Here is a 48,796-nt window from a genome sequence, read left to right on the forward strand (position 1 = left end):
CGAACCGTTCAGCGTCCACACCCGGTGGATCGAGACGGAGTTCACGAACGTCATCGAGCCCTTCACCGGCGGCGCGGGTACGGGGGCCGGAGCCGAGGGCGAGGAGGGCGTGCCGCGCGAGACCGTCGTGGTCGAGGTCGGCGGCAAGCGGGTCGAGGTCTCGCTGCCCGCCACGCTGGCGACGCCGCTGGCAGGCGCCGCCCCCGCGGGCGGCGGCGCACCCGCACGGCGCCGTCGCACCACCCGACGCGGCACGGCGGCCCCTCCGGGCGACACCCTGACCTCACCCATGCAGGGCACCGTCGTCAAGGTCGCCGTGAGCGAAGGCCACGAGGTCACGGAGGGCGAGCTGATCGTGGTCCTCGAAGCCATGAAGATGGAGCAGCCGATCCACGCCCACCGCACCGGTACGGTCGCCAACCTGAAGGCCGAAGCCGGCGGCTCCCTCGCTACCGGCGCCGTCATCTGCCAGATCAGGGACTGAGACCGCCCCCTGCCCCCGTCCCCTTCAGCCGCCCGGCGGCGGGGACGGGGCGGACGCCAACCGCCCCAGGAACGCGCGCATCTCCGCCACGAACGCCGGCTGATGCAGCGGCATGTGCCCGCCCGGGACGGTCGTCATGGTGAAGCCGGCGTTCGTCTCCCGGGCCCATGCGCGCAGCCCCGCCGGATCCGCGAGGGGGTCGTCGTCGCCCGCCGCCGCCCAGACGGGGCAGTCCAGCGGCCCCACCCCGGGCCGCTCGTAGTCCTCGGCGATCTTCAGATCCGCGCGGATCGCCGGCAGGAACAGGTCCGTGACCTCGGGCGTGCTGAGCAGCTCCCAGGGAACGCCGCCCAGCGTGTACAGGTGTCGCAGCAGCTCGTCGGCGGGGAGCCGGTGGACGGGAGCCACCGGGTGCGGCAGGGCCGGCCCGTTGCGGCCGGAGACCAGCAGCGCGCACGGCCCCGCCGGGCCGGCCAGCGCGTGGGCCGCCTCGAACGCGAGCAGGGCGCCGAGGCTGTGGCCGAACAGCGCGTAGTGGCCCGGCTGGTCTCCGCGCAGCTGATCCTCGCGTATCCGGTCGGCGATGTCCTTGACGAGGGTGTCCTTGTCGGCCGGCAGCGCCTCCGCCCTGCGTTCGCCGTGGCCGGGCAGCTCCAGCGCGCGGACCCGCGCCGTGCCGGACAGGTCGGGAAGCCACGGCCGGTACGCCGCGGCTCCGCCCCCCGCGTACGGCAGGCAGAACAGCGTCAAGCCGGACTGCGTCACGGGAAAACCCCCTCGGGTTTCGCGGCAGGGCCCATCCGCCCGGATCCTAAAGGCACGGCCCGCTCCGTGCACCGGCGGGCCCGGGGCACCGCGCCGATTTCCGCTCTGAGTACCGGTCGGTATGGGCCGCAGGTGCCAGGGTGGCAAAAAGGATGAGGCACAGTTCATCCATCGGACCGAAGACGGGTGTTGCGGGCCTGACTACTGTCAGGGGGGAACGCGGGCTCAACAACTTTTCTCCCCGGCCGCACGTCGCTCCAGGAGCGCCCATGGCAGACATGACAGATGGCGGGACGGTTTCCGCCGACGAGAAGCTGACGGAAGAGGCCGACACCCTCCTGGCGCAGCTACTGCTCAGTCCGGAGGGTCACAAGGACCCGTATCCGCTCTACGCGGAATTGCGGGAGAAGGCGCCCGTTTACAAGAGCCAGATGGGCTTTTGGATCGTCACCCCCTACGAGCTGGTGAACGAGGTGCTGCGGAACCAGAAGGTCGGCCGGGACGCGGAGCTGTTCATGGGCGGCCGGTTCGGGGGCGAGTGGAACGAGCACGCCTCGCTGCGCCGCATGGCCTCCGGCCTGCTCTGGTACAACCCCCCCGAGCACACCAGGCTGCGTCAGGCGGTCAACCACGCCTTCACGCCGCGCCGCGTGGAGGCCATGGACCAGACCATGCGGGACCTGGTCGACGAGTACCTGGATCCGCTGGCCGCCGCCGGCGGCGGCGACCTCCTCAACGAGTTCGCCTTTCCCCTGCCGCTGGCGACCGTCACCACCCTGCTCGGCGTGCCCCGCGACGAGGCACCGGCGCTGCGCGAGCCCATGCAGGCGTTCCAGAGGACGTTCGAGATCGGCCTGACGGCCGACGAACTCCTCGACGCCGACGAGGGCATGGAGTTCACGCAGAAGTACTTCGCCGAACTGATCGCCAGGAAGCGGGCCGAGCCGCAGGACGACCTGATCTCCGCACTCATCGAGCTGGAAGAGGCCGGCCAGCTGAGCGCCGACGAGCTGATGACCTTCTGCAACATGCTCGTCTCCGCGGGCTTCGAGACCTCGACCAACACCATCACCGGCATGGTGCTCCAGCTGACCCGCCACCCGGAACAGCTGGAACTGGTGCGGGAGAACCGTGACCTGGTCCACAACACCGTGGAAGAGGTGCTCCGCTACGACCCTCCGATCCAGATCAACGCCCGCATGACGTTCGAACCGCTGGAGCTGGGCGGCGCCGTGATCCCGCCGCAGGAGACGATCATCGCGATCCTGGGCAGCGCCAACCGCGACCCGGAGCAGTTCCCCGACCCGGACCGCTTCGACATCACGCGGCCGAACATCTCCCACCTCTCCTTCGGCGCCGGAATCCATCACTGCGTGGGATGGGCCATGGCTCACAAGCAGATCGGCATCGCGCTCAACGCCATGCTCGACCGCTTCTCCTCGATCGAGGTCGTCGAGGAGCCCGTCCACCAGCCGCGCGTGACGATGCGGGGTTTCGAGTCGCTCAAGGTCGCCCTGACCAGCAGGTGACCCCACCGCCGGAAAGCCACAGAAGAGGAGCACTTTCTTGTCCAAGGTACAGTTCCTGACCCCGGAGTTCTTCACGGAGGTGGAGAAGCGGGGACAGCTGCTTCCGGAACGCGAGAAAATCAACATCACGGTGCAGTACGTCATCCGTGACACCCCCGTGGGCGACGAGGTTCGGTATTACTTCCGCATCGTGCGCGGGCGCATCGAGGAGGCCCGGCTGGGAGACGCCGACACCCCCACCTTCACGATTTCCGCCGCCTACAAGAACAGCGTCCGCGTGCAGCAGGGAAAACTGCACCCGTCCGCCGGTTTCATGACGGGCAGGCTGCGGGCCAGCGGGAACATCGGGAAGCTCATGTCGATGCTGCCGCTCATGCAGTCCGGTGAATTCCAGGGTCTGATGGCGGAGCTGCGGACCATCACCGAGTACTGAGAGGGCTTCATGACGTCATTGGTACCCACCGCCGGCGCCCCGGACTACCGCGAGGAGCTGGCCAAGGCCCTCGGCACCATCTCGGTGCTCCGGAACGCGCTGGAGGAACGGCAGCGGGCCGCCAGGGAACCGGTGGCGATCGTCGGTGCCGGATGCCGCTTCCCGGGGCGGGTGTCCGATCCGGAGAGCATGTGGCGCCTGCTGTCCGACGGCGTTGACGCCATCGGCCCCTTCCCCGCGGAGCGGGGGGACGCGGCGCCGTACTACGACCCCGACCCCGAGGCGCCCGCGAAGGCGTACGTGCTCGATGCCGGCTACCTGCCGGACGTCACCGGATTCGACGCCCAGCTGTTCGGCATCTCACCGCCCGAGGCGGCGGGCATGGATCCGCAGCAGCGACTCGCGCTGGAGGTCACCTGGGAGGCGCTGGAACGGGCGGGCATCCCCCCGGGCTCCCTCGGCGGCAGCCGCACCGGCGTCTACATGGGCGCGAGCACCAACGACTACGTGCGGCTGCGCCAGGAGTTCGGCACGCCCGAGTCCATCGACCCCTACCAGCTCCTGGGCGAGTCCAGCTTCATCGCGGGGCGCATCGCCCACACCTTCGACCTGCGCGGGCCGGTCCAGGTCATCGACACCGCCTGCTCCTCCTCGCTCGTCGCGGTCCACCAGGCGTCTTCGGCGCTGCGCTCCGGGGACGTCGACCTGGCCCTGGCCGGCGGCGTCAACGTCATCCTCTCCCCCTACGGCTTCGTCCTGGTGAGCAAGGCCAGGGCGGTGTCGCCGGACGGGCGCTGCAAGACCTTCGACGCCTCCGCCGACGGCTACGCCCGGGGCGAGGGCTGCGGCGTCGTGGTCCTCAAGAGGCTGTCGGACGCCGAGCGCGACGGCGACGACGTCCTGGCCGTCATCCGCGGCACCGCCGTCAACCACGACGGGCGCGCCAGCGGCATCTCCGTCCCCAGCGGCCCGGCCCAGCAGGACGTCATCCGCGACGCCCTGCGGGACGCCGGCGTCGCACCCGGCCGGATCGGGTACGTCGAGGCCCACGGCACCGGGACACCGCTCGGAGACCCCGTCGAACTCCGCGCCCTGGACACGGTTCTGGCGGACGGCGGCTCCCCCGCGGGGGCCGACCCCGTGTACGTCGGCTCGGTGAAGACGAACATCGGCCACCTGGAGGCCGCGGCGGGCGTCGCCGGCCTCATCAAGGTGCTGCTGGCCGTCCGGCACGGCCGCGTCCCGCCCAGCCTGCACTTCACCCGCCCCAACCCCAACGTCGACTGGCGCGCCATGCGGCTCAGGGTGGCCACCGAGCTGACCGACTGGCCGTCGCGCGAGGGGCCGCGCGTCGCCGGGCTCAGCTCCTTCGGCGCCAGCGGCACCAACGCCCACCTGGTGATCGAGCAGGCCCCGGCGCGAGAGAGCGGCGAGGGCCACGGGGTCCGCCAGGCCCACCGGGTCCACCGGGACGAGCCGGCCCGGGAGCCCGCCCCCGCGGACGTCCGCCCGGCCCATCTGCTCCCGCTGTCCGCCCACTCCGAGGCCGCCCTGCGCGACCTGGCCGACCGGTGGGCCGCCTACATCAAGGACCGGCCCGAGGTCCCGCCCGAGACGCTGACACGCGCCGCCGCCCTCCACCGCGACCACCACCGGGTGCGGACCGCCCTCGTCGCCGGCGACACCGCCGGGCTCGCCCGGGGGCTCGGAGAGCTGGCCCGGGGCACCGCGGGCAGGGCCCGCCGTGCCCTGCCCGGACACCGCGCCAAGGTGGCGTTCCTGTTCACGGGGCAGGGGGCCCAGTACGCCGGCATGGGCCTGGAACTCCACCGCGGCGAACCGGTCTTCCGCAGGGCGCTGGACAGCTGCGCCGAGCTGCTGGGCGCCCGTCCCGAGGAGCTGCTGTCCCCGCCGCACTCGGCCGAGGACACCGCCTGGGCGCAGCCCGCGCTCTTCGCCGTCGAGTACGCCCTCGCCGAGCTGTGGCTGTCCCGGGGCGTCAAACCGGCCGCTGTGATGGGCCACAGCGTCGGCGAGTACGTGGCGGCCTGCGTGTCCGGCGTGCTGTCGCTGGAGGACGCCGTCCGCCTGGTCGCGTTGCGCGGCAGGCTCATGGCGTCGGTGACCGCGCCGGGCGCGATGGTGGCCGTGCCGCTGGGCGAGGAGGCGGCCGCGCAGGCCATCCACGCCGTCGAGGGGCGGGCCGACCGCGTGTCGATCGCCGCGGTCAACGGCCCCGAGTCGACGGTGCTCTCGGGCGCGGCCGACGCCGTGGACGAACTGGTGGCGGAACTCACCGAGCGGGGCGTCGCCCCCAAGCGGCTGAAGGTCTCCCACGCCTTCCACTCGCCGCTGCTCGACGACGTGCTGGGCGAGCTGGACCAGGCGGCGGCCGCCACGCCGCACGCCGCGCCGGCCCTCCCGCTCGTGTCGAACCTCACCGGAGAACTCGCGACGCCCGAGACCCTGGCCGCACCCGGCTACTGGTCCCGCCACGCCCGGGAGGCCGTCCGCTTCGCCCCCGGCATGCGCGCCCTGTACGACAGCGGCGTCACCGCGTTCGTCGAGGCCGGCCCGGGCCGGACCCTGCTCGGCCTGGGCGCCAACGCGCTGGGTGACACCGATCTGGTGTGGGTGCCGTCGATCCGCGAGGGCCGCCCGGAGGCGGCCGCGATGCTGACGGGCCTGGGCCGCCTCTACGAGCACGGCGCCGCCGTGGACTGGTCCGCGCTCCACGGCACGGGCCCGGCCTCCTGCGCCGACCTGCCCACCTACCCGTTCCAGCACGAGGCGTACGACGTCGTCGCGGACCGGAGCGGCGGGCCCCGGCCGCGCCGGACCGCCGCCGCGGCCCGCGACTCCGTGCGCTTCGAGATCCGCTGGGAGGCGATCCGGTCGGCGACGGCACCGGCGCCGGGCGGCCCCGCTCCGGGCCGGACGCTGCTGCTGGCCGACGCGTCGGGGCTGGCGGGCCGGCTCGCCGAGCGGCTGACCAAGCTGGGCGGCGAGTGCCACCTCGCGGTGCCCGCCGACGGTCCGGACGCCGCCGGCGCCGCCGGGACCGTCCACCGTGTGCCGCCGGGCGACGGCAAAGCGCTGCGCGCGCTGCTGCGCTCGCTCGGCCCGCTGGACCGCGTCGTCCACCTCTGGGCGCTGGACGGGCCGCCCGCCGGCCAGGCGACCGCACGGGATCTGGAGAACGCCCAGCGCCTCGGCGCCGAGAGCGTGCTGCACCTCGTCCAGGAGCTGACCGACGGCTCCGCCGGAACGCCGCGGCTGTGGCTGGTCACCCGGGGAGCGCGCGGTACGGCCGCGGCCGACCGCCCCGAGGGACTGGCCGCCGCCCCGCTGGACGGCCTCGGCAAGGTCATCGCGCTGGAGCACAGCGAGCTGTGGGGCGGAGGCGTCGATCTCGACCCGGCCGGGGGCGACGCGGAGGGTGAGGCGGACCGCCTCACCGCCGAGATCCTCAGCCCCGACCACGACGACGCGGTGGCGCTCCGCGGCGGTGCCCGGCTGGTCCCGCGCCTCGTCCCGGCCGCGGCCTCGCCCGCGCCCGCCCCGCCGGCCGTCCGCGAGGACGCCGCCTACCTCGTCACGGGCGGCCTGGGCGGACTGGGGCTCACCCTCGCCGACTGGCTGGTCGGCCTCGGCGCCCGCCACCTCGTGCTGACCGGCCGCACCGCGCTGCCCGACCGCGCCACCTGGGAGGACCCCGGGCTGCCGACCGCGGTGCGCGACCGCGTCGAGCGCGTCCGCGCCCTGGAGCGGCGCGGCGTCACGGTGACCGCCGTCGCCGCCGACGTCTGCGACGCCGCCGCCATGGCCGGCGTCCTGCGGGGCGTCGAGGAGACCGGAAGGACACTGCGCGGCGTGATCCACGCCGCGGGCACGGCCGACGCCGCCCTGCTGCGGGACCTCACCCCCGCCGGGCTGCACGACGTGATGCGCTCCAAGGTCACCGGGGCCTGGACGCTGCACCGCCTTCTCGGCGACGCCCCCCTCGACTTCTTCGTCGGCATGTCGTCGATCGCCTCGGTGTGGGGCTCGGCGGACCTCGGCGCGTACGCCGCTGCCAACCAGTTCCTCGACGCCCTGGCCGCCTACCGCCGAAGCCGGGGACTGGCCGGCCTGAGCGTCAACTGGGGCCCGTGGCACGTCGCCAGCGGACTGGGCGGCGACGAACTGCTCCGGCGGCTGGAGGCGAACGGGCTGCGCACCCTGGCCCCCGACACGGCGCTGGAGCACCTGGCGGAACTGCTGGCGCAGGGCGCGACGCAGGCCGTGGTCTGCGACGCGGTGTGGCCGACGCTCAAACCCCTGCTGGAGTCCCGGCGGCCGCGTCCGCTGCTGGACAGGATCAGCGACGACCTCGCCGCCGCCGACGACGGCGGCCGGTTCCTGGCCGGGTTGCTGGCCGCCGGGCCGGACGAGCGCGAGCGGTCGCTGGGCCACTACCTCCGCGAACGGCTGGCCGAGCAGCTGGGCATACCGGCGGAGGAGTTCACGGAGGACGCCAGCCTCGTCGAGCTGGGCCTGGACTCGCTCGGCGTCGTACAGCTGCTGAACCGCTTCCGCGGCGATCTGGGGGTCCGCCTGGACGCCAGGGCCTTCTTCGAGGAGCCCGCGCCCCGGTGGCCACGCCTGCTGGCCACCGAGATCGCCCGGCAGCACGAGAGCGACACGGCCACCGACGCGCCAGGGGAGACTCGCCATGACGCCGCCTGACACACCCAACGCCAACGAAGCCCACGCCCACACCGACGCCGACGCCGGCGTCGACATCGCCGTCATCGGCACCAGCATCACCGCGGGCATGCTGGCCGCGGCCCTGGCACGGGGCGGCGCGAGCGTCCTGGTGCTCGGCCCGGACGGCCCCCTCCGCCCGCACTCGGGGGAGCTGAGCGTCCCCGGCACGTCCTTCTTCTACGAACTGATCGCCGAACGCTTCCAGGTTCCCGAGATCGGGGCCCTCGCCGTCGCCCAGCGGGTCCGCGAGGAGGTCTCCGCGGGCAGCGGCGCCCAGCGCACCTTCGGCTTCGCCCACCACACGGCCGACCAGCCGCACGTGCGGACGCACGCCCTGCAGTTCAACGTGCCGTCCGAGCACGGCGACAGCGTGTACTACCGGCCGGAGGTCGACGCCTGGATGCTGGCCGTCGCGGAGCGCTGCGGCGCGCGCGTCCACGGCTCGGACCGGGTGGCGAAGGTCGTCGACGAGGGCGACCGGGTCCGCCTGGTGCTGGCGTCGGGGGAGGAGCGCCGGGCCCGCTGCGTCGTCGCCACCGACGGGCCGGAACCCGCGGTGGTCGAGGCCCTGGGGGCCACCCGGGAGCCCGAGGGGCCGCCCACCCGGATCATCGGCGCGCATGCGCGCGACGTGCGGCCGTACGACGACGTCATCCGCCGTCTGGACCGTTCACGCCCCTGGTGCCAGGGCACCCTGCACCACCTCTTCGACGGGGGATGGCTGCGCGTCACGCCGCTGCGCAACCACGACGACCGGCCGGAGCCCGGAGCGTTGACCAGCGTGGAGCTGTGCCTCGACGCCCGGCGCCACCCGGCGGGCGACGGCGACTGGGCGGAGTTCATGGCGCACGTGGCGCGCTTTCCCTCCATAGCCGGCCAGTTCGAGTCGGCCTCGCCGGTGGACGAGTGGCAGGCGGAGAACGTCCCCTGGCAGGCGTCGGCCATGGCCGCGGACCGGATGCTCCTGCTGGACCGGGCCGCCGCGGACAGCGCACCGCTGCTGGGCCACGACCTGTACACCTCGGCGCAGGTCGTCTTCACGGCCGCGAACGACCTGCTGGAGATGGTGCGGGACGGGGACTTCATCGCCGCGCGGTACGCCTACCTCGAACGGCTCCAGCGGGGGATCGCCCGCCGGCAGAGCCGTCTGACCGCCATGGCCTACGCCGCCTCCGCGGACTTCATGCTGTGGAACGCCGTCTCCCGGGTCTGGCTCCTGGGCACGATGGTGGACGCGCTGACCCTCAAGCGGGGCACCAAGTACCTGCGTGCCGGGGACCGCCGGACCGCGGACGAGGACCTGCGCAGCCGGGCGCCCGAGGCCGGGCGGTCACACCAGCCCCTCGCGCTCTACGACGCGCTGCTGGACCGGACCGCCGCGGAGTGCGAGGCCGCCCGCGACGGCCGGCTGACACCGGCCACGGCCGCCGCCCGGATCTTCGAGCACATCCGCGCGGAGTCCTTCATCCCGCCGGTCTACGGCTTCGGGAACCCCTGGGACCGGGAGTACGCACTCAGGTTCCGCAACCGGCTGCGTACGCTGCGCTGGGTCAGGAAGGCCCCGCCGGAGGTCCGGCGCCTGGTGCTGTCGTACGGCGTCCGCGGCAAGGGGAAGCCCCGCGACTGAGCGGGGCCGGGCGGGTCCCGGGAGGCGGGCGGCGCAGTCCTGCCGCCCGCCGGCGCCGCGCCCCGCACCCCCCTGCGGCGTGATCGGCGAATCGCTGCCCCGCGCCGCCCCGCGTGGCAGTCTGATCCCATGCCAGCGCCCTCATTCCGCGTCGACTCCGAGGCCGGCCGCCTGCGCCGCGTGATACTGCACCGGCCGGACATGGAGCTGAAGCGGCTCACGCCCACCAACAAGGACGCCCTCCTCTTCGACGACGTGCTCTGGGTCCGCCGCGCCCGCGAGGAGCACGACGGCTTCGCCGACGTGCTGCGCGACCGCGGCGTGCAGGTGCACCTCTTCGGCGACCTCCTCGCCCAGAGCCTCGACATCCCCGAGGCGCGGGCGCTGGTCCTCGACCGGGTCTTCGACGAGAAGGAGTACGGCCCCCTCGCCACCGAGAAGCTCCGCTCCACCTTCGAGGCCCTGGACTCCGCCGCGCTCGTCGAGGCGCTGGTCGGCGGGATGACCAAGCGGGAGTACCTGGCCGGCTTCGCCGAGCCGGCGTCGGTGCGCTTCCACGTCATGGACCCGGACGACTTCCTCCTCGGCCCGCTGCCGAACCACCTGTTCACCCGCGACACCTCCTGCTGGGTCTACGACGGGGTGTCGATCAACGCGATGCGCTGGCCGGCCCGGCAGCGCGAGACGGTCCACTTCGAGGCGATCTACAAGCACCACCCGCTGTTCGCCGGCCCGCAGTCCGGCACCTTCCACGTCTGGTCCGGCGGCCAGGAGGACTACCCGTCCACCATCGAGGGCGGCGACGTGCTGGTCATCGGCAACGGCGCCGTCCTCATCGGGATGAGCGAGCGCACCACGCCGCAGGCCGTGGAGCTGCTGGCCCGCGGGCTGTTCGCGGCCGGCTCGGCGCGCACCATCGTCGCGCTGGACATGCCGAAGGCGCGGGCGTTCATGCACCTCGACACCGTGCTGACGATGATCGACGGCGACACGTTCACGCAGTACGCGGGCCTGGGCATGCTGCGCTCGTACACGATCGAGCCCGGCTCCGGCAGCGACGAGCTGAAGGTCACCGACCACCCGCCGGAGCACATGCACAACGCCATCGCCGCCGCCCTGGGCCTGGACCGCATCCGGGTGCTGACGGCCACGCAGGACGTGCACTCCGCGGAGCGCGAGCAGTGGGACGACGGCTGCAACGTGCTGGCGGTGGAGCCGGGCGTGGTGGTGGCGTACGAGCGGAACTCGACGACCAACACCTTCCTGCGCAAACAAGGCATCGAGGTCATCGAGATCCGCGGCAGCGAGCTGGGCCGCGGCCGGGGCGGGCCGCGGTGCATGAGCTGCCCCGTCGATCGCGGCCCCGCCTAGCGGATCTGTATAGTAATGCGTTCATCCGCATAGAATTCGGGAGCGCAGGACCATGGCGACAGACCTCACCGGCCGCACCTTCGTCAAGGAACTGGACCACACCGCCGAGGAGCTGCGTCACCTCCTCGCGCTGGCCGCCGAGCTGAAGGCGGCGAAGCGGTCCGGCACCGAGCGGCGCCGGCTGACCGGGAAGAACGTCGCGCTCGTCTTCGAGAAGACCTCCACCCGCACCCGCGCCGCGTTCGAGGTCGCGGCGGCCGACCAGGGGGCGTCGACCACGTACCTCGACCCGTCCGGCTCGCAGCTCGGGCACAAGGAGTCGGTGAAGGACACCGCGCGCGTGCTGGGGCGGATGTACGACGCCGTCCAGTACCGCGGCGCCGCCCAGGCGGCCGTCGAGGAGCTGGCCGCGTACGCGGGCGTGCCCGTCTACAACGGCCTCACCGACGACTGGCACCCCACCCAGATGCTCGCCGACGTGCTCACGATGACCGAGCACAGCCGCGGGCCGGCCGAGGAGATCGCGTACGCCTACCTCGGCGACGCCCGCTTCAACATGGGCAACTCCTACCTCGTCACCGCCGCCATCCTCGGCATGGACGTGCGCATCGTGGCGCCCGAGGCGTACTGGCCCGACGCGGCCGTCGTCGCCGAGGCCCGCCGGCTGGCCGCCGCCAGCGGCGCGCGGATCACGCTCACCGCGGACGTCGCCGAGGGGGTGGCCGGCGCCGATTTCGTCGCCACCGACGTGTGGGTCTCGATGGGGGAGCCGAAGGAGGTGTGGGACGAGCGGATCGCGGCGCTGCGCCCGTACGCCGTGACCACGGACGTGCTGCGCGCCACCGGCAACCCGGACGTGAAGTTCCTGCACTGCCTGCCCGCCTTCCACGACCTCGGCACGGCCGTGGGCCGGGAGATCCACGAGCGGCACGGGCTGACGTCGCTGGAGGTCACCGACGAGGTCTTCGAGTCGGCGCACTCCGTCGTCTTCGACGAGGCGGAGAACCGGATGCACACCATCAAGGCGCTTCTGGTCGCCACCCTGGGCTGAGCCCCCGCGCGGTCCTCGCGTATCGCGTGGTCGTGACGACAGTCACGTACGGGTGATAACTTCGGCTCACCGTCACCGCCCGCCACCGTCTGCAGACAGGGGCCGCGCACGATGAGCCCGTTCACCGGATCCGCCGGCAGCACCGAGCAGTGGGAGCACCTCCGGGTCGCCGCCGACGACGGCGTCGTCACCGTCACCCTCGACCGCCCCGACAAGCTCAACGCGCTGACCTTCGAGGCGTACGCCGACCTCCGCGACCTCGTCGCCGAGCTGGCCCGCACCGGCGGCACCCGCGCGCTGGTGCTCGCCGGCGCGGGCCGGGGCTTCTGCTCCGGCGGCGACGTCGACGAGATCATCGGCGCCACCCTGGCGATGGACACCGGCCGGCTGCTGGACTTCAACCGCATGACCGGCCAGGTCGTCCGGGCCCTGCGCGAGGCCCCGTTCCCGGTCGTGGCCGCCGTCCACGGGGTCGCCGCCGGTGCTGGCGCGGTCCTCGCACTCGCCGCCGACTTCCGCGTCGCCGACCACTCCGCGCGCTTCGCCTTCCTCTTCACCCGTGTCGGCCTCTCCGGCGGCGACATGGGCGCCGCCTACCTGCTGCCCCGCGTCGTCGGCCTCGGCCACGCCACCCGGCTGCTCATGCTCGGCGACCCCGTGCGCGCCGCCGAGGCCGAACGCATCGGCCTTATCAGCGAGCTGGCCGACGAGGGCCGCGCCGACGAGGCCGCCCAGGCGCTCGCCCGGCGGCTCGCCACCGGGCCCGCGCTCGCGTACGCGCAGACCAAGGCGCTGCTCACCGCCGAGCTGGACATGCCGCTGGCCGCCGCCGTCGAGATGGACGCCGCCACGCAGGCGCTGCTGATGAACAGCTCCGACTACGCCGAGTTCCACGCCGCGTTCACCGCCAAGCGGCCCCCGGCGTGGCAGGGGCGCTGAGCGCCGTGCGGGTCGCGGTCATCGGCGGCGGGCCGGGCGGGCTGTACGCCGCCGCGCTCCTCAAGCGGCTCGACCCCGCCCGCGAGGTCACCGTCTACGAGCGCAACGCCCCGGAGGCCACGTACGGCTTCGGCGTCGTGCTCTCCGACGAGACCCTCGGCGGCATCGAGCACGCCGACCCCGTCGTGTACGCGGCGCTGCGGCGGGAGTTCGTGCGCTGGGACGACATCGACATCGTCCACCGCGGCAGCGTGCAGCGCTCCGGCGGCCACGGCTTCGCCGCCCTCGGCCGCCGGCGGCTCCTCGCGGTGCTGCAGCAGCGCTGCCGCGACCTCGGCGTGGACCTCCGCTTCCATACCGAGGGGCCGCCCGCCGCCGCACTCGCCCGCACCCACGACCTCGTCGTCGGCGCCGACGGCGTGCACAGCGCCACCCGCGAGGCCCACGCCGACGTCTTCCGCCCGCGGATCGCCGAGCACCGCTGCCGGTACGTGTGGCTGTCCGCACCGTTCGCGTTCGACGCGTTCCGCTTCGAGATCGTGGAGACCGAGGCGGGCGTCATGCAGTTGCACGGCTACCCGTACGCCGCCGACTCCTCGACCGTCATCGTCGAGATGCGCGAGGAGGTCTGGCGGCGCGCCGGGTTCGACGGCTGCGACGAGGAGGAGTCGGCCCAGCGGTGCGCCAAGTACTTCGCCGACGCGCTCGGCGGCCGGCCGCTGACGGGGAACAGGTCGCAGTGGACCGCCTTCCGCACGGTGGTGAACGAACGCTGGTGGTACGAACCGCCCACCGGCGGCGGTGCCGTCGTCCTCCTCGGCGACGCCGCCCACACCGCGCACTTCTCCGTCGGCTCCGGCACCAAACTCGCCGTCGAGGACGCCCTCGCGCTCGCCGCCTGCCTCGACGAGCAGCCCGGCGTGCCGGCCGCGCTCGCGGCGTACGAGACCGAGCGCAAGCCCGTCGTCGCCTCCACCCAGCGCGCCGCGCACGCCAGCCGCGAGTGGTTCGAGGACCTGGCCCGCCACCTCGGCCGCCCGCCCCGGCAGTTCGCGTTCGACCTGCTCACCCGCAGCCGCCGCATCACCCACGACAACCTGCGGCTGCGCGACCCCGGCTTCGTCGCCGCCGTCGAGCGCGAGGCCGGGGTACCGGAGGGCACGCCGCCGATGTTCACGCCGTACACCCTCGGCGGGCTGACGCTGCGCAACCGCGTCGTGTGCTCGCCGATGGACATGTACGTCGCCGAGGACGGCCTCCCCGGCGACTTCCACCTCGTCCACCTCGGCGCCCGCGCCCTCGGCGGCGCCGGGCTGGTCATGACCGAGATGGTCTGCGTCAGCCCGCGCGGCCGCATCACCCCCGGCTGCACCGGGTTGTGGACGGACGAGCAGGAGGCCGGCTGGCGGCGCGTGGTCGACTTCGTCCGCGCCCACGCGCCCGGCGCCGCCCTCGGCGTCCAGCTCGGCCACTCCGGCCGCAAGGGCTCCACGAAGCTGATGTGGGAGGGCATCGACGAGCCGCTGCCCGACGGCAACTGGCCCGTCGTCGCCCCCTCCGCGCTGCCGTACCGCGCCGGCCTGAACCAGACGCCGCGCGAGCTGGACCGCGCCGGGATGGACGAGATCCGCGAGGAGTTCGCCGCCGCCGCCCGCCGCGCCGCCCGCGCCGGGTTCGACCTGCTGGAGCTGCACTGCGCCCACGGCTACCTGCTGTCCGGCTTCCTCTCCCCGCTGACCAACCGCCGCACCGACGCCTACGGCGGCGACCTCGACGCCCGGCTGCGCTACCCGCTGGAGGTCTTCGACGCGGTACGGGCCGCGTGGCCGGCCGAACGCCCCGTGACCGTGCGGATCTCCGCCACCGACTGGGCCGACGGCGGCACCACCGCGGCCGACGCGGTCGCCATCGCCCGCGCGTTCGCCGCCCGCGGCGCGGCCGCGATCGACGTCTCCACGGGCCAGGTCGTCGCCGAAGAACAGCCCGCGTACGGCCGCTCCTACCAGACCCCGTACGCCGACCGCATCCGCGCGGAGCTGGGCGTCCCGGTGATCGCGGTCGGCGCCATCTCCTCCTGGGACGACGTCAACTCCCTGATCCTCGCCGGCCGCGCCGACCTCTGCGCCCTGGCCCGCCCTCACCTCTACGACCCCCACTGGACCCTGCACGCCGCCGCGGAACAGGGCTACACGGGCCCCGGCGCCCCCTGGCCGGCGCCGTACCGCGCGGGCAGCCGCCGCCCGCCGACGGGACGTGCGGACGGGCCGAAGCCGAGACTGACCCTGGACGGCGGCTGACGCCTGCCGCGCACCCGGCCCTCCCGCCGCCTCCTACTCGTCCAGGATCGTGACGGGGCCGCGGCAGACCCAGCACAGCCGGTGCACGATCTCCACGTCCGGCCGCGGCGGACCGCCGTCCGGCCCGGCCACGAAGCCGTGCGTGCGGGACCGGTTCTGGTCCCCCGTGGCCTCGTAGCACGCCCGGCAGGCGGCACTGCGGCACGTCACGCAGCGGTACCCCAGCCCGGCCCGCACCACCTCGTCGGCGCGCTGCGCGAAGTCCGCGGTGTGCCAGGGGTGGCCGCAGCCGGGGTCGCCGTCGCAGGGGAACGCGACGCGGGTGCTGGGCAGCACCGGGTAGCCGCAGCGGGCGCAGTGGGTGGGCGACGCCGCCGGCTCCGGCAGCGGCGTGCGCTCGGGGATCTCGATCGGGGCCCCGTCGGCCTCGTCGAAGATCATGATCATGTCCCGCCCGAAGTTGCGGAACGGGGTCTCCACGATCACGTAGTAGCCCTCCTGCCGCACGTCGCGCCCGCGCAGGTAGTCCAGCGCGACGGCCTCGGACTTGACCCAGGACACCTCGTAGACCTTGCCGTCGTCCTTCTTGTCCACGACGGTGCCGCTGCCGTCGACGGAATCCGCGTACAGGCGCATCCGCCCGTACGCGTGGACCATCGGCTCACCCGCGGCTCCCCCGCGCCGTCTCCACCACATCGGCCCAGTATCGGGGCACCGCCGGGGGACCGGTCCCCGCGCGGGGGGGCGAACTCCGAGGTCAGGTGAAGACCGACGTGTCGAGGGTGAAGGAGAAGGGCGCGGGGAGGTCGAGTTCCTTGCCGAAGGGCACGCGGCTGTGCTGGCGGTAGTCTTCCCCGCTGGGCTCGCTGTACAGCGTGGTCGTGGTGTTTGAACGATCGACGAGCAGGTAGAGCGGGATACCGGCGGCCGCGTAGCCACGCCGTTTCGGGCCGCGGTCCTTGTCGGTGCGGACGGAGGTGACCTCGACGGTCATGACCACCCCTGACGGTTCGGCCCAGGACTCCGATCCGTGGAAGCTGCCCCAGGCACCGACGGTGGCGTCCGGGATGAACCTGCCGTGCGGGGTGATCAGGCCCACCGTCCCCGGCGCGTACAACTGGGTGGCGGATTCGCGGGCGATCAGCCACATGAGCTTGCCTACGATGTCCTCGTGGTCACGGTCTGGGGGCGGGGACACGACGATCTCACCCTCGATCAGCTCGGCGCGATAGCCCTCCGGCAGTTCGAGCTCAAGGAAGGCGGCGAGCGTCGGGTCCTCCTCCGCCGAGCCGGGGCGCTCGGTCGCGGTCATGGCCACCACTGCTCCTCCTGAGTCGTCCGGTCCGCCACAGTCAGGATAGCTGTGGCCGCTGGGCACGGGTCGGTCGTATCAACGACTCATCGTGCTGCTTCGTCACGGTGTGTGAGAGCCGTGTTCACGAAATCCTCCGCCGCTCCCCGCAGCCGGTCGTGCAGGGCCGCGAACACCTCCGCCGCCCGGCCGCCCGGCCAGTCCGGGGGCAGCACCTCGGGCGGCAGTCCCGGGTCGGCGTACGGGAGGTGGCGCCAGGCGTCGAGGGCGAGGAGGTAGTCGCGGTACGCCTTCGCCGGCGACCCCGCCGCCGTCCGCGCGGACCACCTCCGCAGCACCGGCTCCTGCGCGTCGAGGAACGCCTCGTGCAGCTTCGCCGTCGCCGGCAGGTCCCACCACCGCGCCACCGCCTCCGGCGTCGGCGTGAAGCCCTCGTGGACGCCGCGGAAGAGGTCGACGTACGGGGCGAGTTCGAGGCGGCGCAGGGTGTGGCGGGTCTCCTCCGCGACGTGCGCGGGGGCGATCCACACCCCGGGCGCCGCCTGGCCGAAGCCGAGGCGGGCCAGCCGGGAGCGCAGCAGATGGCGCTTGCGGCGCTCGGACTCCGGGACGGAGAACACCGCCAGCAGCCAGTCGCCGGGGCCCGCGGGGGCCTCGCGGCGGTAGATGCGGCGGTCGCCGTCGTCGAGGAGGGTGCGCGCGGAGGGGGAGAGGGCGTACGCGGCCTCGCCGCCGTGCCGTACGGGCACCAGCAGCCCGCGCCGCTTGAGCCGGGACACCGCGGACCGTACCGCCGGCGCGTCCACGCCCACCGCGCCCAGCAGCCGGATCAGCCCCGCCACGGGCACCGGCCCGGAGCCCGCGGGGCCGCCCGGGCCACCGTCCGGGTCACCGCCTCGGCCGAACGCGCCGTAGAAGCTGACGATCAGAGACCGCGGGGTTCGTTCGGCTGCCACTCGATCACTCTAGCGATTCGCGGACGCCCGCCCGGACGCCCCGCCCGGCCTGCTCCTCCCGCAGCCGGTAGCGCTGCAGCTTCCCGGTCGGCGTCCGCGGCAGCGCGTCCGTGAACAGAATCTCCTTCGGGCATTTGTACGGCGTGATCTCGCCCTTCGTGAACTCCCGCAGCGCCGCCTCCGTCTCCGGCCCCGGCGGCACGCCGTCGCGCAGCACCGCGTACGCCACGACCACCGTGCCGCGCTCCGCGTCCGGCCGCCCCACGACCGCCGCCTCGCGCACGTCGGGGTGGCGCAGCAGCGCGTCCTCGACCTCGGGTCCTGCGATGTTGTAACCGGCCGAGATGATCATGTCGTCCGCGCGGGCCACGTACCGGAAGTACCCGTCGGGCTCGCGGACGTACGTGTCGCCGGTGAGGTTCCAGCCGTCCCGCACGTACTCCCGCTGCCGCTCGTCCGCGAGGTACCGGCAGCCCGTCGGCCCGCGCACCGCCAGCAGCCCCGGCTCCCCGTCCGGCACCGGCGCCCCGGCCGCGTCGACCACCCGCGCCTCGTAGCCCGGCACCGGCACGCCCGTCGTCCCCGGGCGGGCGTCGCTGTCCGCGGCGGAGATGAAGATGTGCAGCATCTCGGTGGCGCCGATGCCGTTGATGAGGCGCAGCCCGGTGCGCTCGCGCCAGGCCTGCCAGGTGGCGGCCGGCAGGTTCTCGCCGGCGGACACGCAGCGGCGCAGCGAGCCGATGTCGTACGCGTCGAGGTTGTCGAGCATCGCCCGGTACGCGGTCGGGGCGGTGAACAGCACCGACACCCGGTGCTCGGCGACCGCCGGGAGCAGCCGGTCGGGCCCGGCCTGCTCCAGCAGCAGCGCGGAGGCGCCGGCGCGCATCGGGAAGACGACGAGGCCGCCGAGGCCGAAGGTGAAGCCCAGCGGCGGGCTGCCCGCGAACACGTCGTCGGGGACGGGCCGCAGCACGTGCTCGGAGAAGGTGTCGGCGATGGCCAGCACGTCGCGGTGGAAGTGGACGCAGCCCTTGGGCCGGCCGGTGGTGCCGGAGGTGAAGGCGATGAGCGCGACGTCGTCGGCGGAGGTCGCCACCGGCGCGTACCTGTCGGGCTGGGAGTCGGCGCGGCGCAGCAGGTCGCCGGCGCCCTCGCCGCCGTACGCGACGACGGTCAGGTCCGGCGCCCCGGCCCGGGTCAGGTCGTCGAGCGAGCGCGTGTCGCACAGCGCGTGCCGGATCTGCGCGATCTCGCAGACGGCGCGCAGCTCGTGCGGGCGCTGCGCGGCCAGTACGGTGACGGCGACCGCGCCGGCCTTCATGACGGCCAGCCAGCACGCCACCAGCCAGGGGGTGGTGGGGCCGCGCAGCAGCACCCGGTTGCCGGGCAGCACGCCGAGGTCGTCGGTGAGCACGTGCGCGATGCGGGCGGTGCGGCGCTGCAGTTCGCCGTACGACCAGGTCTCGCCGGCGGCGGTGTGCAGGGCGGGGCGGCCGGCGCCGAAGCGCTCGACGGTGGTGTCGAGCAGCTCCGCGCCGCAGTTGAGGCGGTCGGGGTAGCGCAGGCCGGGGAGCGGGAAGACCAGCTCCGGCCACTGCTCGGGCGGCGGGAGGTGGTCGCGGGCGAAGCTGTCGGCGTGGGCGGAAGGCTGCAGCTGCATGGCGGTAGGCCCCCTAGGTATGCCCTGCGGTACCCCAAGGAGCGTAGCGTTGACGTGACGACAGTCAACACTCCGCGATATCGCCGGCGGCCCGCGTGCCGGGAGAGCCGGCAGAGGGGAGCACCCGCATGCCGCAGCCCGAACCGCAGCAGCCGCAGCCGCAGGCGTTCGCGCTCGACCCCGGGTTGCAGCGGTGGTGCGCGGAGCTGCGCGCGTTCGCCGCGTGGCGGCTCCGCCCGCTGGCCGAGGCGGGCGAGCCGGGCCGGGTCAACCGGCCGCTCCTCGCCGCGCTCGGCGCCCCGGGCGAGGACGGCGGACCCGGGCTGCTGGCCCGGGTGTTCCCCGACGCCGGACCGGTCTCCGCGCTCACGCTCTGCCTGCTGCGCGAGTCGCTGGCGCACGAGTGCACCGAGGCCGAGACGGCACTCGCGCTGCAGGGCCTCGGCGCGTACCCCGTCGTGCAGGCCGGCACGCCCGAGCAGCGCCGCCGGTGGCTGCCGGAGGTGACGGCCGGCCGCGCGGTCGCCGCGTTCGCCCTGACCGAGCCGGAGGCGGGCTCCGACGCGGCGGCGCTGCGGCTGGCCGCCGAGCCGGATGGGCCCGGGCGCTGGCGGCTGACCGGCGAGAAGAAGTGGATCTCCAACGCGCCCGAGGCCGACTTCGCCACCGTCTTCGCCCGCACCGGCCCGGCCGCCGACTCCCCGGCCGCCGGCTCCGCTGCCGCCGGCTCCGCTGCCGCCGAGTCCGCCGCCGGCTCGCGCGGCACCGGCGCCCGCGGCGTCACCGCCTTCCTCGTCCCCGCCGACCGCCCCGGGCTGACCGGCGAGCCGCTGCACATGCTCAGCCCGCATCCCATCGGCACGCTGCGCTTCGACGGCGTCCCCGTGACCACCGCCGACGTGCTCGGCGAGGTCGGCGGCGGCTTCCGCACCGCCATGGCGACGCTCAACCTCTTCCGCCCCTCCGTCGGCGCCTTCGCCGTCGGCATGGCGCAGGCGGCGCTCGACGCGGCGCTGGCGCACGCCGAGCGGCGGGAGGCGTTCGGCGGGCCGCTCAAGGACCTGCAGTCCGTCGCGCACACCCTCGCCGAGACGGCCACCCGCGTCGAGGCGGCCCGGCTGCTGGTCTACGCGGCGGCCGCGGCGTACGACGCGGGCGCGCCGGACGTCGCGCGGCGGTCGGCGATGGCGAAGCTGCTGGCGACCGAGACCGCGCAGGCCGCCGTCGACGCGGCGGTGCAGGTCCACGGCGCCCGCGCGCTGGAGGCCGGGCACCTGCTGGAGCACCTGTACCGCGAGGTCCGCGCGCCGCGGATCTACGAGGGGGCGACGGAGGTGCAGCGGAGCATCATCGCCAGGGAGCTGTACCGCCGTTGACCGGCGTACGGGAACGTCCCCCGGCGCGGCCCCCGCCCGCCGACCGCACCCGTACCCCCGCCCTCCGCCCCCCCGCCCACCGAAGGGAACAGCCGCCGCCGTGTCCGTCCACCGCATCAACCCCGCCGTCCTCGCCAAGCCCTCCGGCTTCAGCCACGCCGTCACCGCCACCGGCTCCACCCTCGTCTTCCTCGCCGGGCAGACCGCGCTCGACGGCGCCGGCCGGATCGTCGGCGAGACCCTCCCCGAGCAGTTCGAGCAGGCGCTCGGCAACCTCCTCACCGCGCTGGCCGCCAGCGCCGGGGAGCCCGCCCACCTCACCCGCGTCACCGTCTACGCCACCGACCCCGAGGACTACCGCGCCCACACCGCCGAACTGGGCCGCATCTGGCGGCGGCGGGCCGGCGACACGTACCCGGCGATGGCGCTGATCGGCGTCACCCGGCTCTGGGACGCCGAGGCGCTGGTCGAGCTGGACGGGATCGCGGTGCTGCCCTAGCGGTGCTGCCCTAGCGGCGCTGGCCGGGCCGCACGGGCGCGGCGGGCCGGCGGCGCGGCGTCCGCAGGTCGCGGTCGGGCTACGGGATGGCCGCATTGCGGGACTCCGCAGGGCAACGAACTGGTGACCGGCGGGCATCGTAGGTAGATTCGTGCACATCCCCAACCGCCGCAGGCAGAACAGAGGTTGCGCGCCGATGGCAGACCGCCGGCCCGAGCTCGGCCGCTACGAGGCGCGCCTGCTGCTGTGGCTGCTGCGGGAGTCCGGCCACCGCCCCGACGTGCCCGTGCGCACCGCCGCCTTCGGCCGGGAGCAGAACAAGCCGGCGCTCGGCGTCTCCGCCGTCATCGCCGCGCTGGCGGACCGGGGTCTGGTGCACGTCCACGACTGGCCCGAGCACAACCCCGCCGACGCCTCCCTGCGCCCCGCGGGCCACGAGCGCGCGCTGCGCCTGGAGCGCGAGCGCCGCGACCCCGACGCCCGCCGCAGGTACGCCGAGGACGCCGTGCTGCGCTGGGCGTTCGAGCACCGCGGCGACGACGCGCTGCCGCTGCGCGACTTCTTCGTGGCCGACCACGTCTTCTTCCACGGCGACGCGCTCGGCGCCGAGGAGGTCCTCACCGCGGCCCGCTCGTTACAGTCCCACGGCCTGCTCGGCCTCACCGACGACGGCGCCTCCGGCGACCTGGTCACCGGGCAGGTCAAGCTCACCGAGCGCGGTCTGGACTGCGGCCACGCGGGCACCGGCCTCGCCGCGTTCCTGCGCCGCGAGCGGGACCGGCCGCCGCCCCCGGTGAACATCGGCACCGTCCAGGGCGACGTCACGTTCATCCACAACAGCACCGTCCACGTCGTCGGCAGGCTGGCCGACCAGCTCGCCGGCCTGGGCCCCGCGCTCGGACTCGACGAGGAGCGGCTGCGGCTGCTGCTGCGGGACGCCGACGACATGCGCCGCGCGGCCGAGGAGGACCGGCCCGGCCGGCTGCGGGCGCTGTTCGACCGGATCAGCCACGAGCTGGGCAGCGCCCCGGACACCAGCGGCCGGCAGCTGCTGCTCGAATCGGCACGACAGGTCGGCGGCCTGCTCGGCTAGCCGGGACGCCGCCGCGCAACGGGAGGGAAGCGGAGCTTGACCCTGTACGGACGTGATGCCGTGCTGACCGAACTCGTACCCCGGATGGTGGGGCTGCACCCCAGCAGGAACAGGACGATACGGCAGGAGCCGCGCGGCGAGGTGCCCGCCGTGGTGCTCCACGGCCGGCACGGCGCCGGCCGCTCGGCGGTGCTGGCGGAGCTGCGCGGGGCGTACGCCGACCGCGTCCCCCTCGCCGTCGTGGACTGCGCGGGCACGGCCGACGACGACGCCGCGGTCTCCAACACCTCGTCCACCGCCGAGCTGCTGACGGACCTGGCCCGCGGCCTGAGCGGGCACCGCCCCGGCTTCGGCCGGCTGCGGCTCCCCCGGCTGCTCACCGGCCTGGTGGCGGTCAGCGCCTGGCACCGGGGGGAGGCCGGCGAGCAGACGTGCGCCCGCGAGCGGGTCGCGGCGCTGCTCACCGACTGCGGGCTGGAGAAGGACCCGGAGCGGGCCCGCGCCTGGCCCGGCGACGTGCTCGACCTCGTCGACGGCTGGGGCACCGACGACCTGGGGCCGATCGCCGCGGCGAGCGTCCGGCTCTTCACCGACCGGTACCTGGGCCGCCGCGAGAACCGGGCGATGCGCCGGTGGTACCTGGACGTGGACGGCCCGCCCGGGGCGCGGGGCGATGACGTCGACGTGCTCACCGGCATCTCCCGCGCCTTCCACCTCGGCGACGACATCCGCCGCCGCACCGAGAGCTGTCTGGTCGAGGCGCTGCTGGAGGACCTGCGTGCCGCGTACACCGGATGGCGGCACCTCAACGCCGCGCCGCGCCCGCTGGCCCTCCTCGACAACGTCCACACCCCCGCCGGCGGGCACCTGCTCGACCTGCTGCTCGCCCGGCGCCTCGACGCCGCCGACCGGCCCGACCCGCTTGTCGTCGTCGCCACCTCGCTCGGCGAGCCGCGGGGCGAGCGGTTCGCCGGCGCCGCCCGGTGCACCTTCGCCGACGTGCCCGGGCTGGCCGGCTGGCGCCGGCCCGTACGCGGTTCGTCCGGCGCCGGGCTCGTCACCCTGCCGCTGCCGCCGCTCGACCGCGACGAGCTGCTGACGATGCTGCGCGTCGGCACGGAGTGGGGGGTGCGCCAAGAGGTGGCCCGCGCGGTGCACCGGTTCACCGGCGGCAGCCCGCTGGGCTGCCGCATGTTCTACGACGCCCTCGAAGCGGCGCCGGAGCCGCCGAGCGTCGAGCCGCACGAGCTGGCGCGGCTGCGGCTGGCGGGGGAGCACGTCACGGAGCAGATGCTCCACGCGCTCGTCCCCGACGCGGAGCTGAGCGGGTACCTCGTGCTGCTGTCCGTCGCGCAGGATCCCGCCGCGGCCCGGGCGCTGGCCGGCGCGTATCTGACCCGGGACCACCAGGCCGGCGCCGTCGAGGCGGTACGCAGCCACCTGCGCGCCGAGCAGTGGCCGCAGGCCGGCCGGCCGTTCGTCGCCGACGACTTCCTGCGCGCCGTGCTCGTGCACGAGCTGCGCCGCCGCCCGGCGGGCGCGACCGACCCGCCGCTGTCCTGGCCGGAGCTGCACGAACTGCTGCGCGCCCACCACGAGGACCGCGGCGAGCCGGCCGCCGCCCGGCGCCACGCGCTGGCGGCGGGCCGCCCGGACGAGGCGGCCCGGTGGCTCGCCGACACCTTCCGCGACGCCGCCGCGGCGCGCTGGCTGGTGGACCTCTGGCACATCGCCACCGCCCCGCACCCGCCGGACCCCGGCTGGGCCGACGCCTCCCGGGCGACTGCCTCGGGGGAGCGGGACGCGACGTTCGAGGGCGACTCCGTCCAGCGCTCCGTCAACCGGCTGCTGCACGCCGTGTGGTTCGCCGCCGACCCGCTGTCCGTACCGGACGCGCACCTGCGCGGCCGGGTCGGGCGGGAGCTGGACTTCCTGTCGCTGAAGCACCCGACGGGCAACAGCACGCTGTACGACGCGTCGCAGGAGTGGCCGGCGGCGCTCAAGGACCTGCGCACGCCGGGCTCGGCCGTGGGGGACGGGGCCGGCGGCGAGGAGGGGAGAGGTCATGGCATGGGTTAGGCGGCGTCCGCTGGGCCGGGCCGAGAAGGCGATCCTGGGGGTGCTCGCCCTCGCGGCCGTCACCGCGGCCGCGGTGGTGCTGGTGCTCCGGCTGAGCGGCGGCGACCCGTGCGGCGACGGGCTGGTGGAGTCGGCGAACGGCAAGGAGTGCGTCGGCGTCGCCGACGCCACCGCCGAGTCCCCGGCGTTCGAGCCGGACGCGGACGGGCCGGACGAGCGGATAGCGGGCCTGGTGCGGAAGGTGGCCCGGGAGAACCGGCGGGTGCAGGAGCTCTGGGAGGAGCCGGAGGGCACGAGCCAGGAGCCGTACGTGCGGGTCGCGCTCATGCTGCCGTTCAACTCCTCGAAGTCGAGCGCCATGATCCCCGAGGTCGTCGAGCACAGCCTCGCCGGGGTGCTCGCCGCGCAGATCGACGCCAACCGGCGCGGCAGCGTCAACTACCAGCTGCTGCTGACCAACATCGGCAGACACCTGTCCCAGTGGCAGCCGGGGGTCGACGCGCTGGCGGAGCTGCCCGGCGTGAGGGAGCCCGTCGAGGCCGACACGCCGCTCATCGGCGCGATCGGCCTGCCCAACAGCGAGCAGGACACCCAGGACCTCGCCGACGCGCTGTCGGCCGCCGACATCCCGGCCGTCAGCGGGGTGCTCAGCTCGCCGGAGATCGGCGCGGACAAGCTCTTCAAGGCCGCGCCGTCGAACAGCGAGTCGGTCGCCGCCCTCGCCGCCTACCTCGAAGACCATCCGGGTGAACGTGCCGGCGAGCCCTCCGGCTTCCTCGTCTGGGACAGCCGCAAGGAGGACAACTACGTCACCAACACCCGCGAGAACATGCGCGCCGTGTTCGGCGACGAGTACGAGCTGGAGAACCGCAACCGGTCCTTCGTCGGCAGCCAGGGCGACGACTACCGCGGCGCGCCGCACCGCTTCTCCTCGGCCGCCCGGGGCATCTGCCGGCTGGAGGCCGACACCGTCTTCTACGCCGGCCGCGACTCCGACCTGCCGCACCTGATCACCCAGCTGTCCGACGAGCCGGAGTGCGACGACGTCGACGCCGAGATCCGCATCCTGCGGGTCGCGACCGGCCTGCCGCAGGGGCTGACGGAGCAGCAGGTGCGTGCCGACATGGCCGAGGCCCGGGTCGTCACGGTCGGCGCCTCGGCGACCGACGCCCCCTCGTGGCGGACGGGCGACGGGTCCGGCGAGCGGTTCGCCGCCTTCGCACAGGAGTTCGCGGAGGTCAGCGGGCTGCCGGGGGAGGCGCTCGACGACGGCTACGCGATCATGCACCACGACGCCTTCGTCGTCGTCGCCCGGGCCACCGAGTCCGCGCTGGACGACCTGCGGCCGCCGGGCGGCGGGTCGGACCGGCTGCCGTCGAAGCTCGACGTCTACAACACCATCACCAACATGAAGGTGGCCACGGGCGCCGAACCCTGCCACGACTGCGTGCCCGGGGCCAGCGGGCGGTTCGGCTTCGACGTGGAGAAGGGCAACTGGCCGGTGTGCAAGCCGGTGCCGGTCATCGAGTACCCCCGTCCGGCGGGTGCGGACCGGCCGCGGCTGTACCGGACGTTCCAGGGCCCGGACGGCACCTGCCCGGCGTGACGGGCGAGCCGTTCCCGCCGGTCAAGAGCCGCCGGGCCCAGGCGGCTGAGCTGGCCCGTTGCGCCGTCGTCCGCGCGTTCGGGCGGCGCTTGCGCGGGTACCCGGCACGGGTGGCCGCCGCGGCGGAGCCATGGAGTAGGGTTTATCTCGACATCGAGATATCTGCCGAAGGTGCCACCCTCAGGTCGCCCCGCTCCGGACGTAGCGGCAGGATTGCGGTGGAACGCGAAGATGACGAAGGAGACTGTCGTGTCGGCGAACAGCTTCGACGCCCGCAGCACGCTGCAGGTGGGCGGCGAGTCGTACGAGATCTTCCGGCTGGACAAGGTCGACGGGGCCGCCCGCCTGCCGTACAGCCTGAAGGTGCTGCTGGAGAACCTGCTCCGCACCGAGGACGGCGCGAACATCACCGCCGACCACATCCGGGCCCTGGGCGGCTGGGACTCCCAGGCCCAGCCGAGCCGGGAGATCCAGTTCACGCCGGCCCGCGTGATCATGCAGGACTTCACCGGCGTCCCCTGCGTCGTCGACCTCGCCACCATGCGCGAGGCCGTCAAGGAACTGGGCGGCGACCCCGCCCGCATCAACCCGCTGGCCCCGGCCGAGCTGGTCATCGACCACTCCGTGATCGCCGACAAGTTCGGCACCCCGGACTCCTTCCAGGTCAACGTGGAGCTGGAGTACGGCCGCAACCGCGAGCGCTACCAGTTCCTGCGCTGGGGCCAGACCGCCTTCGACGAGTTCAAGGTCGTCCCGCCCGGCACCGGCATCGTGCACCAGGTGAACATCGAGCACCTGGCCCGCGTCGTCATGGTCCGCGACGGCAAGGCGTACCCCGACACCCTCGTCGGCACCGACAGCCACACCACCATGGTCAACGGCCTCGGCGTGCTCGGCTGGGGCGTCGGCGGCATCGAGGCCGAGGCGGCGATGCTCGGCCAGCCCGTCTCGATGCTCATCCCGCGCGTCGTCGGCTTCAAGCTCACCGGCGAGCTGCCCACCGGCACCACCGCCACCGACCTGGTGCTGACCATCACCGAGATGCTGCGCAAGCACGGCGTCGTCGGCAAGTTCGTCGAGTTCTACGGCGCCGGCGTCGCCCAGATCCCGCTGGCCAACCGGGCGACCATCGGCAACATGTCGCCGGAGTTCGGCTCCACCGCCGCGATCTTCCCGATCGACGCCGAGACCCTCACGTACCTGAAGCTCACCGGCCGCGACGAGCAGCAGCTCGCGCTCGTCGAGGAGTACGCCAAGGCCCAGGGCCTGTGGCACTCCGCCTCGAACGAGGAAGGGGGGGCGCACGAGCCGGAGTACTCCGAGTACCTGGAGCTGGACCTCGCCACGGTCGTGCCGTCCCTCGCCGGGCCGAAGCGCCCGCAGGACCGCATCGAGCTGTCGAAGGCCGCCGAGCAGTTCCGGCTCGACGTGCGCAACTACGTCGACGACGACGACGAGCCCGGCAAGGAGTCCTTCCCGGCCTCCGACGCACCCGCGTCATCCAACGGGGTACCGACCCGCGTCACCCCGGTGACCGCCCCCGACGGCAGCACGTACGAGATCGACCACGGCGCCGTCACCGTCGCCGCCATCACCTCCTGCACCAACACCTCCAACCCGTCCGTCATGGTCGGCGCGGCGCTGCTGGCGAAGAAGGCGGTGGAGAAGGGCCTCGCCCGCAAGCCGTGGGTGAAGACCACGCTGGCGCCGGGCTCCAAGGTCGTCATGGACTACTACGACCGGGCCGGCCTCACCCCGTACCTGGAGAAGCTCGGCTTCAACCTCGTCGGCTACGGCTGCACCACCTGCATCGGCAACTCCGGCCCGCTGCCGGAGGAGATCTCCAAGGCCGTCAACGAGCACGACCTGGCCGTCACCGCGGTGCTCTCCGGCAACCGCAACTTCGAGGGCCGGATCAACCCCGACGTCAAGATGAACTACCTGGCGTCGCCCCCGCTGGTCGTCGCGTACGCCCTCGCCGGCTCGATGAAGGTGGACATCACCCGCGACCCGCTGGGCACGGACAAGGAGGGCCGGCCGGTCTACCTCCAGGACATCTGGCCGAGCGAGCTGGAGGTCGAGCAGGTCGTCGCCGCCGCGATCGGCGAGGAGATGTTCACCGAGTCGTACCAGGACGTCTTCGCGGGCGACGCGCAGTGGCAGGCGCTGCCGATCCCGACGGGCGACACCTTCGCCTGGGACGGCGACTCCACCTACGTGCGCAAGCCCCCGTACTTCGACGGCATGCGCATGGACCCGGCCCCGGTCGAGGACATCGCGGGCGCCCGCGTGCTGGCCCTCCTCGGCGACTCGGTCACCACCGACCACATCTCCCCGGCCGGCGCCATCAAGGCCGACACCCCGGCCGGCAAGTACCTCACCGAGCACGGCGTGACCCGCCGCGACTTCAACAGCTACGGCTCCCGCCGCGGCAACCACGAGGTCATGATCCGCGGCACCTTCGCCAACATCCGGCTGCGCAACCAGATCGCCCCGGGCACCGAGGGCGGCTACACCCGCGACTTCACCCTGCCGGACGCCCCCGTCTCCTTCATCTACGACGCCGCCCAGAACTACGCCGCGGCCGGCACCCCGCTCGTCGTCCTGGCCGGCAAGGAGTACGGCTCCGGCTCGTCGCGCGACTGGGCGGCCAAGGGCACCGCGCTGCTCGGCGTCCGGGCGGTCGTCGCCGAGTCGTACGAGCGCATCCACCGCTCCAACCTCATCGGCATGGGCGTGCTGCCGCTGCAGTTCCCCGCCGGCGCCTCGGCGCAGTCCCTGGGCCTGACCGGCGAGGAGACCTTCACCCTCACCGGCGTCACCGCCCTGAACGACGGCACCGTCCCGGAGACGGTGAAGGTGACCACGGACACCGGCGTCGAGTTCGACGCGGTGGTCCGCATCGACACCCCGGGCGAGGCGGACTACTACCGCAACGGCGGCATCCTCCAGTACGTCCTACGCTCCCTGATCCGCGACTGACCCACCCCGCCTTCCGACCCCCGCGCCCTCCCCCGGGAGGGCGCGGGGTTTTCCGGCGCCCCGTTGTCGCCGCCGCGTAACAGGGCTGTGCGAATGCCCCCGTACCGCTTTCTTCCGGCCAGCACGCCTCGTTAGGCTCCGTGCACTTGACTTCGTACTGTGCACGACATTGGGGGTTGCCGCACGATGACCACCTCACGCTGGCGCGGGGGCGCCGCCGCGGTGCTGGGCGTGGCGTTGCTGCTGACGTCCTGCGGGGACTCGGGAGACGAGGACCCGGACAAGATCGTGGGTGCGAAGCGGGACCCCACGGAGCAGTCCTCGGCGCCGGAGGACGCGGAACCGGCCGCGGACGCGCCGGAGTTCGACTTCCCCGCGGACCTGAAGGTCGAGGTCGACGCCGACACCACGGGGGACGGGACCAAGGACGCGGTCCTGCGCGACCACGGCTACGCGGTACGGGCCAACCTGCTGGCCCTCGCCAAGCTCGACCCCGAACTGCCGGTGCTGGCCGACTACGTCGTCGGCGACGCGTTCATCAACTCCACCGACACCGTCGAGTCCTTCAAGGCCGAAGGCCGGACCGTGACGGGCGCGACCCGCTTCTACGACCGCGAGGTCGAACTGCGGGACAAGGGCGTGGCCTCGGTGACGTACTGCGAGGACCAGCGAAAGGCGTTCAACAAGGACGTCGACAGCGGTGAGGTCGACCGGACCGAGCCCAGCGCCGAGAGCTTCGTGCGCTACACGGCGCTGATGGAGAAGTCGGACGAGGGGGTCTGGCAGATGACCTTCGACCAGTCCGAGAGGGGAGCCCCCGAGTGTCAGCTCTGAGACTGCGGAGAGCGAGCGTGGTGGCCGCCGGGCTCGTGGTGGCGACGGGCCTCGGCGTCGCGCCGGCGGCGGCGGACTACGGCGGCGGTGGCAGCGAGGACGGCGGGGCCAGCGCGTACGTCGAGTACGCGTACAGCCATCCCGGGTCCTCGGGCACGAGCATGACCCCTACCGGCGCCAACTGGCCGGCGCCGACGTGCTGGTACGAGCCGGCGTACAAGCCGAAGGATTTCGAGGAGTACCTGCGCGCCCACAACTACGACGGCAGCGCGGGCGCCGACCTGTACGAGCAGTATTTCAACGAAACGGACGGGAAATACCACAAAGGGGATGAAGGTGCCTGGTGGGAACTGACCGTCGACCTCGACAGGGAGGACCTCAGCTGCGCCCAGGAGTACGAGCCGTACCAGTTCATCGGCCCGGACTTCCCGCAGCCGCCTGACGTCGAGGTCTTCGACGCCGAGATGCTGGCCATGTTCGCCTACGAGCGGATCAAGCTCCCGGCGCCGCCGGTCGACCTGAAGCCCGGCGCCGACCGGCAGATCGTGAACCTGGAGACGCTCGCGAGCTTCGGCCAGGACCTGGAGCCGGCGTGGGTGACCGCCAGCATCGACTATCTGGGGGTCCAGCTCGCCGCGACCACCGTGGCCACCCCCAGCCGGCTCACCCTGTCGGCGGACAGCGCCCACGCCGACCCGGCGGAGTGCTCGTACGAGCTGGTGGCCGCCGGCGGCGGCTACACGGTGGACACCGAGGACGCCGCCTGCAACATCACGTACCGGAAGTCGAGCGGCGAGGGCACGTACGACCTCCAGGCGTTGCTCACGTGGGAGGTCGCCTGGAACCCGTCCGCCGACCCGGCGGGCACCCCGACGACGGCGCTGCCGGACGGGCAGTCGGCAAACGACATACCGGTCACCGTGAAGGAGATCCAGACCGTGGTCCGATAGAGGGCTATTGGACTAGACCTCTGGGTGTACCACTGAGGGCCGCGCCACCCCCGGGATCCGGGTGGCGCGGCCCTTCTCGGTGCCGGTCCACCCAGGTCTCAAGTCGAGAAAGACTCTCGACGAACCTTGTATTTGATCTTGCTCGGACGGTGGCGAGTGGACTATACCTGTCCGCACCCGGCGGCTCCCCCTGGCTTCCCGGGGTACGACCCAGAACCACTCACGTATCACCGACCGCGGTAATCGGCCCCTCCAACCGCCGGCACATGGCGTCGGGGACCCGGTGCACCGCCTGAGTCCTGGAGAAAGTGAGGACTTGAGCATGGGATCCACCTCGGAAGTCGGCCGCCGCGATCTCGTCAAGCGGGCCATGGCGCTCGGCTTGATCTCCGTACCCACCATCGGTGCCCTGTCGGCGTGCGCGAGCGGTGGTGACGACGACAACGACGGGGGCGCCAAGGGCGAGAAGACGGAGAAGAACCCGCTGGGTGTCGACAAGAACGCCCCGCTGGAACTGCTGATCTTCGACGGCGGCTTCGGCACGCAGTACGTCGAGGACGACGTCGCCGCCTACGAGAAGAAGTACGCCAAGGTCAAGACCGGCTCGACGGTCAAGATCCAGTCCAAGGTGCAGGGCCGGATGGCCGCGGGCGACCCGCCCGACGTGATCAACAACTCGGGCGACGAGGCCATGGACGTGCCCGCGCTGATCGGCCAGGGGCAGCTCGCGGACATGACGCCGCTGCTGAACGCGCCGTCCATCGACGACCCGTCGAAGACCGTCGCGGACACCTTGCGCCCCGGCACCGTCGAGATGGGTCAGTACGGGGACGAGAAGTGCTACCGGATGAACATCGCGTACTCCGTGTTCGGCATCTGGTACTCGCAGAAGATGCTCGACGACCACGGCTGGGAGTACCCCACGACCTGGGACGACATGCTCGCGGTCTGCGCGGAGGCGAAGAAGGAGGGCATCGCCGGCTGGACGTACACCGGCGTCTACCCCCAGTACCTGGGCTTCAGCATGCTGCCGATGATCGGCAAGGTCGGCGGCGCCGAGGTGCTCGACGCGATCGACAACCTCGAACCCAACGCCTGGAAGCACGACTCGGTCAAGAGCGTCCTGGAGGCGCACTACGAGCTCCACGCCAAGGGCTACATCCTCAAGGGCTCCGGCGGCTGGAAGCACACCGAGTCGCAGACCAAGTGGACCGAGGGCAAAGCCCTGTTCATCCCCAACGGCTCCTGGGTGGAGAACGAGTCGAAGGACACCACACCCCCCGACTTCCAGATGACCGTCTCCCCGTCGCCGAACCTGGACGGCTCGGACGCCATGCCGTTCGAGACGATCTGGGCCCAGGCCGGCGAGCCGTACATCGTTCCGGCGAAGGCGAAGAACGTCAACGGCGGGCTGGAGTTCCTGCGCCACATGCTCACCAAGAAGTCCGCCGCGGGCTTCTCCAAGCTGGTCTCCTCGCTGGCGTGTGTCGAGGGCTCGGAGGAGGGACTGCAGTTCGGCACCGGCCTGACGAGCGCGATCGGGCTCATGGACGCGGCCGGCGAGAACTTCCTCAACCCCCGGTTCCCCGACTGGTACCCGACGACCTGGCGCGAGCACGTCGTCTTCGTCCTCGGCGACATGATGAAGGGCGATGCGAGCCCGGGCGAGGCGGTCAACAAGATCCAGCAGATCGCCGACGACGCCGCCAAGGACGACAGCATCGCGAAGTACAAGCACTGAGCGGCGAGTCCAGTCGGTGAGCGAGCGGGACGGAGCGGGCGGGATGAAGGTCGACGACCCTGCCGTGACCAGGACAGCGAGGCGATCCGCCGGATCGCCGAAGGCGGGCGCGGGGGGCTTCCGGTCCTCGCCCCGGTACCGGACCTACGTCAAGTACCGGTTCGTCTTCGGGTTCCTGGCGATCCCGTTCGGGCTGTACGCGGTGTTCGTCATCTCGCCGTTCGTCCAGACCTTCTACTACTCGTTCACCGACTGGTCCGGCCTCAGCAGCGACTTCAACGTGGTCGGGTTCGACAACTTCACCCGGCTCATGGACGACGAGCGGTTCTGGGCCGCCGTGCGGAACAACCTCATCCTGGCCCTCGCCGTACCGCTGGTCACGTTGAGCCTGGGCCTGTTCTTCGCCTTCATGATCAACGTCGGTGGCCGCGGCCGGAAGGGCGAGGCGGTGACGGGGGTCGCGGGCGCCAAGGCGTACAAGATCCTCTACTTCTTCCCGCAGGCGCTCTCCATCGCGGTCATCGCCGCCCTCTGGGGCTACATCTTCACGCCCGGGATCGGCGTGCTCGAAGCCATCCTGCCGGCCTCGCTGTCGCCGGAGAACGGCTGGCTGGGGGAGCGGCGCTTCGCGCTGTTCGCCGTGATGATCGTCATGTGCTGGGCGATGGTCGGCTTCTTCGTCGTGCTCTTCTCCGCCGCCATCGGGCAGATCCCCAAGGAGATCAACGAGTCGGCGCTGCTGGACGGCGCCGGCCGGGCCAGGACGTTCTTCAGCATCACGCTGCCGCTGATCCGCGACACGGTGCAGACCGGCTGGGTCTACATGGGCATCATGGCGCTGGGCGCGGAGTCCTTCGCCGTGGTCAACATCATCACCATCGGACCCGGCGGCCCCGACGACTCCACCCAGGTGCTCGGCGTCTACCTCTGGCAGACCGGCTTCACCCAGGCGCAGGCGGGCCGCGGCGCCGCGATGGGCGTCTGCCTCTTCATCCTCACCATGCTCCTCGCCGTGGCCGCCCTGTCCGTCGGCCGCCGCCGCGACCGCATCGAATACTGAGCGCGACCCGGGAGAGCACTTCATGACCACTGCGGAACCCACGGGTACCCCCCGGGCCGACGGACCGTCCACGACGGAGGACCCGAAGACGAAGAAGACGGACTCGCCGCTGCTCAAGCCGGAGCGGAGCATCGAGGGCACCGTGCTCAACGTCTTCTCGCACGGCTTCCTCATCCTGTGGGCGGTGCTGGCCGCCGGGCCGCTGCTCTGGGCGCTGATGACGGCCTTCAAGCCGTCCGCGGACATCCTGGCGAGCCCGTGGGGGCTGCCGGACAGCCTGCACTGGGAGAACTGGTCCAACGCGTGGTCGAAGGCGAACATCGGCCGCTACACGCTGAACTCGTTCGTCATCGTGATCTTCTCCGTGCCGCTCACGATGCTGTTCGGCTCGATGGCGGCCTACGTGCTGGCCCGCTTCGACTTCCGCGGCAGCCGGATCATCTACTTCACCTTCGTCGGCGGCATGGCCTTCCCCGTGGTGATGGCGCTCGTGCCGCTGTTCTTCGTCATGAAGAACCTGTCGCTGCTGGACACCCGGCACGGCCTGATCATGGTCTACATCGCCTACTCGATGCCCTTCACGATCTTCTTCATGACCACGTTCTTCCGCACGCTGCCCTCGTCGGTCGCCGAGGCCGCGGAGATCGACGGTGCCTCACACTCGCGGATCTTCTTCCAGGTGATGCTGCCCATGGCCAGGCCGGGCCTGATCAGCGTCGGCATCTTCAACTTCCTCGGCCACTGGAACCAGTACGTCCTGCCCTTCGCCCTCAACCAGGGCGACGAGAACGACTACGTCCTCACCCAGGGCATCGGCTTCCTCTTCGCCCAGGCGGGCTACCGCGCCGACTACGGCCGTCTGTTCGCGGGCCTGATGATGGCGGCGCTGCCGATCCTGATCGTCTACGCCATCTTCCAGCGCCAGGTCCAGGCGGGCCTCACCGCCGGCGCGGTGAAGTAATCGCTCCTGGCCCGCGGCCCGTTCGGGCGCCCGGCCGGGGTGGCTCGGTACCGTGGACGTTTGCGGGTTACGGAATAGTCACGCCGTCAAGGTCTTGACGGCGGTAACCATGGCCGTCGAGCCTAGACTTCACAAGTTGTAGGCGATCCGGGCCCCACAGGCGTGGTCCGGGAGGTGGGGGGCCGTCGTGTCGCCCGCCGAACCAGGAGTGGATGGCCGTGGAGACTCCGGGCTCGCAGTCCTCGCTGCACCGGGCAAACCTTGAGCGCGTCGTGCGCGCCGTGCGACTGTCCGGTTCGCTCACGCAGGCGCAGATCGCGCGGAGCACCGGGCTGTCCGCCGCCACGGTCTCCAACATCGTCCGCGAGCTGCAGGAGAGCGGGACGGTCAGCGTCACGCCGACCTCCGCCGGCGGGCGGCGGGCCCGGGCGGTGTCGCTCAGCGGGGACGCGGGGATCGTCGTCGGCGTGGACTTCGGGCACACGCACCTGCGGGTGGCCGTGGGGAACCTGGCGCACCAGGTGCTCGCCGAGGAGTCCGAGCCGATCGACGTGGACGCGTCCGCCACCCAGGGGCTGGACCGGGCGCAGACGCTGGTGGCGCGCCTCGTGGGGGCCACGGACGTGCCCGCGGACAAGGTCGTCGGGGTGGGGCTGGGGGTGCCGGGGCCGATAGACACCGAGACCGGTGTGCTGGGCTCCACCGCCATCCTGCCGGGCTGGACCGGCACGAACCCGCGCGACGACCTCCAGTCCCGCCTCGGCGTGCCCGTGTACGTGGACAACGACGCGAACCTCGGCGCGCTCGGCGAGCTGGTCTGGGGCAGCGGCCGGGGCGCCAAGGACGTGGCGTACATCAAGGTGGCCAGCGGCGTCGGCGCCGGGCTGGTGATCAACGGGCAGCTCTACCGCGGCCCGGGCGGGACGGCCGGCGAGATAGGGCACATCACCCTGGACGAGTCCGGTCCCGTCTGCCGCTGCGGGAACCGCGGGTGCCTGGAGACCTTCACCGCCGGCCGCTACGTCCTCGGCCTGCTGGAGGCCAGCCACGGCCCCGGGCTGACCGTGGAGCGCATGGTGCAGCTGGCCCGCGACGGCGACCCCGGCTGCCGCCGGGTGATCGCGGACGTCGGGCGGCACATCGGCAGCGGCGTGGCGAGCCTGTGCAACCTGCTCAATCCCAGCCGGGTCGTGCTCGGCGGCGACCTCGCCGAGGCGGGGGAGCTGATCCTGCACCCCATAGGGGAGTCCGTCGGGCGCTACGCCATTCCCAGCGCGGCCCGCCAGCTGGACCTGGCCTCCGGGGCGCTCGGCAGCCGTGCCGAGGTGCTCGGGGCACTGGCGCTGGTGCTGAGCGAGATGGGCGACCGTTCGATCCTTGACGGCGCCGCGGCGGCCCCCACCCCCGTTCTCACGTAGTGCTGAGTTCACGTAGAGAAACCAGCGGATCGTTTCCGTCTCGTTAAGCATTTACTTCTTGACGACATGGTTACGGGCGAGTTGACTACCTGGCACCTCGGCCGCGACGGCGCGGCCACGTCAGGGAGGTTTGGACCGTGCACACCTATCTGCGCCGTGCGGCAGTCGCACTGGCCGCCGTATCCATGACCGTCGGCATCGCGGCCTGTGGCAGCGCCGATGAGGCCGACAACGACTCCGACAGCGGGAGCAAGAAGAAGAACGACGGGCCGTTGACGATAGGTCTCCTCCTGCCGGATGAGGAGACCGCGCGTTACGAGGACTTCGACCGGCCGCTCATCGAGAAGAAGATCAAGGAGCTGGCCCCCGGCACCGAGGTCATCTACAACAACGCCAAGCAGAACGCGACGACCCAGCAGCAGCAGGTCGACACCATGATCACGCAGGATGTCGACGCCCTCATCCTGGACGCCGTGGACGCCAAGTCCATCCAGTCCGGCGTCCGGGCCGCCGACGACGCCGGCATCCCCGTCATCGCGTACGACCGCCTCGCCGAGGGGCCGATCAGCGGCTACACCTCGTTCGACAACAACAAGGTCGGCCAGGTCCAGGGCGAGGCGCTGCTGGAGGCGCTCGGCGACGACGCCAAGGACGGCCAGATCGTCATGCTCAACGGCTCCGTCACCGACCCGAACGCCGCCATGTTCAAGGAGGGCGCGCACTCCGTCCTCGACGGCGAGGTGAACGTCGGCAGGGAGTACGACGTCAAGGAGTGGAAGCCGTCGAACGCCAACTCCGACATGAAGGGCGCCATCTCCTCGGTCGGCAAGGACAAGATCATCGGTGTCTACGCCGCCAACGACGGCATGGCGGGCGGCGCCATCACCGCCCTGAAGGCCGCCGACTTCGACCCGCTTCCCCCGGTCACCGGCCAGGACGCGGAGCTGGCCGGCGTGCAGCGCATCGTCACCGGTGAGCAGTACATGAGCGTGTACAAGCCGTACAAGCCGGAGGCGGACGCCGCGGCCGAGATGGCGGTCAAGCTGGCCCGCGGCGAGAAGATCGACTCCGTCGCCACCAGCACCGTGGACAGCGAGTCCGAGCAGGGCGTGCCCGCCGTGCTCATCGACCCGATCGCGCTGACCCAGGACAACATCAAGGAGACCGTCGTCAAGGACGGCCTGTGGAAGATCGAGGACATCTGCTCCGGCAAGTTCGCCGCCGCCTGCAAGGACATCGGCCTGCAGTGAGCGGCTGAACAGCTGAGCCGCTGAGCCGCTGCCGCGGTGCTGCCGAGCCGCAGAACCGCGGCACGGCCGAGCCGGTGCCAAGCCACCCGCGTGCCCGGGGTCCCGCCACCCCAACTCCCGCTGCCGGCGGGGCCCCGGGCACCCGGGCCCTCATCTTGCCCACGCCTATCCCTCTGTAGGAGATGGTTCACGTGTCCGCTACGCCCGTGCTGGCGTTGCGCGGGATCTCGAAGCGGTTCGGTGCCGTCCAGGCACTCACCGACGTCGATCTCGAGGTCCGCGCCGGTGAAGTGGTCGCCCTCGTCGGCGACAACGGCGCCGGAAAGTCCACTCTCGTCAAGACCGTCGCCGGCGTCCACGCCATCGACGACGGCACCATCGAGTGGGGCGGCCGCCCCGTTCGCATCCACAAGCCGCACGACGCCCAGGACCTGGGCATCGCGACCGTCTACCAGGACCTCGCGCTCTGCGACAACCTCGACGTCGTCGGCAACCTCTTCCTCGGCCGGGAGATCCGCACCGCCGGCGTCCTGGACGAGGTCGAGATGGAGCGCCGCTCCCGCGAGCTGCTCACCACCCTGTCCATCCGCATCCCCAGCGTCCGCATCCCCACCGCCTCCCTCTCCGGCGGCCAGCGGCAGACCGTGGCCATCGCCCGCTCGCTCCTCGGCGAACCCCGGCTCGTCATCCTCGACGAGCCCACGGCCGCCCTCGGCGTCGAGCAGACCGCCCAGGTGCTCGACCTCGTCGAGCGGCTGCGCGAGCGCGACCACGCCGTGCTGCTGATCAGCCACAACATGGCGGACGTCAAGGCCGTCGCCGACCGGGTCGCCGTGCTGCGCCTCGGCCGCAACAACGGCGTCTTCGACGTCGCGACCACGACGCAGGAAGAGATCGTCGCCGCCATCACGGGCGCCACGGACAACGCCGTGACGCGCCGGACGGCGCGCGCCAGTGCGGAGGAAGACCAGTGAGCACCGAGCGGATCGAGAAGTCCGACTCCGCGAAGCCCGGCCTCGCGAAGTCCACCACCCCCGGCGACGTCCCGGCGGACGCGGCGAAGGACGACGGCACCCCCGTCGACCCCCGGCTGCTCGTCCGCGAGGAGGGCTTCGCCGGCTATCTGACCGAGTTCAAGCGCCGCATGCGCGGGGGCGAGCTGGGCTCCGTCCCGGTCATCGTCGGCCTGATCGTCATCATGGCGATCTTCCAGGCCATGGACGACGCCTTCCTGTCCGCGCAGAACCTGTCGAACATCTCCATCGACATCGCCGGGCCCGGGCTGATGGCCGTCGGCATCATCTTCGTGCTGCTGCTCGGCGAGATCGACCTGTCGATCGGCTCCGTCAGCGGGCTCGCCGGCGCGGTGTTCGGCGTGCTTGCCGTCCAGGAGGGGATGCCCGAAGTCCCGGCGATCATCCTCGCCATCCTCGTCGGCACCGCGACCGGCGCCTTCCACGGCTTCTTCTTCGCCCGGATCGGCGTCCCGCCGCTCGTCGTGACCCTCGCCGGCCTGCTCGGCTGGCAGGGCCTGATGCTCTACATACTGGGCGGCTCCGGCACCATCAACCTCGACTACGACGGCGTGGTCGTCAAGCTCACCACGTACTACTTCACCGACGTCGCCGCCGCCTACGGGCTCGCGGCGGTCGCCGTCGGCGGCTACTTCGCAGCCGCGTACGTCGGGGCGCGGCGGCGCGCGGCGGCCGGGGTGCCGTCGCGGCCGATGAGCGAGATCATCATGCGCACGGCCGTGCTCGCGGTGCTCGCGTTCGTCCCGGCGTACGTGCTGAACCAGTACAAGGGCCTGCCGCTGGCGCTGCTGATCTTCCTCGTCGTGGTCGCCGGCGCGGACTTCGTGCTCCGCCGCACCGGCTTCGGCCGGCGGGTCTTCGCCCTCGGCGGCAGCGTCGAGGCCAGCCGCCGCGCGGGCATCAACGTCGACCTCATGCGCATCGCGGTCTTCGCCGTCTCCGGTACCCTCGCCGGGGTCGGCGGCCTGTTCATGGCCTCCAACATCGCCGCCGCCAACCAGAGCGCGGGCGGCGGCACGCTGCTGATGAACGCCATCGCGGCGGCCGTCATCGGCGGCACCAGCCTCTACGGCGGCCGGGGCAGCAGCTGGTCCGCGCTGCTCGGCGTGCTCGTCATCATGTCCATCCAGTCCGGCCTGGCGCTCAAGGGCATCGACTCGCCGGTGCAGTACATGATCACCGGTTCGGTGCTGCTGGCGGCGGTCGTCATCGACTCCGTCTCCCGCCGCACCCAGAAGACGGCCGGACGCGCCTGACCGCGCCCGCCCGCCGACCGCCGCGCCCCCGTACCGGCCCCGGTACGGGGGCGCAGCTGTTGCGGTCCTGTGGCACACATCGCACTGTCGGATCAGCGTCCGGACCCCGGGAATATTAGACTCGACCGGACGCTCCGGGCCGGACACGTCCGCGTGGCCGTGCGTCCGGGGCCGTACGGCCCGAAGGCAGGCTGCGACAGCAAGGAGGCACGGGTGGCACTGCTGACCCGTATCAACGGACCGCGCGACCTCGACCGGCTCGGTCCCGAGCAGCTGGAGCGGCTTGCCGCGGAGATCCGCACCTTCCTCGTCGAGTCCGTCGCCCGCACCGGCGGCCACCTCGGCCCCAACCTCGGCGTGGTGGAGCTGAGCATCGCGCTGCACCGGGTCTTCGACTCGCCCCGCGACCGGGTGCTGTGGGACACCGGCCACCAGTCGTACGTGCACAAGCTGCTCACCGGCCGGCAGGACTTCGCGCGGCTCAAGCAGAAGGGCGGCCTGTCCGGCTACCCCTCCCGGGCCGAGTCCGAGCACGACGTGATCGAGAACAGCCACGCCTCCACCGTGCTGGGCTGGGCCGACGGCCTGGCCAAGGCCAACGAGGTGCGCGGCGGGGAGCACGCGGACCGCGCCGTCGTCGCCGTCATCGGCGACGGGGCGCTGACCGGCGGCATGGCCTGGGAGGCGCTGAACAACATCGCCGCGGCCCAGGACCGCCCGCTGGTCATCGTCGTCAACGACAACGAGCGCTCGTACGCCCCCACCATCGGCGGCCTCGCCGACCACCTCGCCACCCTGCGCACGACCGACGGCTACGAGCGCTTCCTCGCCCGCGGCAAGGAGCTGCTGGACCGCACGCCGGTGGTGGGCAAGCCGCTGTACGAGACCCTGCACGGCGCCAAGAAGGGCCTGAAGGACTTCATCGCGCCGCAGGGCATGTTCGAGGACCTGGGGCTGAAGTACGTCGGCCCCATCGACGGGCACGACATCGCCGCCGTCGAGTCCGCGCTGCAGCGCGCCCGGCGCTTCGGCGGGCCCGTCATCGTGCACTGCCTCACCGAGAAGGGCCGCGGCTACCTCCCCGCCCGCCAGGACGAGGCCGACCAGTTCCACCAGGTCGGCGTCATCCACCCGGACACCGGGCTGCCCGTCGCCGCCGGCGGCGCCGACTGGACCTCCGTCTTCGCCGACGAGATGGTGCGGATCGGCCGCGAGCGCGACGACGTGGTGGGGATCACGGCCGCGATGATGCGCCCCGTGGGCCTGCAGAAGTTCGCCGAGGCCTTCCCCGACCGGGTCTACGACGTGGGCATCGCCGAGCAGCACGCCGCGGTCTCCGCCGCGGGCCTGGCCACCGGCGGGCTGCACCCGGTCTTCGCCGTCTACGCCACGTTCCTCAACCGCGCCTTCGACCAGGTGCTGATGGACGTCGCGCTGCACCGCTGCGGGGTCACGTTCGTCCTGGACCGGGCCGGCGTCACCGGCAGCGACGGCGCCTCCCACAACGGCATGTGGGACATGTCGATCCTCCAGGTCGTCCCGGGCCTCAGGATCGCCGCCCCGCGCGACGCCGACCAGGTGCGCGCCCAGCTGCGCGAGGCCGTCGCCGTCGACGACGCGCCCACCGTCGTGCGCTACTCGAAGGGCGCCGTCGGCCCCGCGGTCCCCGCGGTGGGCCGGGTCGGCGGCATGGACGTGCTCCACGAGCCGGCCGGCGGCGCCGAGGGCGCGGAGCGCCCCGACGTGCTCCTGGTCTCCGTCGGCGCGCTGGCACCGATGTGCCTGGAGGTCGCCGGCCTGCTCGACAAGCAGGGCATCACGACGACCGTCGTCGACCCGCGCTGGGTCAAGCCCGTCGACGCGGAGCTGCCCGCGCTCGCCGCGGGGCACCGCGTGGTCGTCACCGTCGAGGACAACATCCGCACCGGCGGCGTCGGCTCCGCCGTCGCGCAGGCGCTGCGCGACGCGGGCGTCGACATCCCGCTGCGCGACTTCGGCATCCCGGAGCGGTTCCTCGACCACGCCTCCCGCAAGGAGGTGCTGGCGGACATCGGCCTGACGGCGCCGGACATCGCCCGGCAGGTCACCGGCCTGGTGGCCGGGCTCGACCGGCGCGCGGGCGAGGACGCGGAGGCCGTGGAGATCGCGGGGGACTGAGGCCCGGGGCGGCCGTCAACCGTACGGCGGTCGCTCACACGTGCGGGTGGCCGGTGCGGGTTTCCGGCCGATACGCTGAACAGACCGGCGAGAATACGTCGCATGGGAGCACTAATGAGCGTCACGCCCGAGGAGACCGAGCCGTCCCCGCACTGGCCGATGCCGCCCACCGACGGCTACACCGCTGATGACCTGGACCGGCTCCCGAATCTGCCTCCGCACACGGAGCTGATCGACGGGAGCCTCGTCTTCGTGAGTCCGCAGTCCCTCTTCCACACCCGAGCCGTTGACTTCTTCAAAGCGCAGATCGAAGCCGCGGCGCCGCCGGACCTGGAGGTCATCCGCGAGTTCACCATCGACATCGACCGGCAGAACCGGCCCGAGCCGGACGTGATCGTCGTCCGCGGCGACGTGGTGGAGGATCCGGAACAGACCCGCTTCCCCGCCGACACCGTGCAGCTGGCCGTCGAGGTGGTCTCCCCCGAGTCCCTCTCCCGCGACCGCGAGACCAAGCCGCTCAAGTACGCGCGTGCCGGTATCAAGCACTACTGGCGGGTGGAGAGCAACCAGGGCCGGGCCGTGGCGTACGTCTTCGAGCTGGAGCCCGCCACCGGCGCGTACACCCCGATCGGCATCTTCCACGAGCGACTCAAGGTCGCGGACCCCTTTCCGCTCGACCTCGACCTGACCGCGATCAAGCCGCGCCGCTAGCAGGCGGCGGACGGACCGCGGACGCACCCCCCGTCTGACACCTGACCCCGGCGTTATCGTGCGCCGGGGAGACGTGGCCCTACGGCCGGACGGTGCGTGGGCCCGTGGTGGCGGCGCCGTGGTGGTGGACGCGCTGGCGCAGGGCCCGGTCTGCGGTGACCACGAGCACGCGCCGCTCCGGCTCCTGCTCCACCGCGGCCGCGACGACTCCCACGATCCGGTCGTCCCCGCTGCCGTCCGCCGCGACGACCCGTACCCCCGGCACCTGTGGCACGCCGCGGGCGGCGCCCTCTACGACGAGCACCACCTCCACCGGCCCCGGCAGCCCCGCCACGCCCGTCTGCGCGTACGGCACGAGCCCGTCGCGCAGCCGCTCCGCCGCCCCGCGCCGGTCGCGCCACCAGCCGTCCGGCACGGACCCGACGACGTTGGCGGCGTCCACGACGAGCAGGGGCAGGGGTGCGTCCATGCCGCCCAGCCTCCCACGGCGTACGGCGCACCCGTGCCCCGGGCCGCGGGGGCCGGGGCACGGGGTGCGCGCGTGTGCGTCGCGCCGGACGAGGGGCCCGGGCTACGGGGCCGGAACGCTCGCCACGCCCGGCTGAAGGAACCGCCGGCCCGTCACGCGCTCGCTCACGCCCGCCCGGTCCAGGTACGGCGTGATACCGCCCAGGTGGAACGGCCAGCCCGCGCCGGTGATCAGGCACAGGTCGACGTCCTGCGCCTCGGCCACGACGCCCTCGTCCAGCATCAGCCGGATCTCCTGCGCGATGGCGTCCAGCGCCCGGTCGCGCACCTGCTCCTCGGTGAGCACCGTGTCGCCGACCTCGAACAGCGCCGCCACCTCCGGGTCCAGCTCCGGCTTGCCGGAGTCGTGGACGTACAGCGTCCGCTTGCCCGCCTCCACGACCCGGCCCAGGTTCGCCGACGGCGTGAAGCGGTCCGGGAACGCCGCCGCGAGGGTGCCCGCGACATGATGGGCGACCGCGGGGCCGACCAGGTCCAGCAGCACGATCGGCGACATCGGCAGGCCCAGCGGCGCCAGCGCCCGGTCCGCGACCTCCACCGGCGTACCCTCGTCCACAGCCCCCAGCACCTCACCCATGAAGCGGGTCAGAATCCGGTTGACCACGAACGCCGGAGCATCCTTGACCAGCACGGCCGACTTCTTGAGCTTCTTGGCGACGGCGAAGGCCGTGGCCAGCGAGGCGTCGTCGGTGCGCTCGGCCCGTACGATCTCCAGCAGCGGAAGCACCGCCACCGGGTTGAAGAAGTGGAAGCCCACGACCCGCTCGGGGTGCGTGAGCCCCGCCGCCATCTCGGTGACCGACAGGGACGAGGTGTTCGTCGCGAGGATCGCCTCCGCCGGGACGACCTCCTCCAGCTCGGCGAAGATCCGCTGCTTGAGGGAGAGTTCCTCGAAGACCGCCTCGATGACGAAGTCGGCGTCGGCGAACGCCGCAGCCTTGTCCAGCGAGCCGGTGACCAGCGCCTTCAGCCGGTTGGCCGCGTCCTGGTGCAGCCGGCCCTTCAGCAGCAGCATGTCGATCTGCTCGTGGACCCAGGCCACACCCTTGTCGATCCGCTCCTGGTCGATGTCCGTGAGCACGACCGGCACTTCGAGGCGGCGGGCGAACAGCAGCGCCAGCTGCGACGCCATCAGCCCGGCGCCGACGACGCCGACCTTCGTGACCGGCCGGGCGAGGCTCTTGTCCGGCGCCCCGGCGGGCCGCTTGGCGCGCCGCTGGACGAGGTCGAAGGCGTAGATCCCGGCCCGCAGCTCGCCGCCCATGATCAGGTCGGCCAGCGCCTCGTCCTCGGCCGCGAAGCCCTGCCGCAGGTCGCCGTTCTTCGCCGCCGCCATGATGTCCAGCGCGCGGTACGCCGCCGGGGCGGCGCCGTGCACCTTGTCGTCGGCGACGGCGCGGCCGCGCTCGATCGCGGCGTCCCACGCCTCGCTGCGGTCGATGTCCGGGCGTACGACCTCCAGCTCGCCCTTCAGCACCGCGGCGGTCCAGCCGAGGGACTGCTCCAGGAAGTCGGCGCCCTCGAAGATCGCGTCGGCGATGCCCAGGTCGTGGACCTGCTTGCCCTTGAGCTGCCGGTTCTGGTTGAGGGAGTTCTCGATCACGACGGTGACCGCGCGGTCCGCGCCGATCAGGTTCGGCAGCAGCGTGCAGCCGCCCCAGCCGGGCACCAGCCCGAGGAAGACCTCCGGCAGCGAGAACGCCGGCACGGCGCGGGAGACGGTGCGGTACGTGCAGTGCAGGCCGATCTCGACGCCGCCGCCCATCGCGGCGCCGTTGTAGTACGCGAACGTCGGCACGGCCAGGCCGGACAGCCGCTTGAACACCTCGTGCCCGCCCCGGCCGATGGCCAGCGCCTCGTCACGCGCCTTGAGCAGCTCGACGCCCTTGAGGTCGGCGCCGACGGCGAAGATGAACGGCTTGCCGGTGACGCCGACGCCGGCGATCTCGCCGGCCGCGGCCTCCTGCTCGACCTGGTCGAGCGCCGCGTCGAGGTGCGCGAGCGACTGCGGGCCGAAGGTGGTCGGCTTGGTGTGGTCGAAGCCGTTGTCGAGGGTGATCAGCGCGAACCGGCCCGCGCCGCCGGGCAGGTCGAGGTGGCGTACGTGCGCCTGCGTGACGACCTCGTCGGGAAACAGCTCGGCGGCGCCCTTGAGAAGTTCCACGGTGCTGCTGCTCACTTGCCTGCCCCCTCGAAGTGCGGGTTCTCCCAGATGACCGTGCCGCCCATGCCGAAGCCGACGCACATGGTGGTGATGCCGTACCGCACCTGCGGCTGCTCCTCGAACTGCCGCGCCAGCTGCGTCATCAGCCGCACGCCGGAGGAGGCAAGCGGGTGGCCGAAGGCGATGGCGCCGCCGTAGCGGTTGACGCGGGCGTCGTCGTCGGCGATGCCGAAGTGGTCGAGGAACGCGAGCACCTGCACGGCGAAGGCCTCGTTGATCTCGAACAGGCCGATGTCGGAGATGCCCAGGCCCGCCTTGGCGAGCGCCTTCTCGGTGGACGGCACCGGGCCGATGCCCATGACCTCGGGCTCCACACCGGCGAAGGCGAAGGACACGAGCCGCATCTTCACCGGCAGCCCGGCGGCCCGCGCCACGTCCTCGGCGGCGACGAGCGAGGCGGTGGCGCCGTCGTTGAGCCCGGCGGCGTTCCCGGCGGTGACCCGGCCGTGGGCGCGGAAGGGGGTCTTCAGCGTCGCGAGGTCCGCCAGCGTGGTGCCGGGGCGCATCGGCTCGTCCCGGGTGGCCAGGCCCCAGCCGGTCTCGCCGGCCGACCCCGCGGCGGAGCCGCTGTCAGGTGCAGCGGTGCGGCGGACGGAGACGGGCACCAGGTCGGCCTGGATCTGCCCGTTCGCGTACGCCTTGGCGGCCTTCTCCTGCGAGTGCACCGCGTACTCGTCGGCGCGGGCCCTGGTCAGGTGCGGGAAGCGGTCGTGCAGGTTCTCCGCGGTCATGCCCATGAACATCGCGGACTCGTCGACGAGCTTCTCCGAGACGAACCGCGGGTTGGGGTCCACGGCCTCGCCCATCGGGTGCCGGCCCATGTGCTCGACGCCGCCGGCGACGGCGATGTCGTACGCGCCGAAGGCGGTGGAGGCGGCGGTCGTGGTCACGGCGGTCATGGCGCCGGCGCACATCCGGTCGATGGAGTACCCGGGCACGGTGGCCGGCAGGCCGGCGAGGATGCCGGCGGTGCGGCCGATGGTCAGGCCCTGGTCGCCGATCTGGGTGGTGGCGGCGACGGCCACGTCGTCGACGGTGGCGGGGTCGAGGGCGGGGTTGCGGCGCAGCAGCTCGCGGATGCACTTGACGACGAGGTCGTCGGCGCGGGTCTCGTGGTAGATGCCCTTCGGGCCCGCCTTGCCGAACGGGGTCCGGACGCCGTCGACGAAGACGACGTCCCTTGCGGTACGAGGCACGGGCTCTCCTCCGGAGGGGGTGCGGGTTCTCGTGGTGCCGGCGCCGTGAGGGCGGCGCGGCTGTGGCACCCATGCTACTCGTGGGTAACAGAACGTGCCCAGGGGCCCGCCGGAAGGCGTGCGTCACAGTGCCCTCGCCGGGCGGGCCATACCCGGATACGGGGTGTTGCCGTCCGGCACCGGTGGCGGGGCACCGAGGAGGCGGTGCGGGACGCCGCGGTGCGCCACGGCTGCGCAGGCGTGCGGGGCGCGCGGCGGTGTCGGCGGGCGGGGCCGGCCTCCGGGCGGCACCGCCGGGCCGCCTACCGCGCTCAGTCGCCGACCGCCGCCGTGAGGAGGGGCGTGACCTGTTCGATCTGCCAGGGGCGGGCGCCGTGGTGGGCCAGGGCCGCCGCCACCGCCTCCGCGGTGGGCTCCTTCGGCGGCTCCCAGCAGATGCGGCGCACCGTGTCCGGCGCGATCAGGTTCTCCTGCGGCAGGCCCAGCTCCTCCGCGCGCGCCGTCACCCCCGCCCGCTCCGCCGACAGCCGCGCCGCCGCGGCCGGGTCCTTGTCCGCCCACGCCCGCGGGGGCGGCGGGCCGTTCAGCGGCAGCCCCGGCTGCGGCAGCTCGGACTCCGGCAGCGCGCGGGCGCGCTCCACCGCGGCGAGCCACTGCTCCAGCTGCCGCCGGCCCATGCGGTGCCCGAAGCCGGGCAGCGCGGCCAGCGCCCGCGTCGACGTCGGCATGGCCAGCGCCGCCTCCACGATGGCGGTGTCCGCGAGCACCTTGCCCGGCGAGATGTCGCGCCGCTGCGCGATGCGGTCCCGGGCCGTCCACAGCTCCCGTACGGTGCCGAGCTGGCGCCGGCGCCGCACCTTGTGCATGCCCGACGTGCGCCGCCAGGGGTCCCGGCGGGGCTCCGGCGGCGGCGCCGCGGCGACCGCCGCGCACGCCTACACGGCCCACCCCAGCTTCCCCTGCGCGGTCAGCTCCTCGGCGAGCGCGTCCCGGAGGTCCACGAGCAGCTCGACGTCGAGCGCGGCGTAGCGCAGCCACGGCTCGGGCAGCGGCCGGGTCGACCAGTCGACGGCGGAGTGGCCCTTCTCCAGCGCGTAGCCGAGGACGTTCTCGACCATCGCGCCGAGGCCGACCCGGGGGAAGCCGGCGAGCCGGCCGGCCAGCTCGGTGTCGAACAGCGTGCCCGGGCGCATGCCTATCTCGGCGAGGCACGGCAGATCCTGGGTGGCGGCGTGCAGAACCCATTCAGCACCGCCGATCGCCGCCGCGAGGCCGGACAGGTCCGGGCAGGCCACGGGGTCGACGAGCGCGGTGCCCGCGCCCTCCCGGCGCAGCTGCACGAGGTAGGCCCGCTGCCCGTAGCGGTAGCCGCTGGCGCGCTCCGCGTCGATGGCGACCGGGCCGCTGCCCGCGGCGAAGGTGCGGACGATCGCGGCGAGCCCGTCGACGTCCGCGGTGACGGGGGGAATGCCCTCGCGGGGGTCGAGAAGGGGGACCGGCGCCGAACCGGAGGTCGGTGCTCCGGGTGCGGGAAGTCTGTCCTCTGCTGCGGTCTCTTGGGCGTCGGTCACGTGACAAGGGTATCTGTGAGTCGGGCGCGGCAGCGCCCGTCGACGGAACGTTACGCCGACGGGCGTCGCGTGGCCGCCGGGGCGGGCCCGGACCCGGGCCGGTCCGTGCCCGGGCTCGCCCGGCGGCCGGGTCAGTGGATGATGCCGGTGCGCAGCGCCACCGCCACCATGCCGGCACGGTCGCCGGTGCCGAGCTTGCGCGCGATGCGGGCGAGGTGGCTCTTGACGGTCAGCGCGGACAGGCCCATCGAGACGCCGATGGCCTTGTTCGACTGGCCCTCCGCAACCAGCCGCAGCACCTCGACCTCGCGCCCGGACAGCTCGCGGTAGCCGCCGGGGTGTCCGGGCGGGCCGGAGTTGCCGCCGGCGCCCGGGGCGCCCGGCGGGCGGCGGTGGTGCTGCATCCGGCCGGCGGCGGCGCCGATGTGGGCGGCGTTCGGGCGGGTCGGCAGGCCCATGCTGGTGCGGGTGCCGGTGACGACGTAGCCGCGGACGCCGCCCGCGAGGGCGTTGCGTACGGCGCCGATGTCGTCGGCGGCGGAGAGCGCGAGGCCGTTGGGCCAGCCCGCGGAGCGCGCCTCGGAGAGCAGCGTGAGGCCGGAGCCGTCGGGCAGGTGGACGTCGGCGACGCAGATGTCGCGGGGGTTGGCGATCCGGGGACGGGCCTCCGCGATGGACGACGCCTCGATCACGTCGCGCACGCCCAGCGCCCACAGGTGGCGGGTGACCGTCGAGCGTACGCGGGGGTCGGCCACGACGACCATGGCCGTCGGCTTGTTGGGGCGGTAGGCGACCAGGCTTGTGGGTTGCTCCAGGAGAACAGACACCAGGTCCCTCCAGACGGTGGTGCGGGGACGGGGCCGGCTGGAAGAGCCGGGACGTTCCGTGTCGCGTACGGAAGGTCTCTCACGTCTTCGGCAGGAGCCCCGAAAGGCTTTAGGCAATGATCACGAATTAGTGATGAAAAAACGGACAATTCGGATAGGCGATCGACTGCGCGCGGGGCGCCGAGGCGCGGTGACGGGGGCGCGCGGCGCGGTGCTCGGTGCGGGGGCGCAGCGGCCGGGCCCGGCGCGCGGCCCTCAGCGCCTGGTCGT

Annotated in this window: 35 protein-coding genes and 1 pseudogene; 26 read left to right on the top strand and 10 right to left on the bottom strand. The window is 73.0% G+C overall.

Annotated elements, in window-relative coordinates:
- The coding region (locus ABD317_RS05685) for an acyl-CoA carboxylase biotin carboxyl carrier protein subunit (RefSeq protein WP_344288459.1) at positions 1–484 on the top strand (484 nt) is incomplete at its 5' end.
- 24 nt (positions 485–508) lie between these two features.
- Here ABD317_RS05685 and ABD317_RS05690 read toward each other — a convergent pair.
- Complete coding sequence (locus tag ABD317_RS05690; protein WP_344288461.1) at positions 509–1,249, bottom strand: thioesterase II family protein; 741 nt, start codon at positions 1,247–1,249, stop codon at positions 509–511.
- A gap of 269 nt (positions 1,250–1,518) precedes the next feature.
- Here ABD317_RS05690 and ABD317_RS05695 point away from each other — a divergent pair, with 269 nt between their 5' ends.
- From ABD317_RS05695 to ABD317_RS05730, 8 genes are all read left to right on the top strand, one after another.
- Positions 1,519–2,778 (top strand): cytochrome P450, encoded by a 1,260-nt coding sequence (locus ABD317_RS05695; RefSeq protein WP_344288463.1) that lies wholly within the window; start codon positions 1,519–1,521, stop codon positions 2,776–2,778.
- Between the two features lie 37 nt (positions 2,779–2,815).
- Positions 2,816–3,211: an SCP2 sterol-binding domain-containing protein gene (locus ABD317_RS05700; protein ID WP_027755607.1), complete on the top strand. Its 396-nt coding sequence runs from the start codon at positions 2,816–2,818 to the stop codon at positions 3,209–3,211.
- Positions 3,212–3,220: 9 nt separating this feature from the next.
- On the top strand, positions 3,221–7,939 hold the full coding sequence (locus tag ABD317_RS05705) for a beta-ketoacyl synthase N-terminal-like domain-containing protein (protein WP_344288466.1): 4,719 nt from the start codon (positions 3,221–3,223) through the stop codon (positions 7,937–7,939).
- Positions 7,926–9,587 carry an NAD(P)/FAD-dependent oxidoreductase gene (locus tag ABD317_RS05710; RefSeq protein WP_344288467.1) on the top strand — a complete coding sequence of 554 codons (1,662 nt, stop codon included), beginning with the start codon at positions 7,926–7,928 and terminating at the stop codon, positions 9,585–9,587. Before ABD317_RS05705 ends, ABD317_RS05710 begins: the two co-directional genes overlap by 14 nt.
- 129 nt (positions 9,588–9,716) lie before the next feature.
- Positions 9,717–10,958 carry an arginine deiminase gene (locus tag ABD317_RS05715; RefSeq protein ID WP_344288470.1) on the top strand — a complete coding sequence of 414 codons (1,242 nt, stop codon included), beginning with the start codon at positions 9,717–9,719 and terminating at the stop codon, positions 10,956–10,958.
- A gap of 52 nt (positions 10,959–11,010) precedes the next feature.
- Positions 11,011–12,009: an ornithine carbamoyltransferase gene (gene argF / locus ABD317_RS05720; protein ID WP_344288472.1), complete on the top strand. Its 999-nt coding sequence runs from the start codon at positions 11,011–11,013 to the stop codon at positions 12,007–12,009.
- A 111-nt stretch (positions 12,010–12,120) separates the two neighbouring features.
- Positions 12,121–12,948, top strand: coding sequence for an enoyl-CoA hydratase family protein (locus ABD317_RS05725; RefSeq protein WP_344288474.1), 828 nt, complete (start codon positions 12,121–12,123; stop codon positions 12,946–12,948).
- Positions 12,949–12,953: 5 nt separating this feature from the next.
- Positions 12,954–15,245 carry a bifunctional salicylyl-CoA 5-hydroxylase/oxidoreductase gene (locus tag ABD317_RS05730; protein ID WP_344288515.1) on the top strand — a complete coding sequence of 764 codons (2,292 nt, stop codon included), beginning with the start codon at positions 12,954–12,956 and terminating at the stop codon, positions 15,243–15,245.
- Between the two features lie 33 nt (positions 15,246–15,278).
- Here ABD317_RS05730 and ABD317_RS05735 read toward each other — a convergent pair whose 3' ends face one another.
- From ABD317_RS05735 to ABD317_RS05750, 4 genes are all read right to left on the bottom strand, one after another.
- A complete protein-coding gene (locus ABD317_RS05735; protein WP_344288476.1) occupies positions 15,279–15,941 on the bottom strand; it encodes a hypothetical protein in 663 nt (220 codons plus the stop codon).
- 61 nt (positions 15,942–16,002) lie between these two features.
- Complete coding sequence (locus ABD317_RS05740) at positions 16,003–16,557, bottom strand: Uma2 family endonuclease (RefSeq protein ID WP_344288478.1); 555 nt, start codon at positions 16,555–16,557, stop codon at positions 16,003–16,005.
- Positions 16,558–16,643: 86 nt separating this feature from the next.
- Positions 16,644–17,513, bottom strand: a complete 870-nt coding sequence (locus tag ABD317_RS05745) for a PaaX family transcriptional regulator (RefSeq protein WP_344288480.1) — start codon at positions 17,511–17,513, stop codon at positions 16,644–16,646.
- 4 nt (positions 17,514–17,517) lie between these two features.
- Positions 17,518–19,173 (bottom strand): AMP-binding protein, encoded by a 1,656-nt coding sequence (locus tag ABD317_RS05750; protein ID WP_344288482.1) that lies wholly within the window; start codon positions 19,171–19,173, stop codon positions 17,518–17,520.
- A gap of 128 nt (positions 19,174–19,301) precedes the next feature.
- On the opposite strand from ABD317_RS05750, the gene ABD317_RS05755 reads away from it, so the two are divergent.
- The 17 genes from ABD317_RS05755 to ABD317_RS05835 all read left to right on the top strand — a co-directional run bounded on the left by ABD317_RS05755 (position 19,302) and on the right by ABD317_RS05835 (position 42,180).
- Positions 19,302–20,549: an acyl-CoA dehydrogenase family protein gene (locus tag ABD317_RS05755; protein WP_344288484.1), complete on the top strand. Its 1,248-nt coding sequence runs from the start codon at positions 19,302–19,304 to the stop codon at positions 20,547–20,549.
- Positions 20,550–20,649: 100 nt separating this feature from the next.
- The gene (locus tag ABD317_RS05760; protein ID WP_027755617.1) at positions 20,650–21,048 is read left to right on the top strand and encodes a Rid family hydrolase; all 399 of its coding nucleotides are present in this window, start codon (positions 20,650–20,652) and stop codon (positions 21,046–21,048) included.
- 196 nt (positions 21,049–21,244) lie between these two features.
- Entirely contained in the window at positions 21,245–22,141 is an 897-nt protein-coding gene (locus ABD317_RS05765; RefSeq protein ID WP_344288487.1) for a hypothetical protein, read from the top strand.
- Positions 22,142–22,177: 36 nt separating this feature from the next.
- The gene (locus ABD317_RS05770) at positions 22,178–24,220 is read left to right on the top strand and encodes an ATP-binding protein (RefSeq protein WP_344288489.1); all 2,043 of its coding nucleotides are present in this window, start codon (positions 22,178–22,180) and stop codon (positions 24,218–24,220) included.
- Entirely contained in the window at positions 24,207–25,826 is a 1,620-nt protein-coding gene (locus tag ABD317_RS05775) for a hypothetical protein (RefSeq protein WP_344288491.1), read from the top strand. Before ABD317_RS05770 ends, ABD317_RS05775 begins: the two co-directional genes overlap by 14 nt.
- Positions 25,827–26,075: 249 nt before the next feature.
- Positions 26,076–28,808, top strand: a complete 2,733-nt coding sequence (acnA, locus tag ABD317_RS05780; protein ID WP_344288517.1) for an aconitate hydratase AcnA — start codon at positions 26,076–26,078, stop codon at positions 28,806–28,808.
- Positions 28,809–28,994: 186 nt separating this feature from the next.
- On the top strand, positions 28,995–29,642 hold the full coding sequence (locus ABD317_RS05785) for a hypothetical protein (protein ID WP_344288493.1): 648 nt from the start codon (positions 28,995–28,997) through the stop codon (positions 29,640–29,642).
- A complete protein-coding gene (locus ABD317_RS05790) occupies positions 29,630–30,592 on the top strand; it encodes a hypothetical protein (protein ID WP_344288495.1) in 963 nt (320 codons plus the stop codon). The genes ABD317_RS05785 and ABD317_RS05790 overlap by 13 nt, the downstream gene beginning before the upstream one ends.
- Before the next feature lie 322 nt (positions 30,593–30,914).
- A complete protein-coding gene (gene ngcE, locus ABD317_RS05795) occupies positions 30,915–32,333 on the top strand; it encodes an N-acetylglucosamine/diacetylchitobiose ABC transporter substrate-binding protein (protein ID WP_344288497.1) in 1,419 nt (472 codons plus the stop codon).
- A gap of 64 nt (positions 32,334–32,397) precedes the next feature.
- Positions 32,398–33,393: a carbohydrate ABC transporter permease gene (locus tag ABD317_RS05800; protein WP_344288519.1), complete on the top strand. Its 996-nt coding sequence runs from the start codon at positions 32,398–32,400 to the stop codon at positions 33,391–33,393.
- Positions 33,394–33,415: 22 nt separating this feature from the next.
- Positions 33,416–34,354: a carbohydrate ABC transporter permease gene (locus ABD317_RS05805; RefSeq protein ID WP_344288499.1), complete on the top strand. Its 939-nt coding sequence runs from the start codon at positions 33,416–33,418 to the stop codon at positions 34,352–34,354.
- A gap of 218 nt (positions 34,355–34,572) precedes the next feature.
- The gene (locus ABD317_RS05810; RefSeq protein ID WP_027755626.1) at positions 34,573–35,772 is read left to right on the top strand and encodes an ROK family protein; all 1,200 of its coding nucleotides are present in this window, start codon (positions 34,573–34,575) and stop codon (positions 35,770–35,772) included.
- A 137-nt stretch (positions 35,773–35,909) separates the two neighbouring features.
- Positions 35,910–37,022: an ABC transporter substrate-binding protein gene (locus ABD317_RS05815; RefSeq protein WP_344288501.1), complete on the top strand. Its 1,113-nt coding sequence runs from the start codon at positions 35,910–35,912 to the stop codon at positions 37,020–37,022.
- A gap of 182 nt (positions 37,023–37,204) precedes the next feature.
- Positions 37,205–37,996, top strand: coding sequence for an ATP-binding cassette domain-containing protein (locus ABD317_RS05820; protein WP_344288503.1), 792 nt, complete (start codon positions 37,205–37,207; stop codon positions 37,994–37,996).
- Positions 37,993–39,312: a sugar ABC transporter permease gene (locus tag ABD317_RS05825; RefSeq protein ID WP_344288505.1), complete on the top strand. Its 1,320-nt coding sequence runs from the start codon at positions 37,993–37,995 to the stop codon at positions 39,310–39,312. Before ABD317_RS05820 ends, ABD317_RS05825 begins: the two co-directional genes overlap by 4 nt.
- 213 nt (positions 39,313–39,525) lie before the next feature.
- Positions 39,526–41,469 (top strand): 1-deoxy-D-xylulose-5-phosphate synthase, encoded by a 1,944-nt coding sequence (gene dxs, locus ABD317_RS05830; protein WP_344288507.1) that lies wholly within the window; start codon positions 39,526–39,528, stop codon positions 41,467–41,469.
- 114 nt (positions 41,470–41,583) lie between these two features.
- Complete coding sequence (locus tag ABD317_RS05835; RefSeq protein WP_344288522.1) at positions 41,584–42,180, top strand: Uma2 family endonuclease; 597 nt, start codon at positions 41,584–41,586, stop codon at positions 42,178–42,180.
- A 79-nt stretch (positions 42,181–42,259) separates the two neighbouring features.
- Here the strand turns inward: ABD317_RS05835 and ABD317_RS05840 are convergent, their stop codons facing one another.
- The 5 genes and pseudogenes from ABD317_RS05840 to ABD317_RS05860 form a co-directional block, all read right to left on the bottom strand.
- Entirely contained in the window at positions 42,260–42,649 is a 390-nt protein-coding gene (locus ABD317_RS05840; protein WP_344288509.1) for a PIN domain-containing protein, read from the bottom strand.
- A 102-nt stretch (positions 42,650–42,751) separates the two neighbouring features.
- Positions 42,752–44,887, bottom strand: coding sequence for a 3-hydroxyacyl-CoA dehydrogenase NAD-binding domain-containing protein (locus tag ABD317_RS05845; RefSeq protein WP_344288511.1), 2,136 nt, complete (start codon positions 44,885–44,887; stop codon positions 42,752–42,754).
- Positions 44,884–46,128, bottom strand: a complete 1,245-nt coding sequence (locus ABD317_RS05850; protein ID WP_344288513.1) for a thiolase family protein — start codon at positions 46,126–46,128, stop codon at positions 44,884–44,886. Before ABD317_RS05850 ends, ABD317_RS05845 begins: the two co-directional genes overlap by 4 nt.
- A gap of 311 nt (positions 46,129–46,439) precedes the next feature.
- Positions 46,440–47,699, bottom strand: a pseudogene (locus tag ABD317_RS05855) (HRDC domain-containing protein).
- A gap of 131 nt (positions 47,700–47,830) precedes the next feature.
- Positions 47,831–48,526 carry a LuxR C-terminal-related transcriptional regulator gene (locus ABD317_RS05860; protein WP_027755635.1) on the bottom strand — a complete coding sequence of 232 codons (696 nt, stop codon included), beginning with the start codon at positions 48,524–48,526 and terminating at the stop codon, positions 47,831–47,833.
- Positions 48,527–48,796: the final 270 nt, after the last annotated feature.

It is taken from the genome of Streptomyces synnematoformans (genome assembly GCF_039531005.1).
GTDB classification, from domain to species: Bacteria; Actinomycetota; Actinomycetes; order Streptomycetales; family Streptomycetaceae; genus Streptomyces; species Streptomyces synnematoformans.

Bases quoted from the DNA above. Each gene is read 5' to 3' on its own strand.
- ABD317_RS05785 (WP_344288493.1), top strand. From the start codon at position 28,995: ATGACCACCTCACGCTGGCGCGGGGGCGCCGCCGCGGTGCTGGGCGTG.
- ABD317_RS05725 (WP_344288474.1), top strand. From the start codon at position 12,121: ATGAGCCCGTTCACCGGATCCGCCGGCAGCACCGAGCAGTGGGAGCAC.
- ABD317_RS05740 (WP_344288478.1), bottom strand. From the start codon at position 16,557: ATGACCGCGACCGAGCGCCCCGGCTCGGCGGAGGAGGACCCGACGCTC.
- ABD317_RS05835 (WP_344288522.1), top strand. From the start codon at position 41,584: ATGAGCGTCACGCCCGAGGAGACCGAGCCGTCCCCGCACTGGCCGATG.
- ABD317_RS05840 (WP_344288509.1), bottom strand. From the start codon at position 42,649: ATGGACGCACCCCTGCCCCTGCTCGTCGTGGACGCCGCCAACGTCGTC.
- ABD317_RS05765 (WP_344288487.1), top strand. From the start codon at position 21,245: ATGGCAGACCGCCGGCCCGAGCTCGGCCGCTACGAGGCGCGCCTGCTG.
- ABD317_RS05705 (WP_344288466.1), top strand. From the start codon at position 3,221: ATGACGTCATTGGTACCCACCGCCGGCGCCCCGGACTACCGCGAGGAG.
- ABD317_RS05805 (WP_344288499.1), top strand. From the start codon at position 33,416: ATGACCACTGCGGAACCCACGGGTACCCCCCGGGCCGACGGACCGTCC.
- ngcE (WP_344288497.1), top strand. From the start codon at position 30,915: ATGGGATCCACCTCGGAAGTCGGCCGCCGCGATCTCGTCAAGCGGGCC.
- ABD317_RS05735 (WP_344288476.1), bottom strand. From the start codon at position 15,941: ATGTGGTGGAGACGGCGCGGGGGAGCCGCGGGTGAGCCGATGGTCCAC.
- ABD317_RS05820 (WP_344288503.1), top strand. From the start codon at position 37,205: ATGGTTCACGTGTCCGCTACGCCCGTGCTGGCGTTGCGCGGGATCTCG.
- ABD317_RS05715 (WP_344288470.1), top strand. From the start codon at position 9,717: ATGCCAGCGCCCTCATTCCGCGTCGACTCCGAGGCCGGCCGCCTGCGC.
- argF (WP_344288472.1), top strand. From the start codon at position 11,011: ATGGCGACAGACCTCACCGGCCGCACCTTCGTCAAGGAACTGGACCAC.
- ABD317_RS05710 (WP_344288467.1), top strand. From the start codon at position 7,926: ATGACGCCGCCTGACACACCCAACGCCAACGAAGCCCACGCCCACACC.
- ABD317_RS05695 (WP_344288463.1), top strand. From the start codon at position 1,519: ATGGCAGACATGACAGATGGCGGGACGGTTTCCGCCGACGAGAAGCTG.
- ABD317_RS05750 (WP_344288482.1), bottom strand. From the start codon at position 19,173: ATGCAGCTGCAGCCTTCCGCCCACGCCGACAGCTTCGCCCGCGACCAC.
- ABD317_RS05755 (WP_344288484.1), top strand. From the start codon at position 19,302: ATGCCGCAGCCCGAACCGCAGCAGCCGCAGCCGCAGGCGTTCGCGCTC.
- ABD317_RS05775 (WP_344288491.1), top strand. From the start codon at position 24,207: ATGGCATGGGTTAGGCGGCGTCCGCTGGGCCGGGCCGAGAAGGCGATC.